We start from the raw sequence: 56,247 nt of genomic DNA, 5'->3' as shown, positions 1-56,247 counted from the left end.
CCGACGTGCTCGCTGCCCGGACCTGGTGGGCGTGGGTCGGCATCTCGGACTGCAGCAGGGTGACCGTGGCACTGCCGCCGGTCTGCCCCTCGACGTACTCGCTCAGCCCCGGGCCCTGGCCGGCGCTCATCGCCACCTGGCCCTGCAGGTCCGGCAGCGCGAAGTTGGTCTGCCCGTTCCCGCCGTACATGGTGCCGAGCAGGGAGAAGAGTGCCGTGTTCTGGCTGATCGGCAACAGCTGTCCCTGGCACAGCGCCCACCCGCGGGGGGCGAAGTTGAAGGGGAAGAGCCGGATCTCGGCCACGAAGGGGTCTGCCATTTCCCACGCTCCTAGGACTGTGAGGGAAAGATGCCGAAGAGGCTGATGATGTAGTTCAGGGCCAGGTACGGCTGCAGGTTCTCGTGCGGCTGCGAGCCGCCGACCGGCGTCACCGCCGAGGGAGCGAGCAGGGCGTCACCCGCGCCCTCGCTGTAGAGCCCCTGCGGCCCGGCTGCCGGCATCGCTCCGGCGGGCGAGTTCACGGTGCCGGCGCCGGGGTTGGCCAGCAGGGCGTGACTGTGCGAGGGCAGCTGCTGCGCGGTCAGGGTGACCTGCTCGACACCGCCGGTCTCGCCGATGGTGTACGTGTTCCCCTGATGGATCGGAACGCGCCCCCGCAGGTCCGGAAGCCGGAAGGTGCTCTGCCCGTCGCCGCCGTAGGTGGTGCCGATCAGGGCGTACAGCGTGTCGTACTGGCTGATCTGGAGCAGCGCGCCGTTGCAGAGCATCCAGCCGTTGGGTGGGAAGTTGCCGGCGAAGAGCCGGAGCTCGCCGATGTAGGGATTCGCCATGATCGCTCCTCTCAGTCTCGGGACGGGTAGATGCCGGCCATCGCGATGCAGAAGCTCATCGTCAGGAACGGCTGCCGGTTCTCATGCGGCTGGGTGCCACCGACGTTGGTCAGCGCATCGGCGCGGAGCGCGACCACGCTCCCCGGTGGGCGATAGCCCGCCTTCGCCGCCGCCAGCAGATTGCCCGCCGGTGCTGCACTGGAGGCGCGGGCGGTGCTCGCCGTCAGCTGATGGACGTGGGTGGGCATCTCAGCCAGGGTGATGGTGTGGGCGGTCTCGCCACCCGTCTGGCCCAGGTCGAATCCGTCGCCCCATCCCAACGGCACCCGGCCGCGCAGCTCCGGGAGCGCGAAGGTGGTCTGCCCGTTGCCACCGTAGGTGGTGCCGAGCAGTGAGAAGAGTGCCGTGTTCTGGGCGATGGACAGGATCTGGCCGTTGCACAGCGCCCAATTCTTCGGTGGGTAGGCGAACGACATCAGCCGGATCTCGCCGAGGAACGGTTCTGACATGGGATTCCGATCAGTTCGGGGTCTGACAGGGCATGTTGACGAAGCTCCCGGACACCTGCGCGGACACCTCGGCCGACGAGCTGGTCGGATTCCGGCCGAGGAGATAGCCCTGAACGCCCGAGGCACTGGTGCTGCTGCCCGCGTAGCCCGGCAGCCTCAGCTGGCCGTACGGCTTGCGGAGCCGGAGCCCGGCCATCGTGCCGCCGCCGGTCGCCACGTTCCCGGCCGTGTCCAGGCAGGAGACCCCGGTGTCGGCCGCCTGTACGCCGAACTCGGCGCTGATGCCGTACTCGGCCGTCGCGGCCCGGTTGCCGACCACGTTGCTGACCACGGTGGCGTTCAGGGCGGCCGCCCCGCCGGTGGCGCGCAGCCTGATCCCGGTCCGGCACCCGGAGATGTTGTTGTTGGCGATCCGGGTGACGGCCCCCAGAGTGCCGTCCTCGTTGGTGACCCGGATGCCGTCCACGAGTGCGTTGCAGGGAGCCGCCGCCGTCCCGATCCGGTTGCCCTCGATCGTGCCGCTCAGCACGCCGCCGCCGGCAGCGCCCAGCGCGGCGACCGCGATCGCGGCCACCGAGCTGGCCGGGACCCCGGTGATCGTGTTGTTGCCGACCGCGTAGCGCAGCTGGCCGCCGAAGCCGGTGTCGGTCTCCAACACGATGCCCTGCCCCCAGGCGTCCGGGGTGTCTCCGGTCAGGGTGTTGTTCTGGATCCGTACCGGGTCCAGAGCGCCACCGCGCGCGAGGACGTGCAGGTGGTCGTCGAGGTTGCCCGCGAACTGCCCGCCGCTGACGGTGAGGCTGCCGGTGCCGGTCGCCTGCTCGAGGTGGAGTCCGTCCCCGGCGCTGCCGCTGACGGTGAGGCCCTCCAGGGTGATCGCCGACTTCAGGCCGCTGAGTCGCACGCCGTCCGTCGTGGAGGTGGCGATGGTGCCGCCGGTGACCTTCAGGCCGCTGCCGGAGACACCTGACGCGACGATGCCGCTGGGTGCTCCCGTCGAGGAGACCTGGGTGAAGGCGGAGGTGCCCGCGGTGGCGACGTCCTGCAGGGTGAGCGGGGTGCCGGTCGTGGTGACCAGGGTGTTGTCGGCCTCCCAGCGGATCGTGCCGCCGGTCGCCGCGAACGCCGGCCGGGGCCCGGTGCGCAGCCCGAGCGGCTGGGTGAAGGCGACCGTTCCTCCGGTGAGCGTGGAGGTCACGCTGACGCCGCCGGACTGCTGACCGGTCTCGGTGCTGATCGCTGCGAACCGGACCGTGCCCGAGGTGCGTCCCGCCACCGCGACGGCGACGTCGGGTGCGGCCGCGGTCCAGGTCGGCAGGCTGATCGGAGCGAGCACGTCCAGGTCTCCGCCACCGCCGGTGATCGTCACCGCGCGGCCACCGGCGGCGTCGATCGTCACGCTGCTCTCCACGGTGGCTCTGTTGACGTTGGTCGCGCTGAGAGCGGCGGTGGTGCCGGTGGGCGCGATGGTCAGGCCCAGCACACGGCTGTCCTGCGCGAGCTGCACCAGCGCGCCGCTCGCGGTGCCGGCGAGCGTGCTCGCCCCGCCGGCCGGCAGCAGCTCGACGCCGTCGACGACCAAAGCTTGGGCGGCCCCGATCAGGGTCTGGCCCGCCTCCAGTGCGAGGCCGGCGGCAGGAAGCCCGGGGCTGCCTGCGGCGAGCCGGATCACGTCGCCGGGGGCGTCGCCGTCGAGGGCCCCGCTCAGCGCGCCGAGCGAGGTCAGCGGTGCCCAGGCGGTGCCGGTGCCACCGGCCGGTGCGGCGGCATCGACGTACCAGACGGCGACGTCGCGCAGCCCGATCGTGATCGTCTCGGAGACGGTGTGGGTGCCGTCGGTGACCTGGACGTCGAAGGAGTCGTCTCCCCCACGAGCCCCGGTCGGCGGGCGGTAGCTGAAGCGGCCCTGTGCGTCGACCGTCGCGGTGCCGCCGCGGGTGGTGGCCAGGCCACTGGCCGCGACCACGCTCAACGCCTCCCCCTCGGGGTCGGCGTCGTTGGCCAGCGGCAGTGCGCCGTTCAGGGTGACGGCGGGAGCGGTGGCGACGAGGCCCAGCACCGCGGGAGTGTTGCCGATCGCGCCCGAGTAGCTGTCAGCCGAGGTCACCGGCGCCTCGTCGACGTCGTCCACGGTGATCGCGAGAGTCTCCACCACCGGAGCGTCGATGCCGTTGTCGGCGGAGACCGTGAGGCTGATCGTCCCCTCGGCCTCGTGGTCGTAGGGGCGGGTGCTTCGCAGCTCCGTGCCGACCACGGTGGCCGGGCCGGCAACGACCGTGAGGTCGTAGCTCTCCCCCGTCTCTGCATTGGGGGTGCTCAGCTCACCGATCACCGTGCCGCTCGGCGCGTTCTCGTCGATCCGGGACGGCGTGAGCACGATCTCGGCGTCACTGAGCGCCTTGACGCTCACCGTCTTCTCGAAGGTGGCTCCACCGCGGTCGGCGACCCGGACCGTGACAGCCCGCCGTCCCGGTGTGAGCACGCGGGTGGTGCGCAGCTCGGCGCCCACCATGGTGAACTCCGCCCCACCGGTGACCACGGTGAAGGCGTGCTGCTCGGCGGCATCGGGATCGATCACGTTCTGCGCGGTGCCGACGACGAAGCTGGCCGGGGCGCCCTCGGGAACGTTGACGACCGAGAGGTCGAATCCGGTCGGCGCCTCGTTGACGTCGGCGATCTGGACCAGCAACGCCTGCTCGTGCACCACTCCGGCGCGGGTGACCTCGACCCTGATGGAGGCGCTCGGGCTCGCCTCGTGGTCGAAGGTGACGGCCGTCAGCAACTCCTCGCCGGAGAGGGTGAAGTCAGCGTTGTCGGCGTCGCCCTCGCCACTGACCAGGCGGTACTGCGCCTCACGGACGCTGTCCGGCGCCGCCGCCAACCGACCGACGGAGGTGCCGGGAGCGCTGTTCTCGACGACCCGGGCCGGGGTCAGCGCCAGGCCGTCGACCCCCAACGGAGCGACCTGAACCGTGAAGGTCCGCGCCATGCTGCGGCCGAGTCGGTCGCGAGCCTCGACCTTGACACTGAGCTGCGCCGCGGCCGTGACATCCGGCGGGCTGGCGACCAGCAGGCGCTGGCCGGAGATGCTGAACGCGGCGTTGTCGGCGCCGCCGGCGCTGAGCCGATAGGTCAGCCGGTCGCCGGCGTTGGCGTCACGTGCGCTCAGCGTGGCAGCGACCGTGCCGACGGGGGCGCCGTCGACGATCTGCAGCCCGGTAGCGCTGAGGGCGGTCGGCGCGACGTTGCCGAAGACCCGGCGCCGCTCCTTGCCGCGGCACTTCGCCGCTCCCTTGACCCACCGCGCGGCACGGTCGGTGCGCGCGCAGAGGGTGAGGCTGGTGTTGCTCGGGACGGTGACCTTCTTGCCCCGCGTGCGCTTGCAGGCCTTGGTCTGCTTCTTGCTGGTGGCGTCGGTGACGCCGCCCTTGCGCGCCAGGCACCAGGAGGTGCGCTTGGCGACGGTCACGGTGACCTTGCGCTCGCGGCCCTTGCAGCTGCGCCCGGCCGGAACCCGGATCGCACCGCCGCGCTTGGCCGCGCAGACGACGGTCGGGGTGGTCGCGGCCGCCCGTGCGGTGACCGGGGGCGCAACCTGGGCGGGTCGCGCCGGGTCACCAGGTGCCACGGATGCCGCGGACTGCGGGGCGTCGGTGGGTGCCGTGGGGTCCGCGCCGGCAGACGGTGCCGGCAGGGCCCCGACAGCTGCCACGAGGAGAAGCAGGCCGAGGACCCGTGCCAAGGAGGTTCGCATGGTTGGTCACTCGATTCGCAAGGAGCACGACAGAAGACCCGAGAAGGGTCCATCCTCACTCCGTCGCGGACCGCGTCCAAGCCGAGTTCCGGCAATTCCGCCGCTCGGCGAACGGAACCACCCACCTGGGCCATCAGCACCCGGGACCCTCGGCACCGTTCGGGCCAGGCCCGCCTGACCCACACCCCTGGCCGACGGCCTTGGCTAGGTACTCGCCACGGATGTCCCGCCGGCCCGGTCCGCGCAGAGTCGAGGACGACGCGCGACACCGAGTCCGACCCGAGGAGGTCACCATGCCGGCACTGGTGAGGGTGCGCATCGAGAGCGGGGCGGTCACGACCGTGGCGATCGTCCAGCGTGAGCTGCTCGGCTGGCTGCGCCACCTGCCGGGCTTCGAGGGCGCCCGCCTGCTGTGGGCGAGAGGCGGGCTGCTCACCCTGGTGATCGAGACCGACTCCGCGAGCTCGGCCGACGCGCTGGCGAGGGCGGTCGCCGCTCTCCCCGCGGCCGGCTCCTGGCGGATCGAGGAGGTGCTGGTCGCGGAGGAGGTCGCCGGCCGGGCGAAGCCGCNNNNCCCGCCACTCCCCCGGGCGCCGGGCGATCAGCGCGCCAGGTGAGCGGCGAGGTCGGCACGGCCCCGCGCCCCGGTGCGCTGCAACAACCGGGCCACGTGCACCTCGACGGTGCGCACCGAGAGCACCAGCCGATCAGCGATCGCCTGGTTGCTCAGCCCCGACACCACCAGCTCCAGCACCTCGAACTCGCGCGCGGTGACGCCGATCCGGCTCAGGTGCGCGGGCACCCGGTCGCTGCCCGGCATCCGGCGCGGCACCGCCACGCCGGCCTCGCGCATCAACGCCCGGCACGCCGCAGCGCCCTCGCCCTGCCCCAGCTCCACCAACCGCTCCAGGCCCTGGCGGAACCAGGTCTGCGGCTCACCCCAGCCGTCGCGTGCGGCCTCGCGCGCGACCACGATCCGCAGATGCGCCTCCATCCAGGGCAGCGGCCCGGGCTGGGTCCAGTCGGCGTCCGCGAAGAGCCGGGCGGCCTCCTCGCCCTGGCCCCGGCGACCGGCGGCGACCGCCTCCGCGAACTGGAGCGCGAACCAGTTGTGCGGACTGGATGCCTGCTCCCCGGCCCGGACCTCGGCGCGCGCCCGCTCGCCCGCGTCGCCGTCGCCGAGGGCGGTCTCCAGCAGAGCCCAGATGCCGCGCATCGAGAAGAGCTGACCCGGGTGCGCGCGGTAGAGATCCATCGCCGTCGCGAACTCGGTGCGGGCCAGCTCGTAGCGACCGCGGGCCAGCGCCACGGGTGCCCGCACATGCCCGTGCTCGCCGGCGCGAACCACCACGTCGTCGGGGTCGACGGCCTTCCCGGCGGCCAGGTCGCGCTCCATCTCCGCCTCGCGACCCGCCAGGCCGTGGCCGAAGGCCCGCAACAGCAGGGCCGGGCCGTGCAGCGGAAGCCGGAGCCGCGCCAGCTGGGCCACCGAGGCGTCCGCGGCCAGCATCGCCCGCTCCAGATCGAACTCGCGCAGCCGGAGCACGTTGAGGTCCAGCTCGAGCCGGGCCGCGGTGGCGACCGCCCCCGAGGCGAGCGCAGCGTCCCGGGCGGCGACGAAGCGCTCCTCGCGCGGGCGCCGTCCGGCCAGCTCGACGCTGACCAGGCCGCTCAGCAGCCGGCTGCGCCAGTGGTCCGAGCCGAGCACATCGGCGCTCCGGTAGCCCTCCTCGAAGGCGACCTCCGCAGCCACCACGTCACGCCCACGCTCGACGGTGCCGATCACCTCCCAGGCCTCGCAGGCGAGCTGGTCCGCGGCCGGGCCCAGCGCGGCGAGCGCGGCACGGGCCCGCGCGACCGCCGCATCGAAGCGGGCGTTGCCGTACTCCACCCATGCCCCGAGCACGTCCGCCGCCGGCCGCAGCCCGGGGCTGCGCACGGTCTCCAGCAGCCGGGCCGCCTCGTCGTAGCGGGCCCCGGTGACGGCGGCGCGCGCGAGCCGCACCGCCACCTCCTCACGCTCGGCGGCCGGTGCGCCGGTGGCCTCCAGCCGCGCGAGCAGGGCGCGCCCCGCAGCCAGCGCCGGCTCCACCTCGCCGGCGAAGGACCACACCTCGACCAGGGCGCCGGCGATCTCGGTCGCCGCGTCGCTGTCGGGCTCCGCCGCCTCCTCGGCGCGGGCCAGCATCTCCCGGGCCGTGGCCAGCGCACCGCGGCGGATCGCGTCACGCGCGGCCGCCAACCAGGCACCCGCCGCCTCCTCGCGACGCCCGGCCTGGCTCAGCAGCTCGGCGAGGACGGCGTCGTCGACGCTGTCGCCGCCGGCTGCGGCGCTGGCCAACAGCCCGGCCAGCGCCCGCTGCTCCGGCACCAGCAAGGTGCCGCGCACGATCTCCCGCACCAGCGCGTGGCCGAAGGCGAAGGCGTCCTCACTGGCGACCACCAGCTGCTGCTCGACCAGGCCGCGCAGCTGGCTCAGCGCCTCCACCTCGGCGCTGCCCAGGGCCCGGGCGACCAGGCGCCAGTCGAACTCGGCACCCAGCACCGAGGCGGCGTCCGCGAAGCGTCGTGCCGACGGGGACAGCCGCTCCAGGCGCTGCTCCACGTTGCGTGCCAGGCTCGGTGGGATGCCCGGCTGGAACGGGGTGCTGGCCTGCCAGCCCGCATCGCCGCGGACCAGCGCCCCAGTGCTGATCAGGCCCGCGAGCTGCTCCTCGGCCAGCAGCGGCAGGCCCTGGCAGTGCTCGGCGACGAACTCCGCGACGCCGACCGGCGGGGCGTCGTCGAGGCAGGCGGCGACCAGGCCGCGGACCGCGGTGACGTCCAGGGAGCGGAGCCCGACGATCCGGGCCGCGCCGCGGTTGGCGAGTGCGTCGGCCACCTCGTCGACGCTCCCGCTCTCCTCGGTGCGGACCGTGGCGATCACCAGCATCGGCACGTTCTCCAGGTTGTCGCCCAGGTACTCGACGACGGCCAGGGTCTCGGGGTCGGCCCAGTGCAGGTCCTCCAGCACCAGCACCGTCGCGGTGCCGGGCAGGTGCGTGCCGAGCCGCAACAGCCCCTCGCCCAGCAGCAAGAGCGAGGTGCCCTGCTCGCCGGCGGGGTCGACGCCGAGCTGCGGCGCCAGCCGCGCCAGCGACGGACGGAACGGCGCCAACGCCGGGTGCTGGGGCAGCTCGTGCTCGCGCAGCCAGGCGAGCATCGCCTCACCGAACGGGCGCAGCGGCGTCGGCGTGCTGCTGCGAGCCGCCCGCCCGGAGAGCACTGCTGCGCCCCGCTCCCGGGCTGCTCGCGCCGCGGCGTCGACCAGCCGTGACTTGCCCACCCCGGCGTCACCCCGCAGGAACACCAAGCGCCCCGACCCGCCGATCGCGTCGTCGACCATGCGCCCGAGGTCGTCCAATTCCTCGTTCCGCGCGAGCAGAACCGGACACTTCACGCCGTCAGCATAGGGGCGTCGCCGGGCCGCCGTGGGCGGTTCTGGGGTGGCGCCACTACGTAGCCGCAGGCGTTGACTACGTGGCCGGCACCGATGTCTCGCACCCGTTCGACGACGGAGGTTGGAGCCACGAACTCACCATCTCGAGGAAGGCACCACCATGCGAGGCACTCTCATCGGCGCCCTGGCCGCTACCGCGGTCGGCGCCGCCGTCCTGACTCCCCTGCCCACCCAGGCGGCGGGCTGGACGAACTCGGAGTCGGTCAGCGGCAACGGCTCGCTGCCCCAGGATGCGGAGGTCGCGATGGCCGCGGACGGCGACGCCGTCGCGGTCTGGCTGCGCAGCGACGGGGACCACGACCGGGTGCAGGCCGCCTCCTCGGTGGGCGGCGACTGGTCGGCACCGGTCACCGTCTCGGATGCCGGCACCGACGCGCACACCCCGTCGGTGGCGATCAACGCGGCCGGGGACGCCGTCGTCACCTGGTCCTCGCTGGACGCCGCGAACCGGATGCGCCTGGCCGCCTCGCGGCGGTTGGCCAACGGCGTCGGCTGGGACGGCCGGGCGTTGATCTCGCCGATCGACGAGGACGTGACCAGCCGCGCGGAGGTGGCCCTGGACGCGTCCGGGCGACTCCTCGCCGCCTACGGCGCCGCCGACGGCGCCGACAACCAGGTCCGGGTCTCGTTGCAGAAGAAGGGCGCCGTGCACGCGACCAGCGTGGTCTCCGACGACTCGGCCTTCCTGCCGACCCTGGCCGCTGCCCCCGACGGCACCGCCTATGTGGCCTGGTACGACGTGCAGGGCCCGCAGAGCCAGATCCGCGGCAGCCGACTGGCGGCCGGCTCCTCGACCTGGGCCGCCTCCACCGGGGTCTCCTTCCCGGGCCAGCACCTGCCCTTCGTCGACGCGGCGATCAGCGCCGACGGCTTCACCACCGTGGTCTACGCGGGAGCCCAGGGCGACGACACCCGGATCCAAGCCACCAAGATCCAGCCCAGCGGCGTGGTGGGCGCCCCCAACTTCGTGTCGCCGTCCGGCCAGGACGCGATGCTGCCGAGCGTCAGCCAGAACGACGACGGCACCGCGATCACCGCCTGGCGCTCCACCGACGACGGCGATGAGGGGATCGGCTACGCCACCCGGGAGCGGACCGGCGAGTGGAAGGCGGGCACGGTCTCGCTTCCCGCCGCGGTGACCACTCCGGGCGCGCCGCGCACCTCGATCAGCGCCCGCGGCACCTACCTGATCGGCCTGTCCGGCAACGGCCGGCAGCTGGCCGCCTACCGGGCGCACCCGTTGCAGCCGTTGACCGTCTTCGACAGCGGACCTCTCGGCTTCGTCAGCGAGGCGACCCGGGTCGCCGGTGACGGCCAGGGCAACGTGCTGCTCGCCGGGGTGATGAAGGCGGCGAACCCGGCCCAGGGCCAGGTGCATGCCAGCGTGCTCGACCTGGCCGGCCCGACGACGTCGCTCGCGGCGCTGCCGGCACACCGGATGAGCGCGAAGCACGTGGTCGCCTGGAGCGCCTCGGATCGATTCTCAGCGGTCGCGAGCACGGATCTCTGGCAGCGCAGCGCGCGCTGGAACGGCGGCTTCGGCGCGGCCACCCCGGTGGTCCACGACAGCGCCGGCTCCAGTGCGGTGGCGGGGCTGCTGCCGGGCCGCACCTACTGCTACCAGGCGCAGAGCACGGACGGCGTCAGCAACCTCGGCCTGCTCTCCGCGCAGCGTTGCACGACGACGCCGACCGACGACCGCACCGCGAAGCGGAGCGCGGGCTGGAAGAAGCGCACCGGCGCGAAGCACTACCGCGGCACGGTGCTGGAGACGCGCCGCAAGGGCGCCCGGCTGGTCTACCCCGGCGTCCAGGCCAAGCGGGTCGCGCTGGTGGTGGCGAAGGTGCGCGGCGGCGGCACGGTCAAGGTTCGGTTCGCCGGCCGCAGCTGGACCCGCAAGCTGTCCGGCTCGGGGGCTCGCAAGGTGGTCACCCTCGGCACCTTCTCCGGAGTGCGCACCGGCAAGCTGACCATCACCGTGACCAGCCGCACCGGCAAGCGGGTCCGCATCGACGGCGTCCTGCTCGCCCGCTGACCCGCCCCCACGAACGAAGCCGGTCCGTCCCCTGTGGAGACGGACCGGCCTTCGTGGGAGATAGTCCCTGACGTTTTCGTGGTTTTGGAACGCAGAAACCACGAAAACGTCAGGGACTATCCAGAAGAGAGCGTTCTGGTGTCAGCTGGTGACGGCGCCCTTGCTGGCGGACTGCACGAGCTTGGAGTACTTGCCGAGCACGCCGTGGGTGAACTTCGGGGGCTGTGGGGTCCAGCCCTGCTTGCGCTGCTCGAGCTCGTCGGCGTCGACGTGCAGCTCCAGCGAGCGGTTCGGGATGTCCAGGGTGATCCGGTCGCCGTCGCGGACGAACGCGATCGGGCCGCCGTGGCTGGCCTCGGGGGCGACGTGTCCGATGCACGGACCGGTGGTGCCACCGGAGAAGCGGCCGTCGGTGATCAGCAGGATGTCCTTGCCGAGGCCGGCACCCTTGATCGCGCCGGTGATCGCCAGCATCTCGCGCATGCCCGGACCGCCCGAGGGGCCCTCGTAGCGGATGATCACGGCGTCGCCGGCGACGATCTTGCCCTCGGCCAGCGCGTCCAGCGCCTGGCGCTCGCGGTCGAAGACCCGCGCGGTCGCGGTGACCACCTCGGCGTCGAAGCCCGCGGACTTGATCACCGCGCCCTCGGGGGCCAGCGTGCCCTCGAGGATGGTCAGGCCACCGGTCTTGTGGATCGGCTTGTCGACCGGGAAGATCACCGCGCCGTCGACGCTCTTCGGGTTCAGCGCCTCGATGTTCTCGGCCATCGTCTTGCCGGTCACGGTCAGCACGTCGCCGTGCATCAGGCCCGCGTCGAGCAGCGCCTTCATGACTACCGGGATGCCGCCGATCTTGTCGACGTCGGTCATCACGTACTTGCCGAACGGCTTCATGTCGGCCAGGTGCGGGACCTTGTCGCCGATCCGGTTGAAGTCGGCCAGCTCCAGGTCGACGTCGGCCTCGCGGGCGATCGCCAGCAGGTGCAGGACGGCGTTGGTGGAGCCACCCAGCGCCATGGTGATCGCGATCGCGTTCTCGAACGCCTCGCGGGTCATGATCTGGCGCGCGGTGATGCCGTGCTTGAGCAGGTTCACCACCGCCTCGCCCGAGCGGTGCGCGAAGCCGTCACGACGACGGTCCACCGCCGGCGGCGCGGCCGAGCCCGGCAGGCTCATGCCCAGCGCCTCGCCGATCGAGGCCATGGTGTTGGCGGTGTACATGCCGCCACAGGCACCCTCGCCGGGGCAGATCGCCTTCTCGACGCGCTTGACCTCGTCCTCGGTGATCTTGCCCGCCAGGCAGGCGCCGACGGCCTCGAAGGCGTCGATGATGGTGACGTCCTTGCCGTCCACGCTGCCCGGCATGGTGGAGCCGGCGTAGAGGAAGACGCTGGACAGGTCGAGGCGGGCAGCCGCCATCAGCATGCCCGGCAGCGACTTGTCACAGCCGGCCAGCAGCACCGAGCCGTCCAGGCGCTCGGCGCTCATCACGACCTCGACGGAGTCGGCGATGACCTCGCGGCTCACCAGCGAGTAGTGCATGCCGTCGTGGCCCATCGAGATGCCGTCGGAGACGGAGATGGTGCCGAACTCCAGCGGGTAGCCGCCGGCCGCGTGCACGCCGTTCTTCACGGCCTTGGCCAGGCGGTCCAACGAGAGGTTGCAGGGAGTGATCTCGTTCCACGAGGACGCGACGCCGATCTGCGGCTTCGCGAAGTCGTCGTCATCCATGCCTACCGCACGGAGCATGCCGCGGGCGGCCGCCTTCTCGATACCGTCTGTGACGTCGCGGGACCGGGGCTTGATGTCGAACTCACTCATGTCCCGCATCGTAGACCTGCGGCCTGCATCGCCGGCCGGGGGTGTCCACGCCTACGAGACGATCCCACCTCACCAGGTGGACGGCTCCGGGCCGCGCTCAGCGGCTCTGCTCGACGGTCTCCTTGAGCTGGCGCAGCCCACGCTCGAAGTCCTTGCCGACCATCTTGTCCATGCTGAACACCTTGCCGAGCAGCTTCATCAGGCCGTTCTGCTCGCCGCGCATCTGCCAGGTGATCTCGGTGCCCGCCGCCACCGGGGCGAGCAGGAAGGTGACCTGGTTGACGGCCTTGAACGGCTTGAGGAAGGTGAGCTCCACGTCGAGCCGCGCGGGCGCGGAGTCGGTGATCCGCATGCTGCCGGCGCCCGCCTTCCGGTTGCCGCTCCAGGCGTAGCTCGCACCGACGCCGTGCTCCGGTCCGCTGAAGGTGCGTGCCATGGCCGGGTCCAGGCCCTCCCAGGGCGACCAGGAGCGCCAGCGGTGGAAGTCCTCGATCCACGGACGGATCTGGTCGGGGTCAGCAACGACCGTGATGCTGCGCTCGACGAGGAATGGCATGCTGCGAAGCCTAGGACGATTCCGCCCCAACAGACCAGCAGGAGGAGACCGCGTGCGCCGTGCCGTGCTCTTCGTGCTGATCGGCATCGCCTCGGTGCAGGTCGGCGCCGCGCTCGCCAAGCACATCTTCGACCAGGCGGAGCCGGCCACCCTGGTCCTCTTCCGGCTCGCCACCAGCGCTGTGCTGCTCGGGCTGGTCGTCCGGCCCTCGCTGCGCGGTCGCAGCCGTGCCGACTGGCTGGTGGTGCTCGGCTATGCCACCAGCCTGGCGGTGATGAACTGGTCGATCTACCAGTCCTTCGCGCGGATCCCGCTCGGGCTCGCGGTCACCATCGAGTTCGTCGGACCGCTCTCGGTGGCACTGCTCTCCTCGCGTCGCGTCCGCGACCTGCTGTGGGTGGGGCTCGCCGCCGCCGGCGTGGTGCTGCTCGGCTTCGACAGCTCGGCCATCGACCCCGTCGGGGTCGGCTTCGCGCTGCTGGCCGGCGCCGCATGGGCCGCCTACATCCTGCTCAGCGCCAACACCGGACGACGATGGCCCGGCCTGGACGGATTGACCGTCGCCAGTGTGATCGCCACCGTCTGGCTGCTTCCGGTCGCGCTCCCCGCAGGCGACCCGGCGCTGGTGGACCCGCAGATCATCGGGGTCGGGATCGCGATCGGCCTGCTCAGCTCGGTGATCCCCTACAGCCTGGAGCTGGCCGCCCTGCGGACCCTGGCCCCGGCCACCTTCGGCATCCTGATGAGCCTGGAGCCGGCCGCCGCCGCCCTGGCCGCGCTGGTGGTCCTGGGCGAGCAGCTGAGTGGGTTGCAGTGGCTCGCGATCGCCGCGATCGTGGCCGCCTCGGTGGGCGTCACGGCCAGTGCCCGCGGCGGGTTCACACAAACGTCATCTGACGTTGACGCGGTAGTAGTCCCCGATCCCTAGGTTTGAGGGCAAGCCCCCCTTCTCTCCCCGGATGGTCGCCATGTCGCACTTCCGCCTCCCCCTCACCCTGATCCACTCCTGGGCCGTCGCCTCCCAGCAGGGCGCCCGCCGCAATGCCATGGTCGCTGCCACCGACCTGGCCGCCCGGCGCGCCGAACTGCTCGACGTCCAGGAGTTCATCGTCGCCGCGACGCAGCGCCACCACGCGCTCGCGGCACACGCCTGATCGAGCCTCAGCGGGCCGGATCGGCGGTTCGTGAGGCAGAATTGCCTCATGACCGCAGCGTCCGTGCCTGCCGAGCCGATCAGCGCCACCACGGCTCCCGCCTCCCTGATCGAGCCGTTCTTCTACGACGTCGTCTCCGCGGACGGCACCGTGCTGAAGGCCTGGACCAACGATCCGGACTGCCTGATCGATGGCCCGACCGTGGTGTTGTGCAACGGCCTGGGCACCAACGCCTGGACCATGCCCGCACTGCTGGAGCCCGACTGCGGCGTCCGGGTGATCTCGTGGAACCACCGCGGCGTCGGCGGCTCGGCCCGCCCGGCCGACCACGACCGGGTCGGCGTCGAGGAGTTCGCCGAGGACGCGATCGCGGTGCTGGACGCCGCCGGCCTGGAGCACGCGGTCTTCATGGGCTGGTCGATCGGCGTGAACACCATGTTCGAGGTCGCGGTGCGTCACCCGGAGCGGGTCGACGGCCTCTTCGCGGTCGCCGGCGTGCCCGGCAACACCTTCGCCACGATGCTGGAGCCGCTGCTGATCCCGGCCGCACTGGCCCGGATCGTCTCGGTCAACGTCTCGCGCGCACTCAAGCGCACCGGCAGGCTGATCTCCCCGGTCAGCACCCGGCTGCCGATGGGCCCGCTGTCGATCTCGGCGCTCAGCCACACCGGGTTCATGTTCCCGCTCCCCGACCCGGAGCTGGCCCAGCGCGCTCTCAAGGAGTTCGTCAGCACCCCGGTGGACTGGTACTTCCACCTCGCGGTGCGCACCTCCTCGCACAAGCGGGTCTCCTTGAGCGGGATCGAGGTGCCCGCCATGTTCGTGGCCGGCAAGTGGGATCTGCTGGCCGGTCCCCGGGCGATGCGCAGCGCCGCGTCGCGGATGCGGGAGGCCACCTACGTGGAGCTCAACGGGTCGCACTTCATCGGCATGGAGCAGCCCGAGGCGGTGCACGACCTGCTGCTGGAGTTCTTGGCCGGGCTCGACTGAGATGGCCCGCCGCCTGCGTTGGTCCCTGCCGCTGCTGATGTCGGCGAGCCTGCTGGTCGCCTGCAGCTCCGAGGACGAGCCCGACAGCACGCCGCGCTACACCCAGCCCAGCGACGCCGGCACCGAGGAGACCCCCTCCACGGGGACGACGTCGGCCGCCCCGGACGCCAAGCCGCGCGTGGTGCGCACCGTCGCCACCGACCTGGCCGCGCCCTGGGGGCTGGCCTTCCTGCCCGACGGCACCGCGATCGTGACCGAGCGGGACACCCGCCGGGTGCTCGCGATCAGCGACGGCGAGACCCGCGAGATCGCCGTCCTGGGGTCGTTGCCGCAGACCGGCGAGGCCGGACTGCTCGGGGTCGCGGTCTCCCCCGACTTCGCCAGCGACCGGCTGCTCTTCTTCTACCTGACCACCGAGGATGACAACCGGATCGTGCGGGCCACCTTCGACGGCACCTCGCTGGGCCAGCCCGAGCCGATCCTGACCGGCATCCCGCGCGGCTTCACCCATGACGGCGGCAGGCTGACCTTCGGGCCCGACGGCGCGCTCTACGCCTCCACCGGCGAGACCGGCGACACCGCGCTCTCGCAGGACCGCGCGTCGCTCGGCGGCAAGATCCTGCGCATCGACACCGACGGGAGGCCCGCGGCCGGCAACCCCGATCCGTCGTCGCCGGTCTGGACGCTCGGTCACCGCAATGTGCAGGGCCTGGCCTTCGATGCGGACGACCGGCTCTGGGCCAGCGAGTTCGGCGCCCAGGACTTCGACGAGCTCAACCTGATCGAGGCCGACGCCAACTACGGCTGGCCGAAGTACGAGGGCAAGGGCGGCAGCTCGGAGTTCACCGATCCGCAGGTCACCTGGCGCACCGACGAGGCCTCGCCGTCCGGGCTGGCCTACCTCGACGGACGGCTGTGGATGGCGTCGCTTCGCGGTGAGCGGCTCTGGTCGGTCCGGGTCGAGGACGGGCGGGCCAGCGATCCACGCTCCTACTTCGTCGGCAAGTACGGCCGGCTGCGCACCGTCGTCGTCGCCCCCGACGGCGACCTGTGGGTGACCACCTCCAACCGCGACACCCGTGGCACCCCCGGACCGAAGGACGACCGGATCCTGGTGATCAGGCCGTAGCCACGCCGGCGGTGTGGTCCCATGCGACCGCGTGGGCGTCCAGGGAGTCCGTCCACCCGTGCTCGGCCTCGCCGAGCGCTCCGGCGCCCGGCAGCAGGACGACGACGGTGTGCCCCATCCCGCCCGCGGCGAGCAGCACCTGCTCGACCTGCTCGGGAGCGAGCTGGCCGGCGTCCAACACCGCGACGTCCTCGCGGCACAGTGCCAGCACCTCGGGGTCCGCGCCCTCGAGCCGCGCGAGCAGCACGTCCGCCGAGCCCAGCATCCGGGTGGCCCGGACGGTGAGCAGGTCGGCCGGCCCCGGTCCGGCGCCGACGAAGTGGATGGTCATCGCCGCGACCCTACCGCCCGCCGAGGGCGCACTTATAGCCCCCGAGGGCGCACCCATGGCGACCGAGGTCGCACGTCCGGGGCCTGAAGGCCACCCCACGGCAGACGAAATTAGCCTAGCCTTACCTAATGAGCGTCTTGGAGAACCGGCCCACGGCAGCCAGCATCAGCAGCGCGGAGCGGGTCCGCACGATCCTGGCAGGCGCCAGCTCGCTGCGCCTGGGACCGGTCAACGCGGTCACCGACGTCACCCGTCATGCGCTCACCGTCGAGGGCAGCATCCTGTTCCTGCCCTCCGACGACTCCCCCGACCGGATCTTCGCCGTCACCCAGCATCTGCCACCGCAGACCGTCACGGTGACCGCCCTCGACGTGGCCCCGATCCCGCATCCGGACCGACTGCGCGGCGCGGTCGAGATGACCTGCGACCTGCAGGCCTACCGCGGCCCGACGCCGCCCGGCATCCGCGAGCACCTCGCCGGCCCCGGACCCGTCGACCACAGCGACCCGATCCTGTGCCTGCGTCCCACTCGGATCTCTCTCACCTGGCACTGCGAGGACGCCCGCGGTCGCGCGGCCAGCGTCGACGTCGACCCCGCCGCCTACCGCGAGGCGTTCCCCGACCCGCTGCTGCCGCATGAGGCCGAGGCCCTTCTCCATCTGCACCGCGACCACCCCGGCGCGGTCGCCGCACTCGCCGCCTACGGCGCACCCGGCGTGCGCCACACCTCGGTCCGCCCGGTCGTGCTCGACCGGCACGGCGTGGTGCTCCGCCTCGAGCGGGCCGACGCCGCCCCGCTCGACGTCCGCCTCGCCTTCGCCCATGCGGTGCGCTGCGGATGCGACCTGGAGGCCGCCATGGTCGAGCTGATCGAGCGCGCCGACCCGGACGGCGAGGGGCTGAGCTGTGCCGGCTGAGCTCCTGCCGCGCGACTAGGCTCGACCGCATGCTCGGAGCCGACGATCCTCTCCCGATCCGGCCCCGCCGCATCCTGGTCGCCGGGGTCAGCGGGAGCGGCAAGACCACGCTGGCCGCCCGGATCGCCGACGCCGTCGGCTCGCCCCACACCGAGATCGACGCCCTCTTCCACGGCCCCGACTGGACCCCGCGCCCCGAGTTCCTGGACGACGTCGCCGCACTGATCGCCCAGCCCGTCTGGGTGACCGAGTGGCAGTACGCGTCGGCCCGCGCGCTCCTGGCAGCCCGGGCCGACACCCTGCTCTGGCTCGATCTGCCGTTCCGGGTCACCCTGTGGCGAGTGGTGCGGCGCACCGTGCGTCGCTCGCGACGCCGCGAGGTGCTGTGGAACGGCAACGTCGAGCCGCCGCTGCACAGCATGCTGACCGACCGCGACCACATCATCCGGTGGGCGATCCGGACCCGCCGCAAGTACCCGGCGCTGGTGGCCCGGGCGGCGGCCGCCCATCCGGGTCTGGTCGTGGTCCGGCTCCGCTCTCAGCGCGAGATCGACGCCTGGCTGGCGGCCACCTCCTCCTGAGCATCCAGGTACACGGTGCTGCCCAGGGCGACGAACTCTGCGGCCTTCTCGCGCATCCCTGCGGCGACCTCGACAGCCTCGGCCGCGTCGTCGGCGGTCCGGTCCGCTCCGCTGCCGAAGCGGTCCCGCACGTCCTGGCTGATCCGCATCGAGCAGAACTTCGGCCCGCACATCGAGCAGAAGTGCGCGGTCTTGGCATTCTCGGCCGGGAGCGTCTCGTCGTGGAAGGACTCCGCCGTGTGCGGGTCCAGCGAGAGCGCGAACTGGTCGCGCCAGCGGAACTCGAAGCGGGCCTTGGAGAGTGCGTCGTCCCAGGCCCGGGCACCCGGGTGCCCCTTGGCGATGTCGGCGGCGTGCGCGGAGAGCTTGTAGGTGATCACGCCGGTCTTGACGTCGTCGCGGTTCGGCAGCCCGAGGTGCTCCTTCGGCGTCACGTAGCAGAGCATCGCCGTGCCGTGCATGGCGATCGTGGCCGCACCGATCGCGGAGGTGATGTGGTCGTAGCCGGGCGCGATGTCGGTGGCCAGCGGGCCGAGCGTGTAGAACGGCGCGCCCTTGCACCAGTCCTGCTGCAGCACCACGTTCTCCTCGACCAGGTTGAGCGGAACGTGTCCGGGCCCCTCGACCATCACCTGGACGTCGTAGGCCCAGGCGCGCTCGGTGAGCTCGGCGAGGGTGCGCAGCTCGGAGAGCTGTGCCTCGTCATTGGCATCCGCGGTGCATCCCGGCCGCAGGCCGTCGCCCAGGCTGAAGCTGACGTCGTAGCGCGCGAAGATCTCGCAGAGCTCGTCGAAGTGCGTGTACAGGAAGTTCTCCTGGTGATGCGCCAGGCACCAGCCCGCCATGATCGAGCCGCCCCGCGAGACGATGCCGGTGATCCGGTCGGCGGTCAGCGGCACGTAGCGCAGCAGCACGCCGGCGTGGATGGTCATGTAGTCCACGCCCTGCTCGCACTGCTCGATCACGGTGTCGCGGAAGATCTCCCAGGTCAGGTCGTCGGCGCGACCGTTGACCTTCTCCAGCGCCTGGTAGATCGGCACGGTACCGATCGGCACCGGCGAGTTCCGGATGATCCACTCGCGGGTGGTGTGGATGTCGTCGCCTGTCGACAGGTCCATCACGGTGTCCGCTCCCCAGGTGATCGCCCAGGTGAGCTTGTCGACCTCCTCCGCGATCGAGGAGGTGACCGCGCTGTTGCCGATGTTGGCGTTCACCTTCACCAGGAAGCGGCGGCCGATGATCATCGGCTCCGCCTCCGGGTGGTTCACGTTCAGCGGGATGATCGCGCGTCCGGCCGCCAGCTCGCTGCGCACCAGTTCGACGTCGCAGCCCTCGCGCAGCGCGACGAACTCCATCTCCGGGGTGATCACGCCGGCCCGGGCGTAGTGCATCTGGGTGATCGTGGCGCCGTCGCGCCCACGCCGCGGGGCGACCGCTGCGCCCTGCCAGCGCTGGCGTGGCTCGCGGCGCAGGGCACCGCGCCCGTCGTCGAGCGGGGACGACGGCCGCCCTTCGTAGGGTTCGGTGTCCGCTCGCTCGGCGATCCACTCGCGACGGAGCTTCGCCAACCCCTGCTCGGGATCGCTGCCCGGGCCGGCCGTCGTGTAGCGGTCGAAGTGCTCGCCGTTGGTCAGCGCGACCCGGGTGTAGGGAACCTGTAGGTCGGGCCGGCTCCCGGCGAGGTGACGGCGGGTGTGGGCTTCATGGACGTTCATCGTTGCCTCGATTCGTGGTGTGGGCGATCGGACCGCGGCCGCGCCCGAGCCTCCAGGCGCTGCCGGCGATCAGTTGGGTGGTGGTGTGGTGGGCGGCCGACTCGGCCGCATCGGTCAGGGAGTGGCCGTGGGCGAGCAGCGCGGCGAGGGCGGCGCTGAAGGTGCAGCCGGTGCCGTGGTCATTGCTGGTGCGGACGGCGGGATGGTCGAAGCACTGCACCTCGCCGTCAGGGGTGGCCAGCCAGTCCGTGCAGCTCTCGATCACCTCGCCCGGGCGCCACTGCGGCCCTCCGGTGACCAGGGCCGCGCATCCGTGGCCGGCCAACTCCTTGGCCAGGTCGGGCGCCTGCCGACTGTCGACGCCCGGCCGGTCGAGCAGGGCCGCGGCCTCGTCGACGTTCGGGGTGATCACCGTGGCGGCCGGGATCAGGTCGCGCAGGTAGGCCTCGCGCACCTCGCGTCCGCCGAGGACCGCGCCGCTGGTGGCGACCAGCACCGGGTCGACGACCAGGGGGATGCCGGCGCAACGACGGGCGACCTGCCGCACCACCTCGGCGGAGCCGAGCATCCCGGTCTTCACGGCAGCCACCGGGAGGTCGCCGAGGACGGCCTCCAGCTGCGCCTCGACCACGCCGATCGGCACGGCGTGAACGGCGTCGACCCCCAGCGTGTGCTGGGCGGTGACCGCCGTGATCACACAGGCGCCGTGGACGCCGAGGGCGGCGAACGTGGTCAGGTCGGCGGCGGTCCCGGCAGCTCCCCCGGAGTCGGTGCCGGCGATGCTGAGGACGACCGGCGGGCTGCTCATCGGCTCGCCTCCAGCAGCGCCGCGGTGACGGCGGCGGGATCGTCGGAGCGCATCACGGCTCCCATCACCGCGACGCCGTGCGCGCCGGCCTCGCGGAGCCGGCGCGCGTTGTCGACGTCGACGCCACCGAGCGCGAGCACGGGAATCGCGTGTCCTGCAAGGGATTCCGGCTCCAGCAGGACCCGGCCCGGCTTGCTGGACGACGGCGCTACCGGGGAGAGCGTGACCCAGGCGGCCCCCTCTGCCGCAGCCACGGCCACCTGATCGGGGTGGTGGCAGGAGCGTCCCCAGGAGCGGTCGCTCGTGGCAGGGGGTGCCGGGGTCGACGCAACGCTCGACGCAGTGCTCGACGCAGTGCTCGACGCGACCAGATCTGCCCTCGGCGCGGGCCGTGCTGCGGCGCCGTGCGGTCCGTCCGGGTCCGGCAGGTGAAGGCCGTCGGCGTCGGCCAGCATCCGGTGTGCGCTCCACACGGCGATCCCCTGTGCCCGCAGGGCGCGGGCCAGCCGGGCGCGCTCGTCGTCGGCCAGGTCGAGCTCGCGCAGCAGGACATGGCTCAGCCCGGCGTCGGCACACCGCCCGAGCTGCTCGACCAGATCGGCGCCAGCCGGCAGCTGGTGCCGGTCGGTGAGCACCACCAGCCGTGGCACGCTCATCCGATCCGTCCCAGCATCGGGCTGGAGGCGCGGGCACCCTGACGACGCGGCACCCTCCCGGCGGCGCGGGCCTCGGCGCCGGCCTCGACCGCCAGCCGCAGCGCTCGCGCCATCCGCACCGGGTCCTCGGCGCGGGTGACCGCTGTCGCAGCGAGCACCGCGGAGCAGCCGAGCTCGATCGCCAGCGCGGCGTCCGACGCGGTGCCGATCCCGGCGTCGAGGACGACCGGCACGTCGACGGCCGCCACCACCGCCTCGATGGCGTGCGGGTTGAGCAGGCCCAGCCCGGATCCGATCGGGGCGCCGAGCGGCATCACCGCGGCACAGCCGACGTCGGCGAGGCGTCGCGCCAGCACCGGGTCGTCGGTGCTGTAGGGCAACACGGTGAAGCCGTCACGGACCAGCTGCTCGGCGGCCTCCAGGAGCTCCACGGCGTCCGGCAGCAGGCTGGTCTCGTCGCCGATCACCTCCAGCTTGATCCACGAGGTCTGCAAGGCCTCGCGGGCCAGCTGCGCGGTCAGCACCGCCTCGCGCGCCGAGAGGCAACCGGCCGTGTTCGGCAGGATCGGCACGCCACGCCGTCGCAGCGTGGCCAGCAACCCCGACGACGCGGTGCTGTTGCTGCGCCGCATGCTCACCGTCACCAGCGCGGGCTGCGCGGCGTCGAGCATCGGCTCCAGCAGGGCCGGGCTCGGCAGGCCGCCGGTGCCCACAAGGAGCTGGGAGTGGAACTCGGTCCCGGCGATGTGCAGCGTCATCCGCCCTGCACCGCCGTCACGATCTCGATCACGTCGCCGGCGGTGACCGGGGTCGTGGCCAGCGCTCCGCGCGGCACCACGACGCCGTTGTGGGCGACCGCGGTTCCGGTGCTGTCGGCGCAGGTCTGGGCGACCACCTCGCTCAGGAGGCCGTTGCCGGGCAGGGGTTGCGGGGTTCCGTTGACGGTGATGGTCATCTCGCTCCTGGTGCGTGGTGGGGAGTCGTCGGTCGTTGGTTGGGTATCGCCTCGGCATCCGCACCGGGCAGCGCGAGCGCCGCCACCGCCGGGCGGCGCGGGTCGAAGAGCGGCTCGACGTGGCCGTTCGCGAGGTGCGCAGCGACCAGCCGGGCGACCAGCGGCGCCAGCAGCACGCCGTGCCGGTGCAGGCCGGCGGCCAGCACCACCCGACCGTGCTCGGCACTGTCGGCGGCCCACGGCGCGGGTCCGACCAAAGGCAGGTTGTCGACGGCGGCCGGACGGTCGCGGGCGGTGGCCTCGACGAAGACGGCGCGATCCAGCGCGGGGGCGAGCTCGCGGGCCGCGTGCAGCAGGCGCAGCACTCCCCCGGCGCTGACCTCGGCCGGGGTGTCATGCTCCTCGCTGGTCGCGCCGACCACGATCTCGCCGTCCGCGCGCGGCACCACATAGACCGGCTCGCCGCGCACCCAGCCACGCAGCGTGTGCCGCGGTCCGCCGTCGAGGCGCAGGCGCAGGATCTCCCCGCGCACCCGGCGCACCAGCTGCCGCCAGGGTGGGGGCAGCTCGGCACCGGTGGCGATCACGGTGACCTCGGCCGCCTCCCTGCTCGGCCGTGCCTGCACGGCGATCCGCCTCCGCAGTGCCGCGACGACGGCGCGTGGGTCCACCGACGGCTCCGCGAGCAGGGCCAGCGCGCCGATCACCCGCGCCCCCACCTCGGGCTCGACGCGCCGGAGCTCGGCACGGGTGAGCATCTGCGGCTGCTCGCCCAGGGCGCGCAGCAGCTCGGCATGCCGCTCGACCTGCTGCAGATCGCCGCCGTCACAGCCGACCAGCAGCGTGCCGTGCCGCTCCAGGCTGACCCCGAGCCGGTCCGCCAGCTCGGGCCACAGCCCCAGGCTGGTGCGGTGGTGCGCGAGCAGCGCCGGTTCGTCGTGCCAGACCTCGCTGGCCGGCGTCAGCATCCCCGCCGCAGCGAACGATGCGCCCTGCCCCGGTGCGGGATCCACCACCTCGACGTCGTGGCCGGCGGCGAGCAGCGCCTGAGTGACGCTCAGCCCGATGATCCCAGCGCCGAGCACTCTCACCCGGCTCACCGGACGGCGTCCACCAGCTCCTTCGCGGCCAGGACAGGGTCGGGTTGTCGCCAGATCGAGCCGATCACCGCCACGCCGTGGGCGCCGGCCCGGCGGGCGCTGCGGGCACCGGGTGCGTCGATGCCGCCGATCGCGATCAGGGGCAGGACCCCGCGTGCCGCGGTGATCGCGGCGACGCCCAACGGCGCCGGCAGGCCGGCCTTGGAGTCGCTGTGCGCGACCGGGCCGAAGCCGGCGTAGTCGGCGCCGTCCACCTTGGCCTGGGCGACGTCGTCCAGGCTGCGGCAGGTCGCCCCGATCAGCAGCCCCGGCGCGGCTGCGCGGGCCTGCGCGACGGGCAGGTCGCGCTGGCCGAGGTGGACGCCGTGGGCGCCGGTGCGCAGCGCCACCTCGAGGTGGTCGTTGATCACCACCGTCGCGCGGTCCCCGACCAGGCTGAGCACCTGCAGCGCGAGGTACTCCAGCGACCAGGCGTCGATCTCCTTGTCCCGCAGCTGGAAGCCGGAGACGCCGGCGTCGACGAGCTCCGGCAGCAGGGACAGGTCGTCCCGGCCCGAGACCAGACAGAAGATCCGGGGTAGGGGTGGCGCGATGCGGAGGGTGCCCATGTCGTTCCTTGCTTCCTTCGCCGGAATTACCCGGAGCAGGTTCAACGGTCGGAGCAGCCTCAGCTCCATCTCAGCCCACTGCTGCGGGCTCCCGTGCTGGATGCGCCGTACCCTACCCGACCTTGCGCTTGCGGCGGCTCTCCCCCGGCATCGGCTTGCGCACGACGTTGACGCCGCCCATCAGCGCGAACCCCTTGACCCGCACCACCGGCGAGGCGGCGTCCAGGGTGGCCTCGATCCGGTCCCGGCTCTGGCTGAAGTCGCCCATGATGCCCACGCCGTCGACGACGACCCTGGTGCTCGCGTTGACGATGATGTCGATGCCGCCCATGATCGTGCAGGCCGTGATCTCCACGACCGGCGCAGCGAAGACCGCCTGGCGCAGGTCGAGGTCGACTCCGCCCATCAGCGCGAAGGCGCTGTGGCTGGCGCCGATCTCCCAGACGCCCTTGCGGGTCTGGCCGCCCATGATCGTGAACGACGTGTCATAGCGCGACGCGGCCCCCACCTCGGCGGAGGGCCGGGGCTGCACCTGGCTCGCCGAGACGACGGCCGGCAACTGGGGAGACTGTCCGGGCAGGTCGGCGAGCAGGGGCGTCAGGTCGCCGTAGACCTTGGCGGCGTACGCCGCCTCCAACCGCTCGTCGAGCTCGTCGAAGTCGAGCCGCCCCTCACCGGCCGCCTGGCGCAGCACCTCCGCGACCTGATGGCGGTCGGCGTCCGAGATCCGCAGGCGACTGGGGTCAGGTGCGTCCATGCCTCAGCAGCCTAGTTGACGCCCGGCCCGCCGAGTCGCGCGCTTCCGGCGTCCGCAGGCGCAAGCTCAGCGGGAACAAGCGCAAGCTCGCGCGCTACAAGCGCAAGCTCGGGGGGAACAAGCGCAAGCTCGCGCGCCACAAGCGCAAGCTCGGCGTCAGGCCTGGCGCAGCTGGCGGACGACTGCGATCGCGGCCGCCCGCCCGGCGCGGTTTGCGCCGATGGTGCTGGCCGAAGGACCGAAGCCGACCAGCTGGACCCGTGGGTCGACGGCCGACTGGGTGGGCGTCTGGCCGGCACCGGGAATGGCCTCGAGCCGGATGCCGCCCTCGGGCGAGCGCAGGTGCAACGGCGCGAGATGGGTGACGGCGGCACGGAAGCCGGTCGCCCACAAGATCACGTCGGCCGGCTCGAAGGTGCCGTCGGCCATCCGCACCCCGTCGCGCTCGATCGAGGTGAACATCGGCCGCCGCCGGTAGGCCCCGAGCTCGGCGGCCCGCTGCTCCTGGGGACGCAGGTGCAGCCCGGTCACGCTGACCACGCTCTGCGGCGGCAGGCCGGCCAGCACCCGCTCCTGCACCTTGGCCACCGCGCGGTGGCCCGCCTCGCCGTCGAAGTGGTCGATCCAGACCGGCTCGCGCCGGGTCACCCACAGCGTCTCGGTGAGCGGCGCGATCTCGCCGAGGAACTGCACGGCGCTGGCGCCGCCGCCGACCACCACCACCCGCTTGCCGGCGAAGTGCGCGGCGCCCGGGTAGTCCACGGTGTGCAGCTGCTCGCCGGCGAAGGTCTCCTGACCGGGATAGCGCGGCACGAAGGGCCGGTCCCAGGTGCCGGTGGCATTGACCAGGGTCCGGGTCAGCCAGCTCTGCCCTCCGGCCTCGACACGGAGCAGCTCGCCGTCACTCTCCACCCGGTCGACGCGGACCGGGCGCTGCACCACCAGGCCCTGGGTCCGCTCGTAGTCGGCGAAGTAGGTCGGCACCGCCTCGTTGGCGCGCGAGCGTCCCCGCGGCGGTGCGACCGCGCCGGGAAGGTCGGCCACGCCGTGCACGTCGTCCATGGTGAGCGAGTCCCACCGGTGCTGCCAGGCGCCGCCGGGGGCAGGGTTCGCGTCCAGGACCAGCGTGTCCACATTCCGCTGCACCAGATGGTGCGCCGCCGACAGCCCCGCCTGCCCGGCTCCGATCACCACCGCGTCCCAGATCCTCACCTCAGGACAACCCTTCTGCGCAGCCGGTTATGCCCGCCCCGCTCCCGCTGGTCCCTGACGTCTCGCCCCTGAATCGGGCCCGTCGAGGGGCGAAGCGTTCAGCAGCGCGTGTGGGGTGACACGGACCTCACACGCGATCCGGCGTACGCTGGGGTCTCGTGAGCAACGCTGCATCCGGACCTGAGTTCCGCTACTCCGACCTCCTGCCCACCCACGGCTCGAACGGTGCCGATGAGACGCCCTACCGGCTGATCACCACCGAGGGCGTCGAGAGCTTCGAGGTCCCGGGGCCGGACGGCACCCCGCAGACCTTCCTCAAGGTCTCCCCCGAGGCGATCCAGCGGCTCACCTCCGAGGCGATGCACGACATCAGCCACTACCTGCGCCCGGGCCACCTGGCCCAGCTGCGCAAGATCATCGACGACCCCGAGGCGAGCGGCAACGACCGCTTCGTGGCGCTCGACCTGCTCAAGAACGTCAACATCTCCGCGGGCGGCGTGCTGCCGATGTGCCAGGACACCGGCACCGCGATCGTGATGGGCAAGAAGTCCGAGGGCGTGCTCACCGGCGCGGACGACGGCGAGGCGATCAGCAGGGGCGTCTACGACGCCTACACCCAGTTGAACCTGCGCTACAGCCAGCTCGCTCCGCTGACCACCTACGAGGAGAAGAACACCGGCACCAACCTGCCGGCGCAGATCGAGATCTACTCGACCCCGCAGACCAGCGGCAAGCCCGAGTACAAGTTCCTCTTCATGGCCAAGGGCGGCGGCTCGGCCAACAAGTCCTTCCTCTTCCAGGAGACCAAGGCGGTGCTGAACCCCAAGCGCCTGCTGGAGTTCCTCGACGAGAAGATCCGCTCGCTGGGCACCGCGGCCTGCCCGCCGTACCACCTCGCCGTGGTGATCGGCGGCACCAGCGCCGAGTTCGCGCTGAAGACCGCCAAGTACGCCAGCGCGCACTACCTCGACGACCTCCCGACCGAGGGCTCGATGAGCGCGCACGGCTTCCGCGACACCGAGTTGGAGGAGGAGGTCTTCAAGCTCACCCAGTCCTTCGGCATCGGTGCGCAGTTCGGCGGCAAGTACTTCTGCCACGACGTGCGCGTGGTCCGGCTGCCGCGCCACGGCGCCTCGTGCCCGGTGGCGATCGCCGTCTCCTGCTCGGCGGACCGTCAGGCGCTCGGCAAGATCACCCCCGAGGGCGTCTTCCTCGAGCAGCTCGAGACCGACCCGGCCCAGTACATGCCGGACGCCGGCATTGCCGACGACATCGCCGGCGGCGAGGTCGTGAAGATCGACCTCAACCAGCCGATGGCCGACATCCTGGCCGAGCTCAGCAAGCACCCGGTGAAGACCCGACTCTCGCTGACCGGCCCGCTGGTGGTGGCCCGCGACATCGCCCACGCCAAGATCCAGGAGCGCCTGGACGCCGGCGAGGAGATGCCGGAGTACCTGAAGAACCACCCGGTCTACTACGCCGGTCCGGCCAAGACCCCCGAGGGCATGGCGTCGGGCTCCTTCGGACCGACCACGGCCGGCCGGATGGACTCCTACGTGAAGTCGTTCCAGGCAGCCGGCGGCTCGATGGTGATGCTGGCCAAGGGAAACCGCTCCAAGCAGGTCACCGACGCCTGTGGCGAGTACGGCGGCTTCTACCTCGGCTCGATCGGTGGTCCGGCGGCCCGCCTCGCACTGGACTGCATCAAGAGCCAGGAGATCATCGAGTACCCCGAGCTCGGCATGGAGGCGGTGTGGAAGATCGAGGTCGAGGACTTCCCGGCCTTCATCGTCGTCGACGACAAGGGCAACGACTTCTTCACCGATCCCTCCGGCGCGGTGACCGTGCCGATCACCGGCATCCGGGTCCGCTCCCAGGAGCGCTGACGGCGTGGCGGGAGAAGCGCCTCGGCGCCGCGTGATCAAGGGGCTCGACGCCGACCAGCGTCGCGAGCTCCGGCGTCAGGCGCTTCTCGACTCCGCCCTGGAGCTGTTCGCGCGCCAGGGCTACGCCGCCACCACCATCGAGCAGCTGTGCCAGCACGCCTACGTGGCGACGAAGAGCTTCTACGAGGTGTTCGACAGCCGCGAGGCGTGCTACCGGCAGCTGCTCATCCAGATCACCGACTCCGCCTTCGCGGCGGCCTTCGCCGCCCGTGAGGAGAGCGACGGAACCGAGGACGGCGTCGCCCGCTCACTGCTGGAGAGCCTGGCCAGGAGCTTCGGCACCGACCTCCGGGTCTCCCGGGTCACCTTCGGCGAGGGAGCCGCCATCTCGCTGGCGGTGGAGACCGTGCGTCGCGAGAACCGGCGAGCGATCGCGGCCTATGTGGAGGAGACCTGGGCCGGGTTCGACGTGCCCGGCACCCGGGCCGGCCTGGCGACCGGTCTGGTCGGCGGTCTGCTGGACCTGATCGCCGACTGGAGCCACGGCCAGAGCTTCGATCGGACGCCGGACGAGGAGTCCGCCCAGGTCGTCGTGCTGACCGCCCTGCTCACCGGCTTCTACGACACCCTGCGCGCAGGGATGGGCTCCGCCAGCGCCTGAGCCAGCGGCGGAGCTCCGCCCTGGGTGCGCGTTCGGCCCGTCTCCCCTGCCCCGACGACGTCAGTCGGAGCACCGCGGCGCGACCCCTTTGGAAAAGATCTCTTGTTTGAAACTGGTCGCCATGTTGTACTGAGTCCGCCGATGACCCTCGGGGGAGGAAGTCCATGAAGACCAAGCATGTCGCCACAGCACTCACGATCTGGCTGACGCTCGTCGCGGCCGCCGTCACCCTGGCGCCGGGCGCCGCCCAAGCCGCGGCAGCACCGACGTCCGGGATCAACGACTGGAGCTGCACGCCGAGCGCGGAGCATCCGGAGCCCGTCGTCCTGGTGCACGGGATGGGCGCGAACGCGCCTCTCAACTTCGCCACCCTCGCCCCGGCGATCGCCGCCGACGGCCACTGCGTCTTCATGCAGACCTACGGCACCATCTGGCTCGGCCCCCTGATCGGTGGCCTCGACTCGATGCGCACCAGCGCGGCCGGCCTCGACGCCTTCGTCGAACGGGTGCGGAGCACCACCGGTGCCGCGAAGGTCGACATCGTCGGTCACTCCGAGGGCACCACGGTCCCGGCCTACTACCTCAAGTTCCTCGGCGGCGACGCCGTGGTGAGGAAGTTCATCGGCTTCGGGTCGAACTTCGCCGGCACCTCGCTCCACGGGCTCAGCCGCCTGGCGCAGCATTTCGGCTTCGACGAGGTGCTGCGCTCCGCGGGCTGCGGCGCCTGCCAGGAGTTCCTGCCCGGCTCGCAGTTCCTGACCGACCTCAACGACGGCGGCGTCACCGTGCCCGGACCGCAGTACACCAGCATCATCAGCAAGTACGACACCGTCGTCGTGCCCTACACGAGCGGGCGCCTCGCCCCCGCGCCGAACGTGAAGAACATCCTGCTCCAGGACGCCTGCGGGCTCGACTTCTCCGGTCACGTCGGGATGGCCGTCGATCCCAACATCGCCTCCCTGGTGCTGCACGAGCTGGATCCCAGCAACCGGGTCCGCTGCCTGCCGTACTGGGCACTCGGCCTCTGAGCCTCCCTGGCCGCCCCGCACGGGGCACCCCGCCGGGTAGGTGGCTCGCCTGTCGAACGGGGGGACAGGCGAACCACCTGCCGCGGCCCCGATCAGGGTGCGTGAGGCCGTTCCCACGACGGCACCCCTGCCGCTCCCCGCGGCCTCACGCACCCGCTCCAAAGTGAGACAGGGCTTGGCGCAGTGCGGGAGAATCGCAACGTGGCTCGACTCCTGACCCCGCCCCGGCTCCCGCGCAGCGTCGGCGCCGTCCCGCCCGCCGATCGGCACGCCGCATCGCCCCACTTCCGCGACGGCGTCTTCCACAACACCGAGCCGGCCTCCGTGCTCGCCGAGGAGAGCCGCTTCCGGCTGGCCCGCGACTTCGCGCGCAAGGGACGCTCGGGGCGCCCCTCGGCACCGATCCCGCTGGTGACGCCGTCCGCCCTCGACGACGCCGCCCGCTGTGCCGCCACCTGGCTCGGGCATGCCACGGTGCTGTTCGAGCTCGACGGGCACTGGGTGCTCGCCGATCCCGTCTGGAGCCCGCGGGTGTCGCCGTTCACCTCGGTCGGCCCCAAGCGGCACCATCCGGTGCCACTCCCCCTCGCCGGGCTTCCGGCGCTCAGCGCGGTGGTGATCTCGCACGACCACTACGACCACCTCGACCTGCGCACCGTGGAGTGGCTGACCAGCCACCAGCGGATGCCGTTCGTGGTGCCGCTGGGCATCGGCGCACACCTGCGCGCCTGGGGCGTCCCCGAGGACCGGATCGTCGAGCTCGACTGGGAGGAGTCGCATCCGGTGGGCGAGGTGACCATCACCTGCACCGAGGCGCGTCACTTCTCCGGACGCTGGCTGCGCAACAACACCTCGCTGTGGTCGTCGTGGGTGCTGGCCGGCCCCGAGCACCGGATCTTCTTCGGCGGCGACACCGGCTACGCGGCCGCCTTCGCCGGCATCGGCGAGCAGCACGGCCCCTTCGACCTCACCGTGCTGCCGATCGGTGCCTACGACCACCGTTGGCCCGACATCCACATGGACCCGATCGAGGCGCTGCGCAGCCACCGCGACCTGCACGGCGGCGTGCTGCTGCCGATCCACTGGGCCACCTTCGACCTGGCGTTCCATCCGTGGGCGGAGCCGGTCGAACGGCTCACCTCCGAGGCGGGTGCCGCCACCCTGGCGCTCCCCCGCCCCGGTGAGCGGTTCGACGTCCGTGGCGCGCTGCCGACGACGCCGTGGTGGCGAGGCTGATGTGCTCGGTGGTGCGTGGCTCCCACCATCAGGGAGCCAGACGCCACCTAGTTGGGCAGCCGATCCCATCCTCTTTCTTGGCACGCACCGATAGATTTCGCCCACCAGTTCTATGAAGGAGTCCCCCATGCAGTGCCCCACCGACGGCGCCACCCTCGTGATGAGCGAGCGCAGCGGCATCGAGATCGACTACTGCCCCACCTGCCGTGGCGTGTGGCTCGACCGTGGCGAGCTCGACAAGATCATCGAGCGCTCCTTCAACCAGGCACCGGCCGCGCCGGCTCCGCAGGCCCCGCAGCAGGCAGCCCCGCAGCAGCCCCGCTACGAGGAGCCGCGCTACGAGCAGCCCCGCTACGACAAGAGCTACGACCGTGGCTACGACAAGGGCTACTACAAGAAGCGCAAGAAGGAGAGCTGGCTCTCCGAGCTGTTCGACTGAGCGGGTTGCGGCTGCTCTACGATGCAGGCCCATGCCTGAGACCGAATACGTAGAGATCGCCCGAGCCGAGTCACCGCGCGGCGAGGTGGTGCTGCGCGAGCGCCGCAGCGCGGGCGCACCGACCGTGCTGGAGCTGCGGGTCAACGGAGTCTTCGTGATGGACACCCTGGAGACCACCAGCGAGCGCGCCCTCGCCTCGATCGCGCTCGCGCAGGTCGAGACCCCCACGTCGGTCCTGATCGGCGGGCTGGGCCTCGGCTTCACGCTGCGCGAGGTGCTCGACGACCAGCGCGTGGAGCGGGTCACCTGCGTGGAGCTCGAGGAGTCGTTGGTCGGCTGGACCCGGGACGGCACGATCGCGCATGGCCCTGCCCTGCTTGCCGATCAGCGCGTCGAGCTGGTCAACGCCGATGTCGCGCAGGTGCTCACCGAGGCCTCCCCCGGCGCCTTCGACCTGGTCCTGCTCGACGTCGACAACGGCCCCGACTATCTGGTGCACGACGCCAACGGCGCGCTCTACGAGGCGCCCTTGCTCGCCGTCGCGGCGCGTGCCACCCGGCAGGTCCTGGTGGTGTGGTCCGCCTCCGAGTCAGCGGAGCTGAAGCAGGCGATGACCTCGGCATGCGGCAACTGCGAGGCGCATTCGTACGAGGTGATGCTCGGCAGCCGTGCCGAGACCTACTGGCTCTACGTCAGCCGGATCGCCGGGCACTGAGCAGACAGCGGTAGATCGCTGTCACCTGGCGACAGCGATCTACCGCCATCTCACTCACGGGTGTGTCATCGACGCGACGTCAAGCGCCTCGTCGAGCTGCTCCACGGTGAGCTCGCCGCGCTCCACGAAGCCCAGCGCCAGCACGGTCTCGCGGATGGTGCGGCCCTCGGCCAGCGCCTGTTTGGCGACCTTCGCGGCCGCCTCGTAGCCGATGTAGCGGTTCAGCGGGGTGACCACGGACGGCGACGACTCGGCATAGCGGCGCATCCGGTCGACGTCCGCGGTGATGCCGTCGATGCACCGCTGCGCCAGCAGTGGTGCGGAGGTCGACAGGATCCGGATCGACTCCAGCAGGTTGCGCGCCATCATCGGCATCATCACGTTGAGCTCGAAGTTGCCCGCCGCCCCACCTGTGGTGACCGCGACGTCGTTGCCGATCACCTGTGCGCAGACCATCAGCGTCGCCTCCGGCAGCACCGGGTTCACCTTGCCGGGCATGATGCTCGACCCGGGCTGCAGGTCGGGCAGGTGGATCTCGGCGAGCCCGGTGGTGGGCCCGCTGGACATCCAGCGGAGGTCGTTGCAGATCTTGGTCAGGCCGACCGCGATCGTGCGCAGCACGCCGCTCAGCTCCACCAGCGAGTCCCGCGCGCCCTGTGCCTCGAAGTGGTTGCGGGCCTCGGTGAACGGAGCTCCGCCCCGCGCCGACAGCTCGTCGATGACGGCGGCCGCGAAGCCGGCAGGTGTGTTGATGCCGGTGCCCACCGCGGTCCCGCCGAGCGGAAGCTCCGCCACCCGGGGCAGCACCGCGTCCAATCGCTCGACGCCGTAGCGGATCGTGGCTGCCCAACCGCCGAACTCCTGACCGAGCATCACCGGGGTGGCGTCCATCAGGTGGGTGCGCCCGGACTTCACCACGTCGGCGAACTCGGCGGCCTTCGCCTCCAGCGAGGCAGCGAGGATCCCCAGTGCAGGTTGAAGATCCTCGATCACTGCGAGCGTCGCCGCGACGTGGATGGAGGTCGGGAAGGTGTCGTTGCTGGACTGGCTCGCGTTCACGTGGTCATTCGGGTGCACCTCGACGCCGTCGGCCGCGGCGAGCGAGGCCAGCACCTCGTTCATGTTCATGTTGGAGCTGGTCCCCGAGCCGGTCTGGAAGACATCGAGCGGGAACTGGTCGAGATGCCCGCCGTCTGCGACCACCCCTGCCGCGCGGTCGATCGCCGCGCCCTTCTCGGCGTCGATCACATCGAGATCGGCGTTGACCTTCGCCGCCGCGCCCTTCACCAGCGCCATCGCCCGGATCAGCCGCGGCTCCAGCGTGTCGCCACTGATCGGGAAGTTCTCGATCGCGCGCTGCGTCTGCGCACGCCACAGCGCCTCCGCAGGAACCCGCACCTCGCCCATCGAGTCATGTTCGATCCGGTACTCGCTCATGGTTCGAGCCTAGGCCGCCAGGCAACCGGCCGACATCGTGCCGTGCGCCTGGGCGCCGTGTCCCGTTCGCCGGGATGGTCCCGGCGAACCGCCGGGCGGAGCGTCTACCTTCCCCCCGTCCCGTGACCCAGGTCACAACCGCACGAAGGGAATCGTCTTGCCTCGTCGCACTGCCGTCGGCGCCACCATCGCCGGCCTCGCTCTCGCCAGCCTCGCCGTCACCGGGCAGCTCACCGCCTCCGCAGAGCCCGATGCCGCCCGGGCCGGCACGGACCGGGCGCCGCTCGGCACCGAGCCCCTGGACATCCTGATCACCAACGACGACGGGTGGAGCGCCCCGGGCATCAACGCCGTCTACGACGCGCTGGTCGCCGACGGCCACCAGGTCACCATGGTCGCGCCGGCCACGAACCAGAGCGGCGTCAGCGCCCGGGTGGACTTCTCGGGCACCCTGACCGCGACCCAGCCCGACGCCGAGGACCCGAACATCTGGTCGGTCACCACCTCCCCCGCCGGCTCGGTGCTCTTCGCCCTGGACGCCGTCCTCGCCGAGAAGCCCGACCTGGTCATCTCCGGCACCAACGTCGGCTCGAACACCGGCTTCGACACCAACTTCTCCGGCACCATCGGCGCGGCGACGGTGGCCACCGGCATGTTCGACATCCCGGCCATCGCGGTCAGCACCGCGACCGGCTACGACGCGGGTGCCACCGGCGCCTACGCCGAGACCGCCGACCTCGTCGTCGACCTGCTCGACCGAGGCCTGCCGGCCCTGGACCGCGGCCAGTTCCTCAACATCAACTACCCGAAGCTGAGCGAACAACTGCCCGCGCCGCTCGGCGTCCGCTACGCGGCGAACGCGCAGGCCTCGGCGGCCGCCTTCACCTACCAGCAGGACGTCGAGGACCCGACGCAGTACAAGATCGTCGGCGCGCGCGGCACCGAGCAGCCGGCCCCCGGAACCGACACCGCCCTGCTTGGTGCCGGGTGGGTCACCTTCACCGTCCTGGACGCCGACCGATCGGTCGACGCCTCCGCGGTTCCGCGGGTCGCCTCCCTCGTCCGCGCCCTCAACGACGAGGCGGAGCCGCCCACCCCCGCCACCGTCTCCGCGCTGCCGGCCGCGGTGGCCAAGTCCAAGCCGGCGCGGGTCTCCACCACCGGTATCGCCGACGGCCGCCGGTTGAGCGTGCGCTGGGTGCCGGTCGGCGCCAAGGGCGGACGCACCGTCGTCCGCACGCCGAAGGTCAAGCGCAACGGGTTCGCCCTGGTCGCCCCGAAGGCCGGTCGCTACCTGGTGACGGTCAAGCTGGGCAGCAAGCGGATGACCGAGGGCGTCGTCCGCGTCGGCTGACCGCGGCGTGGGCCTCACCCCTACGGGTGAGGCCCGCGCGAGCAGCCGCGGAACCCGGGACGGTCCCTTCCCCTGCTGCGTAGGGTGCAGGTATGGATGACATCCATACCTTGCATACCCAGTACGCAACCGAAGATCGCCTCGAGATCCGCCGAGCCGTCTGGCAGCCCGGCCCGGAGGGCAACCCGTCCACCGCCGCCCTCGACGTCATCCTCGACTCCGGGGCGGCCGACGTCCTCGAGCTGGGCTGCGGCACCGGCGCGTTCGCAGCACGGCTGGCCGCGATCCCCTCTGTGCACGTCACCGCCACCGATGCCTCCGCCCGCATGGTCCAGGTGACCCGTGACCGCGGCGTCGAGGCGCGGGTGGTCGACGCTCAGGCGCTTCCGTTCGCCGACGACTCCTTCGACGCCGTCGCCGCGCTCTGGATGCTGTACCACGTACCCGACCGGGACCGCGCCCTCGCCGAGATCCGGCGGGTGCTGCGACCCGAGGGTGTCTTCGTCGCGATCACTGTCGGCACCGACCACCTCGCCGACCTGCGCAGCGAGGCCGGTGGGCGGCCGTGGGAGCCGAGCTTCTCGAGTGAGAACGGTCCCGAGCAGCTGGCGGCGCACTTCGACAGCGTCGAGCGGGCGGAGTTCCACACCCGCGCCTACTTCGAGAACCGTGCCTCGGCGCTGGAGTACCTGCACACGATGCCCGACGACATCGCGTGGGATCTGCCGGAGTTCACCGAGCCACGCGGCTTCGGTGGACACGTCACGCTCTTCACCTGCCGCTGAGCGGCGCATTGCGCCCCGCTGATTTGCGATCGTCCCTAACGTTTTGGCTGCTCACACCGCAGGGCAGCAGCCAAAACGTTAGGGACGATCCCCCATCAAGCGAGGGAGAAGGCTCAGTACCAGCCGACCGACTGGCTGTGGCCCCAGGCGCTGCACGGCGAGCCGTAGCGGTCCTGGATGTAGCCGAGGCCCCAGCGGATCTGGGTGACCGGGTTGGTCGCCCAGTCGGCACCGGCCGAGGACATCTTGGAGCCGGGCAGCGCCTGCGGGATGCCGTAGGCGCTCGACGTCGGGTTGTCGGCGTTGACGCGCCAGTTGGACTCGCGGGTCCACAGCGAGTCGAGGCAGCCGAACTGCGAGGAGTCCCAGCCGAACTGGGCGAGCAGGACCTTCGCGATCTCCTTGGGGTCGGAGTCGGAGTGGTCCTCGGTGCGGGTGATCGCGTTGCCCTTGGTCTCGGCGCTGAGCAGCGCGGCCTGGGTGGGCACCTCGACCTCGTCGCGGCGGTCCGAGCGCGAGACCGTCTCGGTGCGGCGCTCGGCGACCGCGGCGGCGTCAGGCGCCTGGGCCTGGCCACCCTGGGCGACGACGTCGCTGGTGGAGACGTTCGCGGCGACGTGGTCGAAGCTGTCCGGCGCGGGGCTGTCGCCCGCCACGCCGGCAGCGACGGCGGTACCGGTCGCGGCGACTGCGATGGAGGAGAACACCAGGGTGTTGCGCGCGACTCGCTTGGGCGCGCTGGCAACGGGAGCCCGGTGCGTGGGCACGTACTTCTTGTGTTTCGACACAGGCCGTCTCAGGGTCTCGACTACAGGGGCGACCCCTCGACTCGACGTCCCCACAGCCGCGAGTGGTCCTCCGACACCCTGCCCCACGAGCCAGGCCCAGGCAAACCGAACCGCCCGAACTGTGGGAACTCATTCATCACAATGGTCACAACCGTCACAGTGACCTCACTCACCACAGATTCCCCGTCGAGATGTCGGGTTTGCCCGGGCGAGGCTGTGAGGCAGGGCGCGTCGGCTACATCGTCACGTGCTCCAGCATCTCGGTGACCAGGGCCGCGATCGGCGAGCGCTCCGAGCGGGTCAGGGTCACGTGGGCGAAGAGCGGGTGGCCCTTCAGCTTCTCCACCACCGCCACCACGCCGTCGTGGCGCCCGACCCGCAGGTTGTCGCGCTGCGCGACGTCGTGGGTGAGCACCACCTTGGAGTTGGCGCCGATCCGCGAGAGCACGGTGAGCAGCACGTTGCGCTCCAGCGACTGCGCCTCGTCGACGATCACGAAGGCGTCGTGCAGCGAGCGGCCCCGGATGTGGGTCAGCGGCAGCACCTCGAGCATCCCCCGGTCGATCACCTCATCGATCACGTCCTGTGAGGTGAGCGCGCCGAGCGTGTCGAAGACCGCCTGCGCCCACGGCGACATCTTCTCGCTCTCCGAGCCCGGCAGGTAGCCGAGCTCCTGGCCGCCGACGGCGAAGAGCGGGCGGAAGACCACCACCTTCTTGTGGGCGCGGCGCTCCATCACCGCCTCCAGGCCCGCGCACATCGCCAGCGCCGACTTGCCGGTGCCGGCCCGGCCACCGAGCGAGACGATGCCGACCTCGGGGTCCAGCAGCATCTCCAGGGCGATCCGCTGCTCGGCCGAGCGACCGTGCAGCCCGAACGCCTCCCGGTCGCCACGGACCAGGTGCACCTGCTTGTCCGGTCCGACCCGGCCCAGCGCCGTCCCCCGATCGGAGAGCAGCACCAGCCCGGTGTGGCACGGCAGGTCACGGGCCTGGTCGAGGATCGCGACGCCGTCCTCGTAGAGCTCATCGACATCGGCCGCGGCGACCTCGATCTCGGTCATCCCGGTCCAGCCGGCGTCCGACTCGTGCACCGACTCCGCACGGTACTCCTCGGCGTCGAGACCGACCGCCGAGGCCTTGATCCGCAGCGGCAGGTCCTTGGAGACCAAGGTGACGTCGGCGCCCTCGTCGGCAAGGTTGCGGGCCACCGCGAGGATCCGGGTGTCGTTGTCGCCGAGCCGGAAGCCGCTGGGCAGCACCTCGGGGTTCGTGTGGTTCAGCTCGACGCGGATCGAGCCGCCGGCGTCGCCGACCGGGATCGCCTCGTCCAGCCTGCCGTGCTCGATCCGCAGCTCGTCGAGCATCCGCAGGGCCGAGCGGGCGAAGTACCCCAGCTCCGGGTGGTGACGCTTGCCTTCGAGTTCGGTGATCACCACGACCGGCAACACCACTTCATGCTCGTCGAACCGGCGGATCGCGCCTGGGTCGGCCAGCAGCACGCTGGTGTCGAGGACGTAAGTGCGGACCGATGCCTTCTTGGAACGCTTCGCAGCCACGGGGTACCCCTCAAGGCCAGCGAGCACTCCGCACCGGCCCTAGCTCATGCAGATGGACCGGGACGGCACCCGAAGACCGGAGTGCCGGCCTCCTCGCCGAGACCGCACGGCAACCACCGTGTTGTCTCCACTCGGGTCGTGACTTCTCACGATCGGGCCTCCTGGTACCAGCCGGCTTCCCCACCGGCTGACGCCTCGAAAGTACGCCGCCACGCCGCTCGGTTTCGGCGACACGCCAGAACGGGATGTTTCCAATGCATGAACTCTGCGTCGGCTTCCGATGGCCCATCGTCAGGACCTACTCCTGGACCGCCTTCGCCACCGTGATCGCCCGGGTGAGCTGGGTCTTCTCGGCCGGGGCCAGCTCCCGGCCCGCGCGGACGGCGTCACGGTGGGTCCAGTGGGCGTTGAGCACGCTGCGCACGATCACCCAGTCGCGCGCGCGGTCCTCGTCGAGCTCGGCCGTGTCGATCAGGGTGTGGAACCGGCGCCGGACGCCATCGCGGACCGAGCCGACCTCGCCGTACTCCTCGAAGCGGTTGCGCAGCATCGGCTCCAGCTCGTAGCCGGGATCGCCGTTCGCGGGCTTGGGGTCGATCGCGACCCACCGCTCCTCGCCGTCACGGGAGTCGAGCAGCACGTTGGCGTAGTGCAGATCTCCATGCAGGACGCACCGGTCCGGCTCGGCGGTGAGGTCACGAGCCAGCGCGAGTGCCTGATCGACCATGCGCCGCGGGATCGGCACGCTCCGGGCGTCCGCTCGCAGCTCCTCGGCCCACCTGCGCACACGGGCACCTTGCGACGGCAGTTGCGGCATGACCGGCACGTGCAGCTGCGGGTAGAGGCCACCGACGATCTCGCAGGCCTGCTGGTCCCAGTGCTCGGTCAGGTCAGTGCGCGCAAGGCGTTCCAACAGCAGCGCCCGCCGTCCGGGGTCGGCACGCAGCAGCCGGACCGCTCCCCTGCCCTGCCAGCGCTGCAACGCGACCGCCTCCGGCTCCGACTCCTCGTCGGGAAGCGCGACCTTGAGCACCGCAGCCTGACGCGAGGCGGTGCGCACCGGGATCGCCACCGAGCAGTACCCGTGCCACACCGGCCCCTGGGCCCGCAGCTCCCACTCCTCGAGCAGCGCGTCGATCAGCTTCGGCAGGGTCGCGAGCCAGTCGGCCCACACGACGCCGAGCCCGGCCCGCGACATCAGCTCCGGTGGCATCTGCACGTGGTGACCTCCTTGGCGAAGTCGCGAGTTCGCGTCGTCGTAGCGACGCTGCCGAACGAACGGCACCTCAAATGGCCGATTTCAGGTGCCGAACGTCAGGGACTATCCAGAAGAAGAGCGAGGCGGGTCAGGCGCCGAAGCGGCGCTCGCGCTGGGCGTAGGCACGCAGGGCCCGGAGGAAGTCGACGCGCCGGAAGTCGGGCCACAGGGCCTCGCAGAAGTAGAACTCGCTGCGGGCGCTCTGCCACAGCAGGAAGCCGCCCAGGCGTTGCTCACCGGAGGTCCGGATCACCAGATCGGGGTCGGGCTGGCCCTTGGTGTAGAGGTGGTCGTTGATCAGCTCCACCGACATCGTCCGCGCGAGCTCGTCGAGCGAGGTGCCCGCCTCCGCGGCCTCATGCAGGATCGATCGGACGGCGTCCGCGATCTCCTGGCGCCCGCCGTAGCCGACCGCGATGTTGACCAGCATGCCGTCGACGTCACGGGTGGCCTCCTCGGCCTCCTTCAGCCGCTCGGCGGTGCGCTGCGGAAGCAGGTCGAGGGCACCCACCGGGTGCAGCCGCCAGCGGCGCTGGTCGGCCAGCGAGAGCACGGCCTCCTCGATGATCACCAGCAGCGGCTCGAGCTCGGCGGCCGGGCGGTTGAGGTTGTCGGTGGAGAGCAGCCACAGCGTGACGACCTCGATGCCGACCTCTTCGCTCCACCCGAGCAGCGGCTCGATGTTGGCCGCTCCGGCGCGATGACCGTGCGCGGTGTCGGCACCGACCGCCTTCGCCCAGCGCCGGTTGCCGTCGAGCATCACCCCGATGTGCTTGGGGAGGCCACCGGTGGGCATGGTGCGCAGCATCCGAGCCTCGTAGGCCGGATAGAACGCCCGCCGCACCGCTTCCTTCCAATTCGCCACCTCACCATGCTAGCGGCGCCGACCGCAGGTGACCCGCGTCGCTGGAAGGTGACCGCTCCTCGGCGTGAACTCCGTCGCATCTTCCCGCTCGCAACCTACGGTCGGGTAAGTTAGCGCCATGAACGACATGATCCGCACCCGAGTCGACGCCGTCCGCGACGGCTTCGAAGGTCTTGTCGACCACGTCGAAGACGCGATCGCCGAGATCAAGCCGAAGCTCCGCGGCTGGCTGCACCTGGCCTCCGCGCCGCTGATCCTGGCTGCCGGCATCGTGCTGATCGTGCTCTCCCCAACCACGACCACCAAGATCGGCTCGACCGTCTTCACGGTCTCCGCGCTGGTCCTGTTCACGGTCTCGGCGGTCTACCACCGCGGCACCTGGTCGCCGCGCACCTGGGCGTTCCTGAGGCGCTTCGACCACGCGAACATCTTCGTGCTGATCGCCGGCTCCTACACGCCGTTCGCCCTGCTCTTCCTGGACGGCGCCGCGCAAACGACGCTGCTCACCGTGGTCTGGGTGGCCGCGATCGCCGGGGTCGTCTTCCGGGTCTTCTGGACCGACGCCCCGCGCTGGCTCTACACGCCGATGTACATCGCGCTCGGCTGGGCCGCCCTCTTTTTCATCCCGCAGTTCATCGAGGGCGCGGGCAGCTACCAGGCCGGCATCGCGATCGCCGCGCTGGTGCTGGTCGCCGTCGGCGGCGTGCTCTACACGCTGGGCGGGGTCGTCTACGGCCTCAAGCGCCCCAACCCGTGGCCGCAGTACTTCGGCTTCCACGAGGTCTTCCACTCCTTCACCGTGGTCGCCTTCATCACCCACTACGTCGGCGTCTCGCTGGCGACGTACTCCCTGCGCTGAGCAACCCCGGGCGTCCTCCGCACGGACACCCCCTCCTCGCGCCCGGTGACGTCCTGAGCAGCAGGGAACCTTTGCGGCACCCTCGACAGTCTCAGGAGTGAGTGCCGAGGGCACAGCGAAGGAGAGCCGGTGGAGTTCAGCGAGTACGTGGCGATCCGCAGGGCGCGGTTGGTGCGCTCCGCGGTGCTGCTCGGCTGTCCGGAGGCGGACGCCGAGGACGTCGTCCAGACGGCGCTGTCGCGGGCGTTGCGCGCGTGGCGCAAGGTCCAGCGCGCCGACTCCCCCGATGCGTACATGCAGCGGATCCTGCTGAACACGCTGCGCGACACCAGGCGGCGGCGCTGGTCGGGCGAGATCCCGACCGAGACGCTTCCGGACGGCGGCAGCCCGGACGACACACAGCGCCAGACCGACGGCGTCGCCGTGCGTCAGGCCCTGGCCGCGATGAGCAGCGAGCACCGCGAGGTGCTGGTCCTTCGCTTCTACGCCGACCTCTCCGAGCGTGACACCGCGCTCGCCCTCGGCCTCGCCCCCGGCACCGTGAAGAGCCGGACCTCGCGCGCGCTGACCGCCCTCGCCGCGACCCTCGACGTGACCAGGAGTGCGCGATGATCCACGAAGACGAGGCCCGCCGGCTGCTCCAGTCGGCCGCCGACACGATCGACGTCACCAGCACGGCGCCCCTGCCGGAGCCAGCGCCGCGCCGCACCCCGTGGCTCGCGGCCGCTGCCGCGTTGGTGGTGCTGGGCGCGGGCGCCGGCATCGCCTTGGGCGTGGGTGGTGACGACGACGCGGCGGCACCACCCGCCACCCAGCGCACCGACTCCACGCAGACCGCCGATGATCTGCCCGAGGGCAGCGTGCCGCCGGTGCTCGGCATGATGGTGGACGACGCGAAGGCCGAGCTGGAGGCGCAGGGTCTCACCGTGAGGTTGGAGACGGGCTACGACTGCCTCTATACCGACGGCCGCGTGATGGAGACCGAGCCCGGCCTCGGACTGGTGCCCGACGGTGCCGTCACGCTCACGATCTCGCAGGGCATCGCCCCCAACGTCCAGTGCTCGGGAGGGCTCTGGGAGGAGGACTGGGCGATCCTCGATCTCGCCCAGGGCCGCGCTCCGGCAGACGACCCCGGCTTCGCCCCCGAAGTCTCCGTCGTCGTGGACGGCGGCGCGGCGACCACTCTCACCCGCGCGCAGGCCCTCGACCCTGCCACCTGGACGCCAGGCTCCGGGCTCGCCATCGTCGGCGCCGCGCTCGACGCCGTCCGACCTCCGGCCGAGGACGGTGACGCGTGGCAGAAGGCCCAGGTCAGCTCACGCTTCGGACTGCCCCCACTGACCGAATGTGGCATCACCCGCCCCGGCTCGGAGGCCGACCTCGACGTCACGACCCTCTCCGTCGATTCACGCGATCAGGCCTGCGGGGCTGCGGTTCAGGTCTACCGTCAACCGCCGCCCGACCATCGCGGGCTGGGCGAGGTCGTGGCGCTCGTCGTGCGCAGCCCGCAGACCGGCTCGGTCGAGAAGGTCGAGGTTCCGGACGTGCGCGGCCTGCGCAAGGACGACGCCCGAGAGGCGATCATCGCGGCAGGCTTGGCGGTCACCACGAACACTGAGCGACGCTGCGACCCGGGCACCGGCGTCACCCAGCAGACCCCGAAGCCAGGCGCGTCGGCAGCCGGCGGCGACGTCGTCCACCTGGCGCTGCAGGCGGAGCCGAAGGGCGCCAACTGCGCCGGTCTGAGCAAGGCCGCGAACGACCTGCTCACCTGGGCGCGTGGCGGTGCCGCACCACGCTTCGCCGATCAGGTCACCCTGATGCGGGGCTACGCCGAGACCGGCACGCTGAGCGCTGCTGAGGCCGCGGGCAAGGGCAACTGGCGCAACTGCCCGCCTGCGATCTCCTTCTGCCTCAGCGCGCTCGACGCCATCGCCGACACCGACGGCCCGATCCAGCGCCGTTGGGACACCGACAACATGCCGCAGCTCGACGACGGTCGCTACCTGGTCGACTGCACCGCCGACCTCGGCGGACTGCCCGACGGGTTCTACGACGCCACGCGGATCCACCTCTACCCGCCGTCGTCGCTGCCCTGCAACCAGCAGTGGGAGGTCAGCGTCTGGGTCGACGAGACCGGCGCGATCACCGGCGTGAACTACGCACCGCCGCGCTGAGCGCGCAGCTCCTCGCGGCTGCGCACCACCCGCAGGGCTCCGCCGTCCCCGGGCTCGGGATCGGGGATGACGCCGTCCGGGTCGAGGAAGAGCACCTCGCGTCCGTCCAGCGAGAGCCGGCGCACAACCTCCAGCAGCATCACCCGGCCGACCCGGTCGACCGACTGCAACCGCTCGATGTCGAAGACCACCCGCTCGGTGACCGGGGTGGCCTCGACCACCGCCCGGAGCACCACCTCGGCGGTGGTGAAGCCCAGCGATCCCTGTAGCTGGAAGACGATCGCGGAGCGGCCGTCGTCGTCGAACCGGCGCACCTTGCGCAGCACCGAGCGGCTGGGCGCGGGCACGTCCATCAGGTGCAGGCCCATGTCGTCCGACATCCGCCCGAAGAGGTGGACGCCGCGCACGCTGTTGCCGTGGGCGTCGAGACGGGGCGAGAAGGTGGCCACCCCGACCTGCCCGGGAAGGGCCCCGATCAGGCCACCCGCGACGCCGCTCTTGGCGGGGATGCCCACCGTGGTCACCCAGTCGCCGGCGGCGTCGTACATCCCGCAGGTGGTCATCACGCTGAGCACCTGGCGGGCCACCCGCGGCGGCACGATCTGCTCCCCGGTGATGGGCTGCCGGCCGCCGTTGGCCAGGGTCGCGGCCATCACCGCAAGGTCGCGGGTGCTGACCAGCAGCGAGCACTGCCGGGTGTAGCCCGCGACGACCTGGGTGGGGTCCTCCTCGAGGATGTCGTAGCTGCGCAGGATGTGCGCCAGGGCGAGGTTGCGGTGCGCGGTCTCCAGCTCCGAGGCGCAGACCTGCTCGTCGACCTCCAGCCGCCGCCCGGCGAACGCCGACAGCCCCGCGACGACGCGCTCCAACCGCTCGGCCGCGTCCAGGCCCGGTGCGCCGGCCAGCGAGTGCGTGGCGATCGCACCGGCATTGATCATCGGGTTGCGCGGCCGCCCGGTGCCGGGCTCGAGCGAGAGCTCGTTGAACGCATCGCCGGACGGCTCGACGCCGACCTTCGCCAGCACCCCGTCCAGACCCCGGTCAGCCAACGCGAGCGCATAGACGAACGGCTTCGAGATCGACTGGATGCTGAACTCGACGTCCGCGTCACCAGCGGAGTAGAGCACGCCGTCGATCGTGGAGATGGTGACGCCGAAGCGGTCCGGATCGGCCTTCGCCAGCTCCGGGATGTAGTCGGCGACGGCACCCTCGCCCGTACCGGCGCTCGCGCCCAGCACCTCGGCCAGGTAGTCGGGGATCGGGGACTTCATCGGCACTCCTCGGCTGGCCAGGGCGGTCGCGCCCACCGTAGTCGTTGGTGCCGCAGCCTCCGCCGCACGCCTGGGCTGAGCAGTGCCCGGCTCAGTCCTCCTGCGGCTTGCGCGCCCAGCGCGCCAGCACGAAGACGCCTTCGCTCTCCGCGGTGACGCCGTCCTCGGTGCTCAACGTGCACCTGACGACGAACTTGTTCGCGGTGCGAGTCTCGACCCAGGCGTGGGCCACGGCCGGCCCCAGTCGGGTCGGCTGCAGGTAGCGGATGGTGAGGGTTCCGGTGAAGGTCGGACCGTTGCCCTCCAGGTGCGCCGCGCGCCCGCTCGCATGGTCGAGGATCAACGCGATCCAGCCACCGTGGAGGCAGCCGGGCGGCCCCTCGTAGCCGGCCCCGAAGTCGGCCTCGTAGCGGACGCCGTCAGCGATCGGGACCTGGCACAGCGGCGGGGCGACGGCGTTCTTCTGGCCGGTCGCCGCGTTGCCCCAGTTCCAGGCGAGGCCCTCGTCGTTGACGTGCATGCCGAACGAGCCGGTGTCGACCTTGGTGCCCAGGATCTCCTGCGCTGCGCGGATGTGCTGCCGCGCCAGGGCGACCGCGTGCTCGTCGACCTCGCTGAGGATCGCGGTGGAGACCAGCTCGCGCACCTCCTCGGTGAGCGGCACCCACAGCGCCTCGCGCTCGGCGAGCTCGTCGGCACTGATCGCCTCGGTGACCCGCTTGTGCCACACCGGGCGCTGCTCGTTGCTCACATCGGCCTCCGGCCTACTCGCGTCTCGCCCTCGCGCCGAGGGACCAGGGCCACTGTGACGCCTCGGCGTCCTCGGCAACGCACCGGGTCTCGGTGGCTGGACGACGCCTGCTCGGCTTCGGCTTGATTGACGCGAAACATCGGCGTACGTTAACGATATATCGCGAAGCACTCGCGATACCTCAATCAGAAAGAGAAAGCATGATGAACGAGTTCCACTCCTACAACGAGTTCAACGGCCGCTCCCGTCCCGGGCGCGGCGAGGGCCGTGGTCGCCGTGGCGGCCCCGGACCTCAGGACGAGCGCGGCTTCGGCGGCGGCCCGCGCGACGAGCGCGGATTCGGCGGCCCTCGCCGTGGCGGTCGCGGCGACGCGGCGGTCGGCGTCGGCCCCGGCCCGTTCGGCCCCGGCGGGCCGCCGCCCTGGCTGGCCGAGATGTTCGGCCCCAGTCCCCGCGGTCGCGGACGTGGCCGCGGACATGGCGGCCCTAAGGTCCGGCGCGGCGACGTCCGCTCCGCGATCCTCGACGTCCTGCGCACCAGCGAGGAGCCGATCAACGGCTACCAGGTGATCGGGCAGATCGCAGAGCGCAGCGGAGACGCCTGGCGTCCCAGCCCCGGCTCGGTCTACCCGACCATCCAGCAACTGCAGGACGAGGGCCTGGTCGATCTGGACGAGGGCAGCGGACGCCGCGCACTGCGGCTCACTGCGGACGGGATCGCCTGGTGCGAGGAGCACGAGGCCGAGCTCGCCGCCGTCTGGGCGCCGTTCGACGCCGAGCCCGCCGAGAGCGCCGACGAGTTCGGCAAGGCCAAGGCCCAGATCGGGCAGGTGCTCTCCGCCGTCTGGCAGATCGCCTCCACCGGCTCCCCCGCCCAGCGGCACGCCGCCCTCGAGGTGCTGGCCGACACCCGGCGCCGTCTCTACGGCATCCTCGCCGACGGCGACGAGGCCACCGAACAGGACTGATCCGATCGTGCGGGCCGCGCCACCGGCGCGGTCCGCACCGGTCCGCACCGGTCCGCACCGGTCCGCACCGGACCTGGCGCCAGGACTGCGCTAGACCACCTGGCCGCAACCACCGATTCCCTGGCGCGCAACCGCCGCCCGGAGTCACAGTGCAGGAATGGCCCGTCACACGCATCTCCTGGGAGCGCTGGCCCTGCTCGGCGCGACGCTCACCGGCCTCGGCACCGCCTCACCGGCCGCGGCCGACTACGCCGAGCGCTGGTGCAGCACCGCCGCAGCGCCGTGCATCCAGAGCCTGAGCATCAACGGCGTCGCACAGAGCGACGCGAGCCCCGTCGAGCTGGTCCTCAACGGGCCGACCGACCTCGGCGGCTACCGCGAGGTGAACCTCGAGCTGAGCGCCGCCGGCGCAGCTCCCTCCCCCGGCGACGTGCTGAGCGTGGTGATCAACACCGGCAACGCGTTCGTCCCGGACCGGATGTTCGGGCGTCTCGGCCTCCACGACGTCGACACCTGGCGCGAGGGCGACGGCACCCACCGGATCCGGATCACCGGCACCCCGGTCACCTGGGCGTCGGGCTGCGACCCCGAGGCCGCCTGGCCGTGGCCCTGCCCGAGCACCTCGACCGGCGACGAGATCGTCTTCGGCGCCGACATCGCGATGCTCGAGGATCGCGACGACTCCAGCATCGGCATGCATGCGGGCACCAACGCCGCCTTCAACGGGATCTTCTTCGACGAGCAGCCGGACGGCTCGCACGCCTTGACCACCGAGCTGGTCGCGCCGCACTACTACGCCGACGGCACGACGCCGATCGCGGGCGCCGTGCGCTATCGGCTCTCCTATCGGCAGATGCGCAGTGACATGGGCACCCCCAACCCGGAGACGCTGACGCCGGGGAGCCTGAGCGGCACCATCAACGGCGGCACCGGAGGCGGTGCGTTCAGCACCTGGCACGATCCGGACGGCGGCGGATTCTTCATCCAGGCAACGGGATTCACCTTCTCCGTCAAGCGGATCAAGGTCCGCCCGAGCCGGATCACGCCGTCCCGACCGGTGATCACCCGGACCCAGCGGACGACGTCGCGCAAGGCCGTCCTCACGCACACCCTGGCGACGCCGCGCGGCGCGAAGGTCACCGGCTACCAGGCTCGCTGCACCCCGCGCCGCGGGGCGATCGTGCGCAGCACCGGCAGCGCCGCGACCAAGCGCGTCGTCGTGCGGGGGCTGCGCCCGGGCGTCAGCTACACCTGCCGGGTCGCCGCACGCTCCAAGGCAGGCACCAGCGCCTGGAGCGCGAAGGCGAAGGTGCGGGCACGGGTTCAGGCCCGGTAGTGGCGGGACAGGAGCTCAGACCGGATAGAGCGGCAGCGAGCGGCGTGGCTCGAAGGTGAAGCCGGCGCCGGTGCTGTACCGGGTCACCGCGACCTCGTCGAACTCCTTGGCATCCTCGCCCCGCACCACCTGCAACGACCAGGCCTCGCTACTGCCCGCGACCTCGACGTCGAAGGCCGGATCGAGGGCCCGCACGGCCGCCTGGAGCGGCCGCAGCTCGTCGGGAGTGCAGAGCGAGAGCCAGGCCCGGTCCTCGTGCGCCAACGAGGGCCGCACCTCGACCCGGTCACCGTCGCGCGCGGCCGCGACGTAGGCGGCGGGGTTGAGGATCGGGTGCAGCATCAGCAGCCGAGCGGCGCCCTCGCTAGTGCGAGGCAGCTCGACCGCGCGCATGATCCGCTCGGAGGCGATGCCGGCGATCCCGATCAGGGTGCGCAGCGCAAGACGCTCGGCATCGGCCGGAGCGTCGGGCAGGCGCTTCTCGACGGCCATCCGGAATCCGTTGAAGAGCAGGTGCATCTGCAGGCAGACCTCGTCGGCGATGCGGACCAGCGCCGCGTGCGAGAAGTCGGCGAAGTCGAGGTCGCTGAGCAAGGGGCCGGAGTAGTCGTCGCGGCCACCGCCGCCGGGGACGATCGGTTCGAGCTCGACCTGCGCCGCGCGCGACTCGGAGTTGCGCAGGCACTCCGCGGTGGCGGAGACCCGGGGATACGCGGGATCGATGATCACCGTCCAGGCACAGTGCGGCGTGCGGTCGCTGGGCACCCGCGGCGGGCGGTGGATCGGGCGCACCTGGGCATGCGGGTTGGTCGCCACCGCGGTCGCGTCGAAGGTCGGGTCCTCGATGTCATGGCACATCGCGCGGACGTACTCGGCGCCCATCGGCTCGACGTCCATTAGGGCCCCGCAGTGGTCGAGGTGGAAGGCACCGTGCTGCAGATCGTCGACGCTGTAGCGGAAGTCCATGAACTGGGGCGGTGCGCCGATGTCGAGCTGCAGCCCCTTGAAGATGGTGACGACGTCGTCACCCTGGTAGCCCAGTGCGCGCTGCATCCGCCGGGTATAGATCGGCGAGGCGGCAGCCCACTCGTCGATCGCGACCTGGGCCATCTCGTCGCGCCCGAAGGCACCGATGCACCAGGCCATGCCGGACCGGTCGATCAGCTGGCCGATCAACAGCAGCTCGGGGACCAGCCTGGCGAGCTCGTCGCGGGTAAGGGCCTGGTACCGGGATCGCTCTTCCACATTTCCCATAGTGCCCCCTATGATAATTGCTCGTCAACGTCTCGTCTCCAGAACGGATCGCCTTATGCGCAACGGTCTTGTGCTCTTCACCAGTGACCGCGGGATCACCCCGGCGCGTGCCGCCAAGGCCGGTGAGGACGCCGGGTTCGACACCTTCTACGTCCCCGAGCACACCCACATCCCGGTCAAGCGCGACGCGGCGCACCCGGGAACGGGTGACGAGACGCTGCCGGACGACCGCTACCTTCGCACGCTCGACCCGTGGGTCTCGCTGGCCACTGCGGCCGCCGTCACCGAGCGGATCAGGCTCTCCACCGCCGTCTCGCTGCCGGTGGAGAGCGACCCGATCACCCTGGCCAAGTCGGTGGCCACCCTGGACCATCTCTCCGGTGGGCGGGTGACGATCGGGGCCGGCTTCGGGTGGAACACCGATGAGTTGGCCGACCACCACGTCCCCGCAGGCAAGCGGCGCACCGTGCTGCGCGAGTACCTGGAGGCGATGCGGGCCCTGTGGACGCAGGAGGAGGCCTCCTATGCCGGCGAGTTCGTCAGCTTCGGCGCGTCGTGGGCCTGGCCCAAGCCGGTGCAGGACCACCTCCCGGTGGTGATCGGCGCCGGCGCAGGGCCGAAGACCTTCGCCTGGATCGCTGCCAACGCCGACGGCTGGATGTCCACCCCGATCGAGACCGAGATCGCCGAGCGCTGCGCGCACCTGCACCGCGCCTGGGCCGACGCCGGTCGCGCCGGCGACCCGCAGATCCACGTGTTGGTCACCTTGCGCCCCTCCCCCGACGACCTCGCCGCCTGGGCCGACGCCGGCGTCACCGACCTGATCTGGGGCATCCCCGACAAGAGCGCCGACGAGGCAGAGAGCGCGATCGGACGGTTGGGCGAACGCTTGGGGTTGTGAGGAAGCGTTGACGACGTCTACCTGACGGGGTTCAATGGAACCTGCCCCCGCTTCGCGGAGCGGAGTGGAAGTGAGCCTGAGCAATCCTGCTGAGTTGGGGTCTCGGGCTCGCGGTCATTTCAGCCCGCTGATGGATTCCAACTCGACGATCGGTCCCAACATCGAGAAGATGCCCGGCATCTTCCGACGGTCATCTCCAAAGGCTCCAGCGATGATGTCCGGTAGCCACAGCAAGGGTTCCTCCCATCCAGGAACGTGAGCGATCCGCAACCGCGAACTCACATCGCGGCGAGCACGCATCGAATCAAGAAGATGGCGGTCTTTGACGTTCTGCCTCGCTTGGCGGGCCTCGACCACTACGGACTCAACCCCGTAGCTGTGTTCGAGATTCCACAACATCCGCTCAAGACACTTGCGGCGCCGTCGTTCCGACGATTCATCGCCGCAGTCATCGCGGACGAGGATGTGATGAATAGCAGGCATCGCGGCGATCGTCTCCACCAGGAGACGACGCTGGCCACGACTTCGTTCATACCAGTGGACCTTCTGTTCGCCTGGGAGACGCAAAGCGGAGAGGCGGGAGCGCAACCCTTCGAGGTGATCGGTGACGACCAAAGAGCAAGCCAGGACGTACGTGCCGCCCGTCGCCGGTTCAGACTCGTCGAGGTAGGCGTGCCAGGTCATGCCGACGAGGATTGCACCCCGCTTCCTGCCGACACCGCGCATTCCCGAGTTATCCACAGGCGACCTGATCCGGGCCAGTGCGGCAGGGGCTCAGGCCCTTCACGGCACCACCTCGCGCCCACCGTAGAATCGCCGCGTGACGCTCAGCGCGAAGGGAACCCGACTCAACCGTCGTGGCTTGGAGACGCGCCGCCACCTGCTGAAGGTCGCGCTCGGGGTGCTCGCCGACGGCGGCGCCGAGGCGGTGAGCGCGAATCTGATCGCGCGCGAGGCCGGCGTCACCTGGGGCACCGTGCAGCACCAGTTCGGCGACGCCGACGGGCTGTGGGCAGGGGTCCTGGACTACGTGGCCGACAACCGCGGCCCCGTCTTCGACACCGTCACCGAGAGCTCCGACGTCACCGGCCGGGTAGCTGCCGTCGTCGACGCCATGTGGGAGTCGCTCGACCTGCCTGGCCAGAAGGCGCTCTACAACCTGCGCAAGGCGCTACCGGCCGAGCGCGGCGAGCTGGAGAGCCAGTTCCCCAAGACCGCCGCCGCGATCGCCAACTGGGACGCCGAGTGGACCGCCATGTGCGAGGCCGCCTTCGACGGCCTGACCGTGGACCGCGACCGGCTGGCCCGGGTCCGGGCCCTGTTGCCCGGCGCGATCCGCGGCATCCGCGAGGAGCAGTTCTTCAGCTCCTACGCGGACACCGACGCTGCCAAGCAGGGCCTGGTCGACGCGCTGTCGCTCTACCTGGCCTGAGGCCGCCGCCTCACACCAGGAGCTTCGCGCGCAGCGCCTTCACGGTCGCCGCGTCCAAGCCCAGACCCCTGCTCAGGAAGCGGTCGAAGCTGCCGTACTCCTCGTCGATCGCACGGAACATGCCGGCCAGGTTGGCGCCGTCCTGCTCCAGCAGCGGCCGGATCAGTCCGAGATCGACGCCGATCGTGGCGAGGCGGTCGTAGGTGGCCTGGTTGGACGACGCCCGGTAGCGGTTGGAGAGCTCGTAGTCAGTCAGGATCGCCCGCTCCGGAACGCCGAGAATGCGCTGGATGACGGCGGCGAAGATGCCCGTGCGATCCTTGCCCGCGGTGCAGTTGAAGATCATCGGCACGCCGTCCGGCCCCGCCAGCAGGCGCAGTGCCTGGCCATAGCCGACGCGTGCCGGCTCGCTGCGGATCATGTCGATCGGACCGGCCGCGGCGATCTGCTCGGCCTTGCTGTCACCGAGCAGGTCCTCGACCACGCTCGGGTCGCCGCTGCGCAGCGCGGCCTGGATCGCCTGCGACAACGCGTCCGTGCTGGCGTCGAGCAACGGGATCGCCGTCTCCTCCACCGAGGCGGGGTAGCGGTTCGCCCCCGCGGAGGCGATCTCACTGGGCGCCCGGAACTCGATCGAGCGACGCAGGCCCATCGAGGCCAGCGCCGCGGTGTCGCGCACCGTCGGCGCCGTCATGGCATCGCTGCGGAAGAGCACGCCCCAGCGGATCGAGCGGCCGTCGACGGTGCGCATGCCGCCGAGGTCACGGGTGTTGGTGGCCTTGTCCAGTCCCACATTGCGGGTCGAAGCCACGGTTCCCTCGACATCCTTCACGCGTGCCGCCTTCGTGAGCTTCCTGCCCTGCTTGGCTGCCTGGCGCCGCTGCTTGGCCACCTTGGCGCGACGCTGCGCCGTGATCCGCTTCGCTGCCTTCACCGCGGACGGCGAGGCGACCTCGAAGTACCAGCGCGCGTCAGTCGCCAGCCCCTTCACCACAAGGGCGCCGTAGGCCGATGAGCCGACCAGGGACCCGCTGCGGGACGGGTTGCCCGGCTTCCTGCTGGCGTAGACGCGGTGCCGCCCGGCTCCGCTCCAGGTGAGGCGGTAGGCACCCGATGCCGTCCGGGTCACCTCGACGGAAGCGGGAGCCGCGGCCTTGGCGACCGTCGTGAGCGCTGGCGCCGGAGCACGCGTCACCCCGGTGGGGCCGGCCGCCGCCACCGCGGACGGGGCGGAGGCCACGAAGGCCAGGGAGACGAGCGTGGTCAGGGCAGTGCGGTACGGCCGATTCATTCGCTGGAGCCACCTTCGGATGGGAGTCAGCAGCGAACCTAGTGATCCAGCGCACATTCCCGGTCGTGGCGTCCCGTTGAGTGGTGCCGCGCTGCACCAGGCGCCGTCGGCTGGCGCAGGGCTGCACCCATCAACGAGGCGGACCTCAGCTGCGCCGCGCGTCCGGGCGGCAGACCCGGCACAAGGTGAGCGCGTCGGTGCGCGCACCCAGCGGCACCAGATCCTCGCGGTGCGCGATCAGCTGGCAGTCGCGGCGATGCACGGTGTCCCCCTCGCCGACGGTGACCTGGACCGCGCCGAGGTCCTCACCGCGCGGGTCCAGCGACGCCGCCCGCGAGGTGACGTCGGCCAGCACCAGCAGGGTGTCGGCCAGTCGCTTGGACGACTCCCGGCCGTCGGCCGCGATCCGGGCCAGCCAGGCGCCGAAGTAGAGGAAGCCACCGACGAAGGTGAGCCCCAGCCCGAAGAGGCCACCGGAGACCAGGTAGGAGAGCTGCTCGTGCTGGTACGGCGTGTTGGCCGCGCCGTACCACCCGAAGGCGATCACCACCAGGCCGAGCGGCAGCAGGATCGCGCCGGCCCAGAACAGCACGACCTGCAACAGCTGGAAGTGGTTGTTCAGCAGTGGCGCGACGCCGGCGCGGTCACGCGTCCCCGCGCGGGGCAGGCTGGTCGTGGTCATGTCACACCTTTCGCAGATCGGGAAGGCCGCTGTCGAGGCCATGGGTACAGGCGCCCCCGGCGCCCAGCGCCAGCACGCCGGCACGCCGGAACCAGCTGCCGGCGACGGCCGCAGCCGCGATGCCGCCGAGGATCAGGCCGCCGGAGATCGAGAACAGCTTCGGCAGTCCGGCCGCGACCGGCTGCACCGGCGGCAGGTCACCGGCCGCATCGGTCGGGGTGTCCGTCGTCGGGGTGCCCGGGTCGCTGGGCGCCTCGGGCGTGCCGGTGCTGCCCGGGTCTGTGGCCGGCGTTCCGGCGTCGTCGTCGCTCGCGCCCGGGTCGCTGGCCGGAGGCGCGGTCTCGTCGGTCGGCGGTGCGCTCACCGGCGGCACCGTCTCCAACGTGGCCCGGGCCTCCCCCAAGGTCAGCACGATCCGCGGGGCCAGCGAGCCGAGGCCGGCCACCACGCTCTTGAAGAGCCCGGCCTCGGCCGGCATCAGCTCCGCGAGCTGGCCGAACGGGATCGCCGAGAGCAGCGGCGTCAGGATCTCGGTCTTGATCTCCACCACAAGACCACGACTGACCGAGGTGGTCACGTTGCCCTCACTGCTGCGCTCGGGCTTCGGCACCGTGATCGAGACGCCCAGCTGCTCCAGCGCCTTGGCGGGGTCGTCGGCGAGGAACGGGATGGCCTGGGTCTTGCCCATCGCCACCACGCCCTCGGGCCCGATCGAGAACTCCTGGCCGGCGATGGTGAGTCCGCCGTAGCTGGCCTTGCCGCCCGCCTTTCCGGCGCTGCCGTCACTGGAGGCGGTGGCCACCGTGCTCACGCCCTCCAGCTTGATCAGCCCGCCCAGCAGGCTGACGTCGCCGAGGCGCGACTTGGAGGTCACCTGCACCTCGCCGTCGACGACCGCGCTCTTGGAGGTCGAGACGTAGCCGTTGAAGTCGATCAGGGTCGCCAGCCCGGCCGGCATCCCGGGCACTCCGGTCTCCTGCTTGTCGGCGCCCGCGAGCTGTCCCAACCCCAAGGTCTGCAAGAGGTTGCCGACCATCCCGGACGCCGCCGGGGTCTCCTCGACGTCGCTGTCGGGCGAGAACCCGGTCGAGCCGGCGGCTGCCGTCTCGTCGGCGCTGGCGCGCATCACCATGCCGGGGAACGGCTCGTCGCGCTGCGACTGCGCATCCGAGGGATAGGTGGCGTTCACCTGCACCGGATAGCCGCCGGCGAACAGCTGCGGCGGCAGCCCGAGCTGCTCACCGAACGTCTTCAGCCCCTCACCGACCGGGTCACCCGGCCAGAACCAGCTGGCCCGGCTCAGGCTGCTGCCGGAGTCGGCCTTCGCCTTGCTGTAGGCCATCATGAACTCCAGCTGCGGGCTGGACGGGATCGGCAGCGAGGGCTCGTAGATCTCCAGGTGCACCGGCGTCGCCCAGGCGTTCGAGGAGTAGCCGCCGAAGGTCGGCGCCGCCGGCTCCTGCTCGTCGTCCGCAGCCGCGCTCCAGGGCAGCGCGACGCCGAAGACCAACGCGGCGCCGAGCGCAGCGGCTGCCCGCCTCACGCGGCACCGCCGAGGATCACATCCGCCATCGTGTTCATGACCTCTCCTGGTTCGCCGGTGGCGACCACCCGGCCGCCGGACATCACGGCCGCATAGTCGGAGACCCGGAGCGCGGTGCGCGCGAACTGCTCGATGCAGACGATGGTCACCCCGCTCTGCGCGATCATCCGCACGGTGTCGTAGAGCTCGTCCACGATCAGCGGCGCCAAGCCCATCGAGAGCTCGTCGAGCAGCAGCAGAGCCGGGTCGGAGGCCAGGGCGCGCGCCATCGCCAGCATCTGCTGCTCGCCGCCCGACATGGTGCCGGCCAGCTGGTGTCGCCGCTCGTGCAGTCGCGGGAAGTAGCTGAACGCGGTCTCCTTGATCAACCCCGGCGAGACTCCGGCGTAGGACATCAGCAGCAGGTTCTCCTCGACCGTGAGGTTGGGGAAGACCGAGCGTCCCTCCGGGATCGTGCACAGCCCGACCCGGGCCAGCGCGTCGGCCGACGCGGAGCGGACGTGCACTCCCCCGAGATGCAGGTCCCCCGACGTCGCCGCCTTCTGACCGCTGATCACCTTGACCAGCGTGGACTTGCCGGCACCGTTCGGACCGAGCAGCGCCATCACCGCCCCCTTGGGCACGCTCAGGTTCACTCCGCGCAGCACCTCGATCCGCCCGTAGGACGCGTGCAGGTCGATCACCTCCAGCATCGGCACGCTCATCAGCCGACTCCGATCGCCGGGATGGTGGTGGTCGCCTCGAAGGGTGCCAGGTCGTCGCGGGTGTTCTCCTCGTCGCTCTGGCCCAGGTAGGCCCGCTGCACCCGCTCGTCGCTGCGCACCTGCCCGGGCGATCCCGAGCAGATGATCTCGCCGAAGTCGAGCACGTGGATCTCGTCGCAGACCGTCATCACCAGGTCCATGTCGTGCTCGACCATGACGATCGCGCGACCCTCCGCCGCCAGCGCCAGCAGCAGCTCGCCGAAGGCGTCTGTCTCGTGCTCGTCGAGCCCTGACGACGGCTCGTCGAGCAGCAGCAGCCGCGGATCCCCTGCCAGGCAACGGGCCAGCTCGAGCAGCCGGGCGGTCCCGGTCGGGATGGAGTCGGCCCGCTCGTCGGCGTAGCCCGCGATCCCGACCCGCTCCAGCAGGTGATCGATCTGCGCCGTCTGGCTGCGCAGCACCCCGCGCAGGCCACCGGCGATGTCGAGCGCGACCCGCACGTTCTCGCGCACCGTGAGCGACCCGAAGGCCTCGAGCCGCTGGAAGGTGCGCGCCATCCCCCGGTGCGAGCGCCGGTGCACCGGCGTCCGGGTGACGTTGCGTCCGTCGAAGCGGACCGTGCCCTGGGTCGGACGCTGCAGCCCGGTGATCACGTTGAAGCAGGTGGTCTTGCCCGCACCGTTGGGCCCGATCAGCCCGGTGATCCGGCGCTCCTCGGCGCTGAACGTCGCCCCGTTGACGGCGGTCACCCCGCCGAAGCGCACGACCACCTCGTCGACCTCAAGCAGTGGCATGGTCGGTCTCCTCCAGGGACTCGCTCGATCCGCGTGCGGCCGGCACGGCCGGCCCGTCCAGCTCGGGGGCCCAACGCGGGATGCGCTCGCGCACCCACGGCTCGCCCCGCTCGCGGGCCAGCCGGCCGAGCCGGAAGAGCTGGTTGGCCAGCCCGTTCGGGTCGCGGCCCAGCGCCACCGCCCCGAACCCGAGGACGACGAAGAAGAGGCCGGCCAGCTCGGGGTTGTTCGCTTGCAGCTCGGGCAGCAGCATCAGCCCGACGCCGCCGAGGCAGGCGCCGGTCACCGAGGTGACGCCGAAGACCACGGCCAGCAGCAGCAGCGGAAGGCTGTTGAAGAACTGGAAGTCCGCGGCA

53 protein-coding genes, 1 pseudogene and 1 riboswitch (1 of these 55 cut by a window edge) are annotated in these 56,247 nt (G+C 71.6%); of the genes and pseudogenes, 22 read left to right on the top strand and 32 right to left on the bottom strand.

The annotated features are described in order from the left end of the window. From ABD151_RS20240 to ABD151_RS20220, 5 genes are all read right to left on the bottom strand, one after another. On the bottom strand, window positions 1-319 hold the 5' portion of the coding sequence (locus tag ABD151_RS20240) for a phage tail protein (RefSeq protein ID WP_343996666.1). It extends 206 nt beyond the left edge of the window; 319 of the gene's 525 nt are visible here — the first part of the coding sequence; it begins with the start codon at window positions 317-319; its stop codon lies off the left edge, out of view. A gap of 11 nt (window positions 320-330) precedes the next feature. Then, window positions 331-831 carry a phage tail protein gene (locus ABD151_RS20235; RefSeq protein WP_343996665.1) on the bottom strand — a complete coding sequence of 167 codons (501 nt, stop codon included), beginning with the start codon at window positions 829-831 and terminating at the stop codon, window positions 331-333. An 11-nt stretch (window positions 832-842) separates the two neighbouring features. Next, window positions 843-1,340, bottom strand: a complete 498-nt coding sequence (locus ABD151_RS20230) for a phage tail protein (RefSeq protein ID WP_343996664.1) — start codon at window positions 1,338-1,340, stop codon at window positions 843-845. A gap of 10 nt (window positions 1,341-1,350) precedes the next feature. Beyond that, window positions 1,351-5,094 (bottom strand): Ig-like domain-containing protein, encoded by a 3,744-nt coding sequence (locus ABD151_RS20225; protein WP_343996663.1) that lies wholly within the window; start codon window positions 5,092-5,094, stop codon window positions 1,351-1,353. 601 nt (window positions 5,095-5,695) lie between these two features. After that, a complete protein-coding gene (locus tag ABD151_RS20220; protein ID WP_343996662.1) occupies window positions 5,696-8,533 on the bottom strand; it encodes an ATP-binding protein in 2,838 nt (945 codons plus the stop codon). Between the two features lie 160 nt (window positions 8,534-8,693). Here ABD151_RS20220 and ABD151_RS20215 point away from each other — a divergent pair, with 160 nt between their 5' ends. Beyond that, a complete protein-coding gene (locus ABD151_RS20215) occupies window positions 8,694-10,628 on the top strand; it encodes a hypothetical protein (RefSeq protein ID WP_343996661.1) in 1,935 nt (644 codons plus the stop codon). 141 nt (window positions 10,629-10,769) lie between these two features. Here the strand turns inward: ABD151_RS20215 and ilvD are convergent, their stop codons facing one another. Both ilvD and ABD151_RS20205 read right to left on the bottom strand, forming a co-directional pair. Beyond that, window positions 10,770-12,449, bottom strand: a complete 1,680-nt coding sequence (gene ilvD, locus ABD151_RS20210; protein WP_343996660.1) for a dihydroxy-acid dehydratase — start codon at window positions 12,447-12,449, stop codon at window positions 10,770-10,772. Between the two features lie 97 nt (window positions 12,450-12,546). After that, entirely contained in the window at window positions 12,547-13,005 is a 459-nt protein-coding gene (locus tag ABD151_RS20205; protein WP_343996659.1) for an SRPBCC family protein, read from the bottom strand. A 52-nt stretch (window positions 13,006-13,057) separates the two neighbouring features. On the opposite strand from ABD151_RS20205, the gene ABD151_RS20200 reads away from it, so the two are divergent. The 4 genes from ABD151_RS20200 to ABD151_RS20185 are packed head-to-tail and all read left to right on the top strand — an operon-like array spanning window position 13,058 to window position 16,278. Beyond that, on the top strand, window positions 13,058-13,933 hold the full coding sequence (locus ABD151_RS20200) for an EamA family transporter (RefSeq protein ID WP_343996658.1): 876 nt from the start codon (window positions 13,058-13,060) through the stop codon (window positions 13,931-13,933). Between the two features lie 40 nt (window positions 13,934-13,973). Beyond that, entirely contained in the window at window positions 13,974-14,159 is a 186-nt protein-coding gene (locus ABD151_RS20195; RefSeq protein WP_343996657.1) for a hypothetical protein, read from the top strand. 48 nt (window positions 14,160-14,207) lie between these two features. Further along, window positions 14,208-15,149 carry an alpha/beta fold hydrolase gene (locus ABD151_RS20190; RefSeq protein ID WP_343996656.1) on the top strand — a complete coding sequence of 314 codons (942 nt, stop codon included), beginning with the start codon at window positions 14,208-14,210 and terminating at the stop codon, window positions 15,147-15,149. Between the two features lies 1 nt (window position 15,150). Next, window positions 15,151-16,278 (top strand): PQQ-dependent sugar dehydrogenase, encoded by a 1,128-nt coding sequence (locus ABD151_RS20185; RefSeq protein ID WP_343996655.1) that lies wholly within the window; start codon window positions 15,151-15,153, stop codon window positions 16,276-16,278. Here the strand turns inward: ABD151_RS20185 and ABD151_RS20180 are convergent. Continuing rightward, window positions 16,268-16,609 (bottom strand): SAM-dependent methyltransferase, encoded by a 342-nt coding sequence (locus ABD151_RS20180; RefSeq protein WP_343996654.1) that lies wholly within the window; start codon window positions 16,607-16,609, stop codon window positions 16,268-16,270. The two genes, ABD151_RS20185 and ABD151_RS20180, sit on opposite strands and share 11 nt — an antisense overlap. Window positions 16,610-16,737: 128 nt before the next feature. Between ABD151_RS20180 and ABD151_RS20175 the strand changes: the two genes are divergently transcribed. Beyond that, the gene (locus tag ABD151_RS20175) at window positions 16,738-17,526 is read left to right on the top strand and encodes a DUF2470 domain-containing protein (RefSeq protein ID WP_343996653.1); all 789 of its coding nucleotides are present in this window, start codon (window positions 16,738-16,740) and stop codon (window positions 17,524-17,526) included. Between the two features lie 29 nt (window positions 17,527-17,555). After that, a complete protein-coding gene (locus tag ABD151_RS20170) occupies window positions 17,556-18,107 on the top strand; it encodes a P-loop NTPase family protein (protein WP_343996652.1) in 552 nt (183 codons plus the stop codon). On the opposite strand, the gene thiC is transcribed toward ABD151_RS20170, so the two are convergent. The 9 genes from thiC to ABD151_RS20125 form a co-directional block, all read right to left on the bottom strand. Then, window positions 18,065-19,822, bottom strand: coding sequence for a phosphomethylpyrimidine synthase ThiC (gene thiC / locus ABD151_RS20165; protein ID WP_343996651.1), 1,758 nt, complete (start codon window positions 19,820-19,822; stop codon window positions 18,065-18,067). The two genes, ABD151_RS20170 and thiC, sit on opposite strands and share 43 nt — an antisense overlap. After that, window positions 19,809-20,630, bottom strand: a complete 822-nt coding sequence (thiD, locus tag ABD151_RS20160) for a bifunctional hydroxymethylpyrimidine kinase/phosphomethylpyrimidine kinase (protein WP_343996650.1) — start codon at window positions 20,628-20,630, stop codon at window positions 19,809-19,811. Before thiD ends, thiC begins: the two co-directional genes overlap by 14 nt. Then, window positions 20,627-21,286 (bottom strand): thiamine phosphate synthase, encoded by a 660-nt coding sequence (locus ABD151_RS20155; RefSeq protein WP_343996649.1) that lies wholly within the window; start codon window positions 21,284-21,286, stop codon window positions 20,627-20,629. The genes thiD and ABD151_RS20155 overlap by 4 nt, the downstream gene beginning before the upstream one ends. Next, window positions 21,283-22,044 (bottom strand): thiazole synthase, encoded by a 762-nt coding sequence (locus ABD151_RS20150; protein WP_343996648.1) that lies wholly within the window; start codon window positions 22,042-22,044, stop codon window positions 21,283-21,285. The genes ABD151_RS20155 and ABD151_RS20150 overlap by 4 nt, the downstream gene beginning before the upstream one ends. Continuing rightward, entirely contained in the window at window positions 22,041-22,241 is a 201-nt protein-coding gene (gene thiS / locus ABD151_RS20145) for a sulfur carrier protein ThiS (protein WP_343996647.1), read from the bottom strand. The genes ABD151_RS20150 and thiS overlap by 4 nt, the downstream gene beginning before the upstream one ends. Next, entirely contained in the window at window positions 22,238-23,341 is a 1,104-nt protein-coding gene (locus tag ABD151_RS20140; RefSeq protein WP_343996646.1) for an FAD-dependent oxidoreductase, read from the bottom strand. The genes thiS and ABD151_RS20140 overlap by 4 nt, the downstream gene beginning before the upstream one ends. After that, window positions 23,338-23,949, bottom strand: coding sequence for a thiamine phosphate synthase (locus ABD151_RS20135; protein ID WP_343996645.1), 612 nt, complete (start codon window positions 23,947-23,949; stop codon window positions 23,338-23,340). Before ABD151_RS20135 ends, ABD151_RS20140 begins: the two co-directional genes overlap by 4 nt. Then, a riboswitch (TPP riboswitch) is annotated at window positions 23,945-24,054 on the bottom strand. It overlaps the preceding gene by 5 nt. Before the next feature lie 7 nt (window positions 24,055-24,061). Further along, window positions 24,062-24,706 (bottom strand): DUF1707 SHOCT-like domain-containing protein, encoded by a 645-nt coding sequence (locus ABD151_RS20130; RefSeq protein ID WP_343996644.1) that lies wholly within the window; start codon window positions 24,704-24,706, stop codon window positions 24,062-24,064. Between the two features lie 156 nt (window positions 24,707-24,862). Next, the gene (locus ABD151_RS20125) at window positions 24,863-25,918 is read right to left on the bottom strand and encodes an FAD-dependent oxidoreductase (protein ID WP_343996643.1); all 1,056 of its coding nucleotides are present in this window, start codon (window positions 25,916-25,918) and stop codon (window positions 24,863-24,865) included. A gap of 158 nt (window positions 25,919-26,076) precedes the next feature. Between ABD151_RS20125 and ABD151_RS20120 the strand changes: the two genes are divergently transcribed. The 6 genes from ABD151_RS20120 (at window position 26,077) to ABD151_RS20095 (ending at window position 31,883) form a co-directional block, all read left to right on the top strand. Then, entirely contained in the window at window positions 26,077-27,804 is a 1,728-nt protein-coding gene (locus tag ABD151_RS20120) for a fumarate hydratase (RefSeq protein ID WP_343996642.1), read from the top strand. 4 nt (window positions 27,805-27,808) lie between these two features. Next, complete coding sequence (locus ABD151_RS20115; RefSeq protein ID WP_343996641.1) at window positions 27,809-28,465, top strand: TetR/AcrR family transcriptional regulator; 657 nt, start codon at window positions 27,809-27,811, stop codon at window positions 28,463-28,465. Window positions 28,466-28,629: 164 nt separating this feature from the next. Next, the gene (locus ABD151_RS20110; RefSeq protein ID WP_343996640.1) at window positions 28,630-29,493 is read left to right on the top strand and encodes an esterase/lipase family protein; all 864 of its coding nucleotides are present in this window, start codon (window positions 28,630-28,632) and stop codon (window positions 29,491-29,493) included. 201 nt (window positions 29,494-29,694) lie between these two features. Continuing rightward, a complete protein-coding gene (locus ABD151_RS20105; RefSeq protein ID WP_343996639.1) occupies window positions 29,695-30,729 on the top strand; it encodes an MBL fold metallo-hydrolase in 1,035 nt (344 codons plus the stop codon). Between the two features lie 127 nt (window positions 30,730-30,856). After that, a complete protein-coding gene (locus tag ABD151_RS20100) occupies window positions 30,857-31,168 on the top strand; it encodes a TFIIB-type zinc ribbon-containing protein (RefSeq protein WP_343996638.1) in 312 nt (103 codons plus the stop codon). 31 nt (window positions 31,169-31,199) lie between these two features. Beyond that, a complete protein-coding gene (locus tag ABD151_RS20095) occupies window positions 31,200-31,883 on the top strand; it encodes a spermine/spermidine synthase domain-containing protein (RefSeq protein WP_343996637.1) in 684 nt (227 codons plus the stop codon). Window positions 31,884-31,937: 54 nt separating this feature from the next. On the opposite strand, the gene ABD151_RS20090 is transcribed toward ABD151_RS20095, so the two are convergent. Then, complete coding sequence (locus ABD151_RS20090; RefSeq protein WP_343996636.1) at window positions 31,938-33,320, bottom strand: class II fumarate hydratase; 1,383 nt, start codon at window positions 33,318-33,320, stop codon at window positions 31,938-31,940. Between the two features lie 157 nt (window positions 33,321-33,477). On the opposite strand from ABD151_RS20090, the gene surE reads away from it, so the two are divergent. After that, window positions 33,478-34,674, top strand: a complete 1,197-nt coding sequence (surE, locus tag ABD151_RS20085; RefSeq protein WP_343996635.1) for a 5'/3'-nucleotidase SurE — start codon at window positions 33,478-33,480, stop codon at window positions 34,672-34,674. A 92-nt stretch (window positions 34,675-34,766) separates the two neighbouring features. Further along, a complete protein-coding gene (locus tag ABD151_RS20080) occupies window positions 34,767-35,459 on the top strand; it encodes a class I SAM-dependent methyltransferase (RefSeq protein WP_343996634.1) in 693 nt (230 codons plus the stop codon). 113 nt (window positions 35,460-35,572) lie between these two features. Here ABD151_RS20080 and ABD151_RS20075 read toward each other — a convergent pair whose 3' ends face one another. From ABD151_RS20075 to ABD151_RS20060, 4 genes are all read right to left on the bottom strand, one after another. Next, complete coding sequence (locus ABD151_RS20075; RefSeq protein ID WP_343996633.1) at window positions 35,573-36,247, bottom strand: aggregation-promoting factor C-terminal-like domain-containing protein; 675 nt, start codon at window positions 36,245-36,247, stop codon at window positions 35,573-35,575. Window positions 36,248-36,482: 235 nt separating this feature from the next. After that, window positions 36,483-37,805: an RNA 5'-3' helicase PhoH2 gene (gene phoH2 / locus ABD151_RS20070; RefSeq protein ID WP_343996632.1), complete on the bottom strand. Its 1,323-nt coding sequence runs from the start codon at window positions 37,803-37,805 to the stop codon at window positions 36,483-36,485. A 298-nt stretch (window positions 37,806-38,103) separates the two neighbouring features. Continuing rightward, a complete protein-coding gene (locus ABD151_RS20065) occupies window positions 38,104-39,018 on the bottom strand; it encodes an aminoglycoside phosphotransferase family protein (protein WP_343996846.1) in 915 nt (304 codons plus the stop codon). Window positions 39,019-39,151: 133 nt separating this feature from the next. Beyond that, the gene (locus ABD151_RS20060; RefSeq protein WP_343996631.1) at window positions 39,152-39,928 is read right to left on the bottom strand and encodes an isoprenyl transferase; all 777 of its coding nucleotides are present in this window, start codon (window positions 39,926-39,928) and stop codon (window positions 39,152-39,154) included. Window positions 39,929-40,046: 118 nt separating this feature from the next. Here ABD151_RS20060 and trhA point away from each other — a divergent pair, with 118 nt between their 5' ends. From trhA to ABD151_RS20045, 3 genes are all read left to right on the top strand, one after another. Beyond that, window positions 40,047-40,787 carry a PAQR family membrane homeostasis protein TrhA gene (trhA, locus tag ABD151_RS20055; protein WP_343996630.1) on the top strand — a complete coding sequence of 247 codons (741 nt, stop codon included), beginning with the start codon at window positions 40,047-40,049 and terminating at the stop codon, window positions 40,785-40,787. Between the two features lie 129 nt (window positions 40,788-40,916). Further along, window positions 40,917-41,399 (top strand): SigE family RNA polymerase sigma factor, encoded by a 483-nt coding sequence (locus ABD151_RS20050; protein ID WP_343996629.1) that lies wholly within the window; start codon window positions 40,917-40,919, stop codon window positions 41,397-41,399. After that, complete coding sequence (locus tag ABD151_RS20045; RefSeq protein WP_343996628.1) at window positions 41,396-42,964, top strand: PASTA domain-containing protein; 1,569 nt, start codon at window positions 41,396-41,398, stop codon at window positions 42,962-42,964. The genes ABD151_RS20050 and ABD151_RS20045 overlap by 4 nt, the downstream gene beginning before the upstream one ends. Here ABD151_RS20045 and ABD151_RS20040 read toward each other — a convergent pair. Both ABD151_RS20040 and ABD151_RS20035 read right to left on the bottom strand, forming a co-directional pair. Next, a complete protein-coding gene (locus ABD151_RS20040) occupies window positions 42,946-44,235 on the bottom strand; it encodes a glutaminase (protein ID WP_343996627.1) in 1,290 nt (429 codons plus the stop codon). The two genes, ABD151_RS20045 and ABD151_RS20040, sit on opposite strands and share 19 nt — an antisense overlap. 91 nt (window positions 44,236-44,326) lie before the next feature. Continuing rightward, window positions 44,327-44,986, bottom strand: coding sequence for a PaaI family thioesterase (locus tag ABD151_RS20035; RefSeq protein ID WP_343996626.1), 660 nt, complete (start codon window positions 44,984-44,986; stop codon window positions 44,327-44,329). A gap of 203 nt (window positions 44,987-45,189) precedes the next feature. On the opposite strand from ABD151_RS20035, the gene ABD151_RS20030 reads away from it, so the two are divergent. Then, window positions 45,190-45,954 (top strand): PadR family transcriptional regulator, encoded by a 765-nt coding sequence (locus tag ABD151_RS20030; protein ID WP_343996625.1) that lies wholly within the window; start codon window positions 45,190-45,192, stop codon window positions 45,952-45,954. A gap of 157 nt (window positions 45,955-46,111) precedes the next feature. Further along, window positions 46,112-47,290, top strand: coding sequence for a fibronectin type III domain-containing protein (locus tag ABD151_RS20025; RefSeq protein WP_343996624.1), 1,179 nt, complete (start codon window positions 46,112-46,114; stop codon window positions 47,288-47,290). A 15-nt stretch (window positions 47,291-47,305) separates the two neighbouring features. Here ABD151_RS20025 and ABD151_RS20020 read toward each other — a convergent pair whose 3' ends face one another. After that, on the bottom strand, window positions 47,306-48,535 hold the full coding sequence (locus tag ABD151_RS20020) for a hypothetical protein (protein ID WP_343996623.1): 1,230 nt from the start codon (window positions 48,533-48,535) through the stop codon (window positions 47,306-47,308). A 64-nt stretch (window positions 48,536-48,599) separates the two neighbouring features. On the opposite strand from ABD151_RS20020, the gene ABD151_RS20015 reads away from it, so the two are divergent. Beyond that, a complete protein-coding gene (locus ABD151_RS20015; protein ID WP_343996622.1) occupies window positions 48,600-49,445 on the top strand; it encodes an LLM class F420-dependent oxidoreductase in 846 nt (281 codons plus the stop codon). A gap of 114 nt (window positions 49,446-49,559) precedes the next feature. Here the strand turns inward: ABD151_RS20015 and ABD151_RS20010 are convergent, their stop codons facing one another. Beyond that, entirely contained in the window at window positions 49,560-50,129 is a 570-nt protein-coding gene (locus ABD151_RS20010; protein WP_343996621.1) for a hypothetical protein, read from the bottom strand. 136 nt (window positions 50,130-50,265) lie between these two features. Here ABD151_RS20010 and ABD151_RS20005 point away from each other — a divergent pair, with 136 nt between their 5' ends. After that, window positions 50,266-50,877: a TetR/AcrR family transcriptional regulator gene (locus tag ABD151_RS20005; RefSeq protein WP_343996620.1), complete on the top strand. Its 612-nt coding sequence runs from the start codon at window positions 50,266-50,268 to the stop codon at window positions 50,875-50,877. A 10-nt stretch (window positions 50,878-50,887) separates the two neighbouring features. Here the strand turns inward: ABD151_RS20005 and ABD151_RS20000 are convergent, their stop codons facing one another. The 6 genes and pseudogenes from ABD151_RS20000 to ABD151_RS19975 form a co-directional block, all read right to left on the bottom strand. Continuing rightward, window positions 50,888-52,168: a tyrosine-protein phosphatase gene (locus ABD151_RS20000; RefSeq protein ID WP_343996619.1), complete on the bottom strand. Its 1,281-nt coding sequence runs from the start codon at window positions 52,166-52,168 to the stop codon at window positions 50,888-50,890. 145 nt (window positions 52,169-52,313) lie between these two features. After that, window positions 52,314-52,850 carry a hypothetical protein gene (locus ABD151_RS19995; RefSeq protein ID WP_343996618.1) on the bottom strand — a complete coding sequence of 179 codons (537 nt, stop codon included), beginning with the start codon at window positions 52,848-52,850 and terminating at the stop codon, window positions 52,314-52,316. A 1-nt stretch (window position 52,851) separates the two neighbouring features. Further along, window positions 52,852-54,393: a choice-of-anchor P family protein gene (locus ABD151_RS19990; protein ID WP_343996617.1), complete on the bottom strand. Its 1,542-nt coding sequence runs from the start codon at window positions 54,391-54,393 to the stop codon at window positions 52,852-52,854. Next, window positions 54,390-55,097, bottom strand: a complete 708-nt coding sequence (locus tag ABD151_RS19985; RefSeq protein WP_343996616.1) for an ABC transporter ATP-binding protein — start codon at window positions 55,095-55,097, stop codon at window positions 54,390-54,392. The genes ABD151_RS19990 and ABD151_RS19985 overlap by 4 nt, the downstream gene beginning before the upstream one ends. Continuing rightward, on the bottom strand, window positions 55,097-55,891 hold the full coding sequence (locus tag ABD151_RS19980; RefSeq protein WP_343996615.1) for an ABC transporter ATP-binding protein: 795 nt from the start codon (window positions 55,889-55,891) through the stop codon (window positions 55,097-55,099). Before ABD151_RS19980 ends, ABD151_RS19985 begins: the two co-directional genes overlap by 1 nt. Then, window positions 55,878-56,247 (bottom strand): annotated as a pseudogene (locus tag ABD151_RS19975) (hypothetical protein); the annotation flags it as partial. The gene ABD151_RS19980 and the pseudogene ABD151_RS19975, both read right to left, overlap by 14 nt.

Origin of the sequence: Nocardioides dubius (assembly GCF_039528155.1) — a bacterium.
Classification (GTDB): Bacteria; Actinomycetota; Actinomycetes; order Propionibacteriales; family Nocardioidaceae; genus Nocardioides; species Nocardioides dubius.
This window is presented reverse-complemented; position numbering and strand designations above follow the sequence as displayed.

Coding starts and splice junctions, on each gene's coding strand:
- ABD151_RS20235 (WP_343996665.1), bottom strand. CDS start 831: ATGGCGAATCCCTACATCGGCGAGCTCCGGCTCTTCGCCGGCAACTTC.
- ABD151_RS20230 (WP_343996664.1), bottom strand. CDS start 1,340: ATGTCAGAACCGTTCCTCGGCGAGATCCGGCTGATGTCGTTCGCCTAC.
- ABD151_RS20225 (WP_343996663.1), bottom strand. CDS start 5,094: ATGCGAACCTCCTTGGCACGGGTCCTCGGCCTGCTTCTCCTCGTGGCA.
- ABD151_RS20215 (WP_343996661.1), top strand. CDS start 8,694: ATGCGAGGCACTCTCATCGGCGCCCTGGCCGCTACCGCGGTCGGCGCC.
- ilvD (WP_343996660.1), bottom strand. CDS start 12,449: ATGAGTGAGTTCGACATCAAGCCCCGGTCCCGCGACGTCACAGACGGT.
- ABD151_RS20205 (WP_343996659.1), bottom strand. CDS start 13,005: ATGCCATTCCTCGTCGAGCGCAGCATCACGGTCGTTGCTGACCCCGAC.
- ABD151_RS20195 (WP_343996657.1), top strand. CDS start 13,974: ATGTCGCACTTCCGCCTCCCCCTCACCCTGATCCACTCCTGGGCCGTC.
- ABD151_RS20190 (WP_343996656.1), top strand. CDS start 14,208: ATGACCGCAGCGTCCGTGCCTGCCGAGCCGATCAGCGCCACCACGGCT.
- ABD151_RS20185 (WP_343996655.1), top strand. CDS start 15,151: ATGGCCCGCCGCCTGCGTTGGTCCCTGCCGCTGCTGATGTCGGCGAGC.
- ABD151_RS20180 (WP_343996654.1), bottom strand. CDS start 16,609: ATGACCATCCACTTCGTCGGCGCCGGACCGGGGCCGGCCGACCTGCTC.
- ABD151_RS20175 (WP_343996653.1), top strand. CDS start 16,738: ATGAGCGTCTTGGAGAACCGGCCCACGGCAGCCAGCATCAGCAGCGCG.
- ABD151_RS20170 (WP_343996652.1), top strand. CDS start 17,556: ATGCTCGGAGCCGACGATCCTCTCCCGATCCGGCCCCGCCGCATCCTG.
- thiC (WP_343996651.1), bottom strand. CDS start 19,822: ATGAACGTCCATGAAGCCCACACCCGCCGTCACCTCGCCGGGAGCCGG.
- thiD (WP_343996650.1), bottom strand. CDS start 20,630: ATGAGCAGCCCGCCGGTCGTCCTCAGCATCGCCGGCACCGACTCCGGG.
- ABD151_RS20155 (WP_343996649.1), bottom strand. CDS start 21,286: ATGAGCGTGCCACGGCTGGTGGTGCTCACCGACCGGCACCAGCTGCCG.
- ABD151_RS20150 (WP_343996648.1), bottom strand. CDS start 22,044: ATGACGCTGCACATCGCCGGGACCGAGTTCCACTCCCAGCTCCTTGTG.
- thiS (WP_343996647.1), bottom strand. CDS start 22,241: ATGACCATCACCGTCAACGGAACCCCGCAACCCCTGCCCGGCAACGGC.
- ABD151_RS20135 (WP_343996645.1), bottom strand. CDS start 23,949: ATGGGCACCCTCCGCATCGCGCCACCCCTACCCCGGATCTTCTGTCTG.
- ABD151_RS20130 (WP_343996644.1), bottom strand. CDS start 24,706: ATGGACGCACCTGACCCCAGTCGCCTGCGGATCTCGGACGCCGACCGC.
- ABD151_RS20110 (WP_343996640.1), top strand. CDS start 28,630: ATGAAGACCAAGCATGTCGCCACAGCACTCACGATCTGGCTGACGCTC.
- ABD151_RS20100 (WP_343996638.1), top strand. CDS start 30,857: ATGCAGTGCCCCACCGACGGCGCCACCCTCGTGATGAGCGAGCGCAGC.
- ABD151_RS20095 (WP_343996637.1), top strand. CDS start 31,200: ATGCCTGAGACCGAATACGTAGAGATCGCCCGAGCCGAGTCACCGCGC.
- ABD151_RS20090 (WP_343996636.1), bottom strand. CDS start 33,320: ATGAGCGAGTACCGGATCGAACATGACTCGATGGGCGAGGTGCGGGTT.
- ABD151_RS20080 (WP_343996634.1), top strand. CDS start 34,767: ATGGATGACATCCATACCTTGCATACCCAGTACGCAACCGAAGATCGC.
- ABD151_RS20065 (WP_343996846.1), bottom strand. CDS start 39,018: ATGCCACCGGAGCTGATGTCGCGGGCCGGGCTCGGCGTCGTGTGGGCC.
- trhA (WP_343996630.1), top strand. CDS start 40,047: ATGAACGACATGATCCGCACCCGAGTCGACGCCGTCCGCGACGGCTTC.
- ABD151_RS20045 (WP_343996628.1), top strand. CDS start 41,396: ATGATCCACGAAGACGAGGCCCGCCGGCTGCTCCAGTCGGCCGCCGAC.
- ABD151_RS20040 (WP_343996627.1), bottom strand. CDS start 44,235: ATGAAGTCCCCGATCCCCGACTACCTGGCCGAGGTGCTGGGCGCGAGC.
- ABD151_RS20030 (WP_343996625.1), top strand. CDS start 45,190: ATGAACGAGTTCCACTCCTACAACGAGTTCAACGGCCGCTCCCGTCCC.
- ABD151_RS20025 (WP_343996624.1), top strand. CDS start 46,112: ATGGCCCGTCACACGCATCTCCTGGGAGCGCTGGCCCTGCTCGGCGCG.
- ABD151_RS20015 (WP_343996622.1), top strand. CDS start 48,600: ATGCGCAACGGTCTTGTGCTCTTCACCAGTGACCGCGGGATCACCCCG.
- ABD151_RS20010 (WP_343996621.1), bottom strand. CDS start 50,129: ATGACCTGGCACGCCTACCTCGACGAGTCTGAACCGGCGACGGGCGGC.
- ABD151_RS20000 (WP_343996619.1), bottom strand. CDS start 52,168: ATGAATCGGCCGTACCGCACTGCCCTGACCACGCTCGTCTCCCTGGCC.
- ABD151_RS19995 (WP_343996618.1), bottom strand. CDS start 52,850: ATGACCACGACCAGCCTGCCCCGCGCGGGGACGCGTGACCGCGCCGGC.
- ABD151_RS19985 (WP_343996616.1), bottom strand. CDS start 55,097: ATGAGCGTGCCGATGCTGGAGGTGATCGACCTGCACGCGTCCTACGGG.
- ABD151_RS19980 (WP_343996615.1), bottom strand. CDS start 55,891: ATGCCACTGCTTGAGGTCGACGAGGTGGTCGTGCGCTTCGGCGGGGTG.